Here is a 48184-nt window from a genome sequence, read left to right on the forward strand (position 1 = left end):
AGGCCCTCGTACTGGACGTACTTGGGGCTTCGGCCGGTGCGGCGAGGGCGCGTGCCGGGCGCCGTGGGTGCTGTGCGGGACTTTCAAAACACCCCCTAGCAGCTCGGTACCGAGCCCTGGTCCTTCTCGAGCGCGACCAGCGCGTCCACCGCGCCCTTGAGCGTGGTCACCGGAATCAGGCGCAGCCCCTTCGGCAGCTCCGACTTCGCGTCCGAGCATTCCGCCTTCGGGACCAGGAAGACCGTCGCCCCGTCGCGCCGGGCGGCCTGGGTCTTCAGTGCCACCCCGCCGACCGCGCCGACCGTCCCGTCGGCGTCGATCGTTCCCGTACCCGCGACGGTGCGGCCGCCCGTGAGGTCGCCGCCGCTGCCGTTGCCGTCCAGCTTGTCGACGATGCCGAGCGAGAAGAGCAGCCCGGCGCTGGGACCGCCGACGTCGGCCAGCTTGAGCGTGACCTTGACGTCCTTCTTGTGGAGGTAGGACAGCGCCGCCTCGGTGGCGGTGTCCTGGGACTCCTTCATCTGCGCGGTGTTGTGCGCCTCGATCTCCTTGACGCTGTCGCCGCTCGGGTAGACGGAGTCGCGCGGCAGCACCGCCCGGTCGGTGCGGAACCAGCCGTCGAGGACGTCACCGAGTGAGACGTGCATGTCGGGGCCCGTCGCCTCGATCGTCGTCATCCGCAGCTGTCCGCGGGTCGCCCGGGTGGCCGCGCCGCTGATCGTGATCACCGGATCGCCCTTGTTCTCGCCGAGGACGTTCGCCGTCATGCCGGGCTGCGCAACGGAGAACGGCAGCGGCGCGAACGCCGCCGTGGCAAGCAGAGCCACGACGGGGAGGGCGCAGACGGCGATGGCCTGGGGGCGCGTGAGGCGAGAGAGCACGGGATCAATCTAACTTGAGCACCCCACCGCCTTGGCCGGAGGGGATTACCGGGTCGGCTTGGGCTTCGGGCGGCCGGCGTCCGGCGACGGCGGGTTGCGGGGGCGGCGTCTGGGGCCGGGCGACTCGTATCCGGCCGCGGCGGCGGCTTGCGCCCGGCCCCGGCGGCCTGCATCCAGGTCCACGCGGCACGCATCCGACGGCGACGCGCCTTGCACCCAGGCCCCGACGGCCGGCACCCAGGTCCACGCGGCACGCATCCGACGGCAACGCGCCTTGCACCCAGGCCCCGACGGCCGGCACCCAGGTCCACGCGGCTCGAATCCGGATCCCGCCGGCTCGCGTCCGCCCCCGCCGGCTCGCGCCCGCCCCCCGCCGGCTCGCGTCCCGACCCCGGCAGCTCGCGCCCGAGTCCCTTCGGCGCGCGCGGTCAGCGCAGTGCGTCCGCCACCTCGCGTGCCGCGTCCATGACTCGCGGCCCCACCCGCTCCGGTACGGAGTCGGCCAGCATGACCACGCCGACGCTTCCCTCCACCCCCGTCACGCCGATGAGCGGAGCCGCGGCGCCGCTGGCTCCCGCCTCCAACTCCCCGTGCGTGAGCGTGTATCCGGGCTCGGACACCGGTGTCTGCCGGGCGGCGAGGATGGCGCGCCCGGCGGCCCCCCGGTCCAGCGGGTGGCGGAAACCGGCGCGGTAGGCGACGTGGTAGTCCGTCCACGTCGGCTCGACGACGGCCACGGCCAGCGCCTCCGTCCCGTCGACCAGCGTCAGGTGCGCCGTCGCCCCGATGTCCTCGGCCAGCGCGCGCAGCGCCGGCAGCGCGGCCTCGCGTACGAGCGGGTGGACCTGGCGGCCCAGGCGCAGCACACCGAGCCCGACCCGTGCGCGGCCACCCAGGTCGCGGCGGACGAGAGCGTGCTGCTCCAGAGTGGCGAGCAACCGGTACACGACAGTCCGGTTCACGCCCAGTTTGTTCGAGAGCTCGGTGACGGTCAGCCCGTGATCCGTGTCGGCGAGCAGCTTGAGGACCTTGAGGCCCCGGTCGAGCGTCTGAGAGGTCTCCGCGGTCACGACGCCCACTCCTTAGTGGTGAGGTCGACGGCCCCCTCGCGGCAGATGCGTCACCGAGTCCCGTCGGCGACGCGCTTTCAGAGGCCGCCGGTCGGCATACGACCCGGGTCGTCCCGGGCCCAGTCGCTTCACGGCTGCGCTCCGCGGCGGCGCTGCCACGGGGCGTGTGCGTAGCGGGACAGTAGCGAGCCGGTCCGCTCAGCGGAAGTCTCCGTCCAGAATCCGGGCATCGAACGGTGTGGACTGATTCCGTTTGTCCCGATAAGCAGGGCGCTCGCCACAGGGCGTGCACCACCCCTGCACGGGGCGTACACGTCGGCGAGTGCGCCGGGGCACGCCGGGGCACTGATCCACGTACGAGAAAAAGGCCGCCCCGGACGGGAGGCAAGGGACGGACGGACGCGCCACCGCACCCTCCCCGTCCCGCCCCGTCACCGCATCCGGGTGGCCCACTCCTGCACCTTGGCGATCCGCTGCCGCAGCTGCCCGGCCGTGGCCTCGGCGCTCGGCGGCCCACCGCACACGCGGCGCAGCTCGGTGTGGATCACGCCGTGCGGCTTGCCGCTCTGGTGAACGTACGCGCCGACCATGGTGTTGAGTTGTTTGCGGAGTTCCAGCATCTCCTTGTGGGAGACCACGGGCCGCCGCTCGGCGGGCAGTTCGAGGAGGTCGGCCTCGTCGTCCGGCTTCTTGCGGCTGTGCGCGATCTGCCGGGCCTGCCGCTTCTGCAGCAGCATCTGTACCTGGTCGGGTTCGAGGAGCCCGGGGATGCCGAGGTAGTCCTGCTCCTCCTCGCTGCCCGGGTGGGCCTGCATGCCGAACTCGGCGCCGTCGTAGAGGACGCGGTCGAAGACGGCCTCGGACTCCAGCGCCTCGAAGGAGAACTGCTCCTGCTCGCCGGTGTCCTCGTCCTGCTGCTTCTCGGCCTCCGCGAGGAGCTTGTCCTCCTCGGCGTACGGGTCCTCCTCGCCCTCCTTCTTGGGCTTGTCGAGCACATGGTCGCGCTCGACCTCCATCTCGTTGGCGAAGCCGAGGAGGTCGGGGACGGTGGGGAGGAAGACGGAGGCGGTCTCGCCGCGCCGCCGGGACCGTACGAAGCGGCCGACGGCCTGCGCGAAGAAGAGAGGGGTGGAGATGGTGGTGGCGTAGACGCCGACAGCGAGCCGCGGAACGTCGACGCCTTCCGACACCATCCGCACCGCGACCATCCAGCGGTCGTCGCTGTGGCTGAACTCGTCGATCCGGTTGGAGGCGCCGGTGTCGTCCGAGAGGACGAGGGTGGCCTTCGTACCGGTGAGCTCGCGGATCAGCTTGGCGTAGGCGCGCGCCGAGTCCTGGTCGGAGGCGATGACGAGGGCGCCGGCGTCCGGGATGCCCTTGCGCACCTCGGTCAGCCGGCGGTCGGCGGCGCGCAGCACGCTGGGCATCCACTCGCCGCGCGGGTCGAGGGCGGTGCGCCAGGCCTGGCTGATGGCGTCCTTGGTCATGGGCTCGCCGAGCCGCGCGGCGATCTCGTCGCCCGCCTTCGTACGCCACCGCATGTTGCCGCTGTAGGAGAGGAAGATGACGGGCCGCACGACCCCGTCGCCGAGGGCGGACCCGTATCCATAGGTGTAGTCGGCCGAGGACCGCCGGATCCCGTCGTTCCCCTCCTCGTACGTGACGAAGGGGATGGGATTCGTGTCGGACCGGAAGGGCGTACCGGTCAGCGCGAGACGGCGGGTGGCGGGCTCGAACGCTTCGAGGCAGGCCTCGCCCCAGGACTTGCTGTCACCGGCGTGGTGGATCTCGTCGAGGATGACGAGGGTCTTCCTCTGCTCCACCCGGTTCCGGTGCAGCATGGGCCGCACGCCGACACCCGCGTACGTCACGGCGACGCCCTGGTACTCCTTGCTGAGCGGGCCCGCGCTGTACTCCGGGTCCAGCTTGATCCCTATGCGCGCGGCCGCTTCCGCCCACTGCTTCTTCAGATGCTCGGTCGGCGCGACCACCGTCACCTGCTGCACGACATGGTGGTGCAGCAGCCAGGACGCGAGCGTCAGCGCGAACGTCGTCTTACCGGCGCCGGGCGTGGCGACGGCCAGGAAGTCGCGCGGCTGCTCCTGGAGGTACCTCTCCATCGCCCCTTGCTGCCAGGCACGCAGCTTGCCGGCGGTGCCCCAGGGGGCGCGCCCGGGGAAGGCCGGGGAGAGGTGATGCGAGTGGGTGTTGGTGGCGGTGGTAGTCACGGTCTCCGTGGGGTGGTTGAGCGGCTCGGCTACGTATGACAACCGGGCCACCCTACCGGCGCCCCGGTGTTGTCAACGCGCGGACTACGCCGGGTCAGCCATCCATGGGACCTAGCTCACATCGCCGTACGGGGGCCTCGTGGCGCCCGGCGGCCGGTTCCCCGCCGTCAGGATTCGACCCGCTCCGGTGTCGGCGCTGCCACCGTGGCCTGCCGTTCTATCTCGTGTTCCCGCACCAGCCACAGAGCCAGCGCCGCGGTGACGAAGCAGACCAGGGCGCCGAGCAGCAGGACGAGGTTGAGGCCGCTGAGGAAGCCCTCCCGCGCGGCGGAGGCGACGGCGGCGCGGGAGGCCGGGGGCAGCGGGGCGAGGGCCTGGTCGAGGTCGCCGGAGGAGACGGCCTCGACGAAGCGATGCGGCTGTCCGCCGTTCGCGGCCGGGGTGCCCGCGGTCAGTTCGCCGACCTTGTCGGCGCCGCGGCCGATGAGGATCGCGCCCCAGACGGCGGTGCCGACGGCGATGCCGACCTGGCGGAACGTGTCGTTGATGCCGGCCGCCATCCCGCTGCGCTCGGTGGGCACCACGCTCACGGCCACGTCCGCGATCACCGGGTTGATGAGCCCGATTCCGGCGCCTCCGATGAGGAACCCGGCGAGCAGAGTCGTCCAGCGGGAGTCCGTCTGGATCCCGCCCCACAGCAGCAGCCCGACGCCCACGGCAGCGAGCCCGACGGACAGCATCAGCCGCGCCTGCACCCGGGACAGCAGGGCGCCGGCCACCGGCGCCACGAGGAAGCTGGCCACGGTGATCGGCAGGTAGCGCACGCCCGTCGCGTACGGCGACAGGCCGAGGAAGTTCTGCATGTACAGGGTGACGTAGAGGAACATCGCGAACATCGCCGCGGAGACCCCGAACGCGGCGAGCTGCACCCCGACGAAGGCCCGCCGCCGGAACAGGCCGAGCGGAAGCATCGGTTCGCGTACCCGCGTCTCGATCACGAGGAACGCGGCCAGCAGCAGGGCGGCGCCCGCGAACAGCGAGACGATCAGCGCGCTGCCCCACCCTTCGTCGTTGCCGCGCACCAGCGCCCACACCAGCAGGAACAGGGCGACGCTGAACGTGGCGACGCCGGGCCAGTCCACCCGGGTGGCGTTCGGATCGCGGCTCTCGCGCAGTTTCGCGTACGTGACCACGAGCGCGGCCGCCCCGATCGGCACGTTGAGGTAGAAGATCGACTGCCAGCCGAGCCCGTCGGTGAGGGCGCCGCCGATGAGCGGGCCGATCGCCACCGCGAGCCCGATCGTCGCCCCGTACAGTCCCATCGCCATGCCGCGCTCGCGCCCGGCCGGGAACTCCTGGGCGACCAGCGCCAGCGACACCGCGAACATGGCCGCGCCGCCCACCCCCTGCACCGCACGCGCCAGGTTGAGGAAGAGTGGATCGGGCGCCAGCGCGCACATCAGGGAGGCGAGGGCGAAGACCACGAGTCCGCACGCGAAGACCCGGCGCCGGCCCAGTCGGTCGGCGAGCGAGCCGGTGGTCAGCACGAAGGCGGCGAGGGTGAGCGCATACGCGTCGATCACCCACTGCAGATCGGAGAAGCTCGCCCCCAGGTCCTCGCGGATCGAGGGCAGCGCCACGTTCACCACGGTGATGTCGAGCAGCAACATGAACGCCGCCACGCAGACGGCGCCAAGGGTCCACCACTTGCGTGCCGCCACCTGACTCATGCCTCGTACGCCTCGCAACACGGCGCTCACGCACCCCACCGTCGCAACGGCCTCCTGGCCCTCACCGACGGCGACGCGGCACGCCGCGACATCTCCAGGATGCGCGGGGTGGGGGGTGGGGTGCCACTTGGGGGCCGCGGTGGCCCGGGGCCTCTTCCGTGGGGAGGTGGCCCGTGCGCCCGGCGGCCCTCGGCCCCGGACCGTCGCTGGGCATCCGTACGGCACCCACCTCCCTGCGAGCCCTGCTCGACGTCACGCGGGCGGTTCGTGAACGGCGTATGGCAGTCCCGTTGCAGCACCCCCGGAACCCTTGAGCCCCCTCCCCCACCCGCTCTACCGTCGACACATCGAGAGCGGAACGTGTGAGCCGTGCCGGTCTCGACAACGGCCGTGTGCCCGAGTGGTTCAGGGGCTCGCCTGCAAAGCGAGTTACGTGGGTTCGAATCCCGCCACGGCCTCTTATATGTGGTCTGACCTGCATGTTCGTAGGTCAGACACTGCTCTCACAGCAAGGGACTCCCGTCCGAGACGGGGCTAGGTCAGTTGCTTGGTCCACCACCGACTGACCTAGCTCCACAGAGCGCCACACGGCGCACAGGGAGCCCAAGTGACCAACCGCGCAGCCTCACGTACACCTCTCCGGAGCGCGCTCAGGAAGCCTCAGAGCACCGATGCGCAGCAGCAGCCGACAGCACCTCTCAGGGTCATCGACGGACGCTCAGCCACAGACGCGCGTACGGCCATGCTGGAAGAGCTGGACCTTCACCTGAGCACGATCACCAACAGGTACGGCCGTCCGTTTCAGCGCAAGACCATCAACGCGTACAAGTTCGCTGGTGTCGCCCTGCACAACTGGATGACCGAGAGCGATATGCAAGGCGACTTCACCGCATGTGACGTAGCCACCCTGAACCGCTTCTTTCGCTGGTACTACCAGGTGCATGACGTGCCCAAGTCGCAGGATGGAAAGGGCGGTTACACGGGAGGCACCAACACTCTCCAAAGGAACCTGCGCCCTCTGTTCATCTATCTCGCAGAGGAATACGACCACCCCAACCCCTACGACTCCCCCAAGCTCCACAGGTACACGGCTCCCCCGATCGGTAAGCCCAAGACCCTCTCCACTGACTTCGTGGCCGACGTACTCAAAGTCACGGGGAACGGCTCTCCCAAGGTGCGCGACTTCCAGACAGTGAGGGATCACGCGATCATCCGCGTACTCACTGAGGGACTGAGGGCAGAGGAGTTGCTGAACCTGCGGGTGGAAGACCTAGACCTCACTCGACACACACTGATCGTGGTCCCCCTGAAGATGGACCGGAACTCTCTGGACGGCAGGGTGATTCCTCTCCAGCCAAAGACCGTAAAGGCTCTCGTTCGGTATCTACGAGTGCGCTCCACTCACCCCATGGCCGACTCCACCCCGTTCCTCTGGCTTGGCACCCGTGGCAGGGGTCCACTCCAGTACAGGGGGCTGTACGTCATGGTGAAGAAGCGGGCAGGAGAGGCAGGTTACGACCCTGCACAGGTAGCCCCTCACTCGTTCTGCCACACGTGGGCAGACGACTTGAAAGCGGCTGGAGTCTCGGGAGAGCACATCATGGCTATCCGGGGATGGAAGTCTCCTTCCATGCTCCGCAGGTACGGCGCAGACATGGCCAGCACTCGGGCTGTGAACGCCGTACAGGGCTTGGGAGATAGGTACTGACCCAAGACACAGCTGAGCCCCGGTTTCCCTTGGTTGGGTTGCCGGGGCTTTCTACTGCCTACAGGAACTTGGGCTTACTGCGCTCCCAGTACCTTGACACCGCAGGTCCATCCCTCTCCGGGCATGCGCGCCTCAGCAGTGAATGTGATGGACTTGCCTGGCTGGATGCCGGGAGTGGTCATCCTCAACGCGTCCGCCTGTCTCCCTGTTTTGTCGAACCAATACAGTTGAATGAAGTAGGCCGTAGGGTCCGGGAAGTTGTTGGTTGCTCGGAGTTCCATCGTGGTGTCCTGGCCAGTGCCGCAGTGGGTGACCTTTACTGGCTCATCTGATTGAGCGCTCTTTTCCCCAGTGCCCCCGCACCCGGTTATGGCAACGACAGACAGCAGAGCCATTCCCGCCACGCGGGTATGCGTCCTCTTCACGTCACTCCTCATAGTCAGGGATTCTCTGTCCCCGGCTCTCTGCGATGTTCAGCACTTCCGTCAGACTCTCGATGAGCCGAGAGCAGATCCAGCGCAGTTCATCTGCGGTCAGCTTGGCTTCCTCGCCGACCATCGGCCGTGCCAACTCCACGATGACGGTTGCCGTTTCGATCTGCTGGCTTTCGATCCTGTCAGCCAGTAGGGACAGGGGTGTCGGAGTGCCGTCGGTGACCAGGTGCGCCCTCTTGCCCTCTGGTCCACCCCAGGGCAGCAGACGGACGACGCTTGGCTCTGCCATGTCATCAGCTCCTCATAGCCGGTTGAGCTGAGCTTATGCGCTTACGCGTAAGCGCGGTAGCAGGATTGCGCGCTAGCGCACACGCTGGCCGTATGGCTGATCTTGACCGTTCCCGGAACCTCTGGCCCCAGATTGCCGATGACCTGCGCCGCCGGTTGCGCGCTGGAGAGTGGGCACCTGGTGAGCGCTTCCCTGGGACGGTCGCACTGGCGGCGGAGTACGGGACGGCACAGGCGACTACACAGAAGGCAGTGGTGGCGCTCCGTACGGAGGGGTGGCTACGGCTGGAAGTCGGGCAGGGCAACTATGTGATGGATACACCCCCAGAGAGCCCCTAGAAACGCTGAGAGCCCCTGGATACGGGATGTCCAGGGGTCTTCTCATGTCCAACCACAGATGTTCCCCAAGTCAGGGTCCAACGGGCTTACAGGTGGGCATCCTTGGCGCATGTCGCTTCCCGTGATCGCGATCATTATCAGTGGCGTGAGCGCCGCGTTCGCCGCATCGTCTTGGACAGTCACCTTTGCAACGTTCCGCCGTGGTCGCCCTCGGGTTCGGTTCAAGAGGGTCGTCTATGCACCGGTCCCCGTCGATGATGAGTGGTGGTCATCAGTACGAGACCCACAGACTGTCCAAAACGCTTTCTATGCGCAGTTGACCAACGTCACTGCCGTACCGGTCGCTGTCGAAAGCGTTGAGATCGTGGGCCGAAGGATCCTTAAGAGGGGGCGCTTCCGCCGTTGGAGGGCGAGGCTATTGGTGGAAGTCGCTATGGACCCATCTTGGGTGGAGGGTGAAGACCGTATGACCCTCGAACCATTCACTACCGTAAGTTGGGCAATCAGGCACGACGACAGCGTCCTTGTCCCCGAACATTGGGATGTAACCCAAGTAAGAGTGACACTCGCTAACGGATCTTCGGTTGCCAGTAAGTGGTTGTCTGTTACGGATCTACCTCGCAGTGACCAGAAGCTACGCGAACAATGGGAAGAATACTTGGAGAAGGACCTGTTGAAGCAAACGGAGAGGCAACTCTCCTTCGATGATCTCTCAGAAGAGGCAGAGGGCTGACAGGCCGGAGCTATCGCCCTTGTTCCGTAAGCGGAATCTACCCTTCTCGTTTGTCAGTGCCTCATGGGATAGTCATAGCTCAAAGCAGACGACCATGAGGAGGAAGCATCAACAAGCCAGTACGCAAGAGAGCAGACAAGTTGAAGGCAGGGGATCACCTGAAACTGTGGAATGGCAAGACTGCTGAAGTGCTCTCGATTGAACCTGCGATCAACCAGGTAGGAAGAAAGGCACTGATCCTGACTCTGCCCAAGGCGGCAAAGATGGCAGTGAAGACCGGACGCATCATGACGATGCACTATCCAGCACAGAAGTAACTATCTAAGAAATTTCTCGATTCCCTGAAACTCGGAAGTTTCGGCCACTTCCTCGGACCCCCTCCACAAGAGTAACTCTTACTTGGAGAGATCAGTACCGAAACTAGGAGTCATAGCAGGAATTCTCATTAAAAAACAAATACAGTACCCGATATTGAATTAGGGAATAGAGAATAGGGGGAATTCGGTAATACCCGACAACGTCCAGCCGGCGAAGGACTAATACCAAATTCTCTATCCGGTTATGCGCATTCTCTGTTTCCAGAGTTGATATCGGTGTATGTGCGTGTTCCGCCTACGGCGGACGTACTCTCGCTTCGCTCGGTACGAAAGGACCAGGGGGTAACCAAAAAAACCAAATCTAGTTCCCATATCTATACCCTCAACAGTGAGGGGTAAGTAGTGGTAACTAGGTTTGGTTTTCCTTGTCTCCATGGATGGGGAGTATGCATCCTGGTGTGTTGGCCGCCGCAGGCGTTTCGTTACCGAGCCGCAGGCGAGAGTAACGGCGTAGCGCAGCGAAGCAACATACATCCCCCCTACTTCGCTACAAAGACAGGTTCCTTGTGCTCCCAGGGTTCTCCTACCGTCCGTACCTTCTTGAAGCTCTGCCATGTGGAGGACCAGTCTTCTCGGTCTGCCGGATAGATAGGTTCGGGGAAGAACACCCGCTCCATAAGCTCGTACGACCTAGGAGGTAGTTCCTGGTAGTCCATCCCAAACCTCATGAGGTCATCCCATAGAACCTTCATTGCTCTGGTACCTGGTGTCAGTCTCCCTGTCCTGATCTCCTCACGCATGGCTCTGACTGTCCGGGCGTCTCCCTTGCACTCCTCAGAGCAGAAAACTCCCTTCCAGCCGTCCGGCCTCTCCGCTCCGTCACCGCATCCCGCACACTGGTACACCCGCAGGATCTCGGTCTTCATGACTTGCTTCCAAGCAACCTCGCTCATACTCGCTCCGCTTCCCATTCCGTTCGGTTCCTGCACACAATCCCCCAGAATTCCCGTTCTATCTCGTTCTGCTCCTTCTGCTGCTCCCGCTTACCGAAGGTTCCAGCCTTTATCGCATATACATCCAACTTCAGCTCATAGTCTTCAGTCAGTTTCCAAATCTTCTTTTCGTTCTCGGCTATGTCCGCGTCCTTCAACTTGTTCAGGTTGTTCCTTGTGGTCTGAACACTTGACTTTCCTCCCATGCGTTCGTGTAGCTCCTTGACTGATCCTGGTCCGTAGTGGAGTTCGTGGAATACCGGCAGAGCGGAAGCAAGAGCCCCGTGCCTAAACGCGTCGTGACCTACGTCGATTCCGGTTACCTCCCGTTGCTCGACTCCAGCGAAGTCACCAGTACGGGGAACGGTCAGCAGATAAACCGTGGCGTAGCCGGAACCCTGGGAAGGATCGGTGATCTTCTTCAGGAACTTATCGTCTACAGCCTGGTTTATCCACTTCCTAGCGGCTGGCTTGGACATTCCTGCGCCTAGCGCTACGTCCCTCTGTGACAGCGTCAGTCTGGTTACGTCCCTCCCTTGTTCCTTGCTTTGCGTGAAAGCCATGTAGCCAATAGCTTGCAGTACCTTCCTGTATCCCGCCTTGAGGCTTGCTCCGCTCAGCAGCCGTCTCCAGTACGGGAGTGTCATACGCTGCGCGGGATTCTCGGCAATGTACTCCTGTGCGCTGCGTACCTTGTGGGACAGATACTTCCAGGGGTCCGGCTGCTCTAGCACCTTGTCACGCAATGGGTACTTCAAGAGCACTGCCATTACGTCGGCTACTCCACCACAACCTGACTGAAGCAGCGAGAGCACTACCGAATAGACCCTGCCATCTCTGCCATCCGACGTGTCATTGAGCCGTGCGCGGGTCTGAGGCTTCAGACGTGCGATGACGTCCTCAGCGTTCTTCGATGCGCTCTCGGAGACTTCCACGGAAGCCGTAGACGCCCCTGAGATAGCCTTACCGGCCGTCCCTGACGTCTTCCCCTCAGCATCCGTCTTCAGGCGCTCATACAGCGACGCAGGCAGGCTCTCAATGTCCCTGCTGCTGTCCGTGTGGCGGTACTCCACCTGTTCCGTATCAGGGTGAACCGAGCCGACATATACCGCGTAGTTCTGGCCGGTAAGAACATCAACTCCATCACGGATTACGGACCGGTCCTGTTTGATGGGTCCGGGAACCGAGTAGTAACGGTGGTACCCCTTAAGGGTCTGCACGGTGAAGGTTTCAGGCAGCTCCTCCCTTGCCCACTGTTCCGCCTCCGCCGTATCGGTATCGACTACGCAATACTTATCGGCAGGGAGCAGAACACCAGCACCATTCACCCAAGACTGCGAAAGGGCCTCCCGAATCTGCTCAGGATTCTTCGCTGTCTTATGCTGCCAGCCACTCTGCTTGGGTACCTTGTTCTTGATAGGGACGATTCCCGCCCCTGTTATCTCAGCAATGACAATAGCTTCCTGAATCAGAAGCTCTCGATTGAATTCAAATAGTTCCGACGGTGAGTCAGGTACTACTCCTAGGGTTTCCTCGGTTACGACAGTCATACGTGCTAAACTCCTTATGATTACGGTTTATGTTCACGGTTTCTTCCTTTCCCGTGGCTTAGTTCTATTCTCCCCCAAAGGAGAATCCTGCCAGTAATCGCTGGCACTATTACTGATATCCTTTAGGCAGATGCTTTTCGTACCTGGAACTGGCTTCGTTCTATCTGTTGTTTGTCCTCCGATATAAGCCTCATTCTCTTGATTTACAGGCATCAAGGGAATGGGGCTTATATCATTTCCGGGAACAGCAAAAACCCCAGGACCGGAATCCTGGGGCTACGTGCTGGGGTGGTTCGAAGTAAGGGCATCAGACTACCAGGGATGATCTCTGCGTCAACCGTTGACGAATTGCCACTCATTGATCTACGCTCGCGCGCCCCCGGTTCCTCAATAGATGCGACTCACGAGCAACGCCACGCGGACTTGCGTAGCGCTCAGCCCCTCCTAGGCCGGGATTGCGCCTAGCGTGCCCCTGTGGCTCTGTACGGCCGTCTGAGAGCCGTACGTGGGTTCCTGCGTCTCCTTGCTCCAGCCGTCGCCCGTAAGGGCGTACAGCGCCGCTTACAGTCGTATCCCTGTTCTTGGTCGAAATGAATTAGGAGACACCAGGACAAGCAAAATTCTTTCGAACAATGGCCAATCGGACATTCTCAATTCTTTCGGACAACTACCAAAACCCCTGTATCCTTTTCCTTAGGCATAGCCATATTCCGGAATACTATTCGAATCACCTTTACAGAAGACCCCACGTCCAGATGGATATGGGGTCTTACTGTTTTAGTCAATCACTATCAGTCTTGCACTTCTCTGCGTGAATAGAATTCCCCTTGGTTCGCCATATGAATAGGGCTCGCCGGCTTCGGGGTACATTCCCGCATTCTTCAATTCATCCAATGCGTCTTCGTAATTAGCTTCGGGGAATGACTGGTAAAAAACTTCTCGCGTACGAATTGAGTCTGCTTCGCATCCGTCTTCAAAATACGTGTAGAGGGCGATAGCCGGGAAGCTGAGGTCTTCAAGATTCATCCCAAATCCGCCACTACCCAGAGATTTGTCACACGCTCGCCCATGAATCCTTCCGTGCTGGCCCCGCTGTATCCCGTAGTCGTAGCCTTCTCGATTACCTCTCCTTGCTGCTTCAAGCACTCTAGGGATTCCTGAAACTCATGGTCCGTTGCGCCCTTTAGCTGTTGCTTGAAGAGGTTACGAATCTCCGTAGTCATGGCAGGACGGTTAGAGTTCACGTACTGGCGAATCAGGGAAATGATGGCTGGACCAGAGCGGTACATGACCTGAGTGCGTAGCTGAGCCGCTTGCTCTGCCTCAGCCTGTCTTTGTGCGTCTAGCTCTTCCTGCGCCTTTCTAGCGGCTCTCTCGGCTTGATTCTTCGGGTCTGAATAGCGCGCAAACCAGTTTTCCTGTGCGCCGAAGTTGAATGCGTTCGTGTCTGTCATTTTGCTGTTTGCCTTTCGTCTTGCTTTTCTTCGATCAATGTGTATCGGTGTGGTCTGTGACTGCGATTTACTCGCAGTAGCCCACGTTCTTCGAGATTCCTTACGGCTTCTCTGAGGTGTACGCGGTCTACGCCTAGGGCGAGAACTTCACTTAGCTCAGACTGCGTGAATCTCGTCTTCTCGTCCTTGCATAGATTCAGGTACGTCCAAAGGAGGTTTGCCCGTGCTTCCACTCGCCTAGCTTTCCAGGGAGTCTCTGGCGTTCCCTCTAGTTCAATTACTTCTTCTTCCATCCGCTCTTCTTTCCGGGTACTACGGAACGTATCCCTTTCTCATCCTGGACCATCCATCCTCCCTTAATGAGCTGTGCTATGCAGCGCTCTCTGCTGCTGAAAGCGTGGTCCAGCATGATTCTTTGAGCGGCGTATCTGAGAGGCCACGGTAGATCTTCGTTGTGCCAGATCCATACCGCTTGCTCTCCTGCCTCAAAGTCTCCGCGCCAGATAGGGAGGTCTTGCAGTCTCTTACGTTTCATTGGCTTAGTCTTTCGCTGTTTTCCCTATGCCCCTGGTGATGCTCCTTGTGTATTCCGAGTAGTGTTGCTGTCCTTTCATGTCTATTATGGCAGGTATTCATTCACTAGTGGATTGAGCCCAAACGCAGAAGAGTTCCGATAATTCACTCAAAGTGACAATCGGAACTCTTCGAATACGCGCCGTAATATTCGGTTAGATATTGTGTCTAGAATCACAGTGGAATTTCCATTAATCTCTAGACAGCGGGAATCGCTTCCAATAGCGCTCTCAGGCCACGGCCATTGGCGCGGCCCTCTCCTGTGCCCTGGGCGAAGTGAGAGAAGCGGCCCTCTTCATGAGCTTTCAGAAATCCTTCCTGCATGTCCCCCAACGTCTGCTCTGCCTTGTCTCCTCCTGCTGTAGCTGTCTGGGCTACCTCGTCTACGGCGTCCATATCCAATGGCAATCCTGGTGTGTACTCGCCCACGGCTGTACTCCTGTCTGTCTGTGTCGTCTGCCTGTCTCTCTATTGTCCCAGGGTTTGTATTAGCTATCGGACGTAGCGCGCACAGCAAGAGACCCCCTGCCAGCCTCAGCAAGGGGTCTGTACGGCTCTGTGAGGGACCAGGAGCTAGCTCTTACGTCTTCGGTCCTGTACCCACTCAATCAGCGCTACGACGGGCCAGAGTATTGCGTTGCCTACCGCGATGATGATGAACGCCCATCCCACGATGGCCCCGACAACGGTCTGAATGATCCCCATGCTTCTCTCCACTGGTTCCTGTGTGTCCGGCAGTCGCGCTGTAAGGGCTTACGAATCGTTCTCAGCGTCGTGCGCCTGGAGAGCCTGAGAGATGGCACCGACCGAAGGGTTACGGGTCTCTCCGTCCTGAGTCTTGTAGGTGAGGTGCGGCTGAATCTGCCGGATCGTGAATCCCTTGTCCCTCAGCGCCACAGCCTGAGCGGTAAGAGCGTCAGACATGACCGGACGACGTCCACCTACCCGACCGCGCTTCTTAGCGGCCTCAAGACCGTTCTTGGTCTTCTTCACGATGTCCCGTCGCCTGTCCTCTGCCAGAGCGAAAGCAAGATCCAGGATCAGGGAGCGCTCTGTGTGCTCACCCTTGGCAACTCCGTCCAGCACCTTGACGGCTACGCCACGCTCGAAAAGCTCAGTCAGCATCAGCAGTCCCTCAAGGAGGTTCCGGCCGAGTCGGTCTACCTCCTGAACCGTGAGCATGTCTCCCTCTCGCATGTAGTCGAGAGCAGAGACGAGACCAGGGCGCTCCGCAACGGTGAGCTTCCCTGAGATCTTCTCCTCAAAGACCTTCACGCACCCGGCTTCCGTGAGTGCGTCGTGCTGCCGAGCCGTCTCCTGCTTGTCCGTGCTCACCCGAACTAGTCCGACCAGTGCCATGACTACCCCTCCATGTTCATCAAACGTATCCATCAACAAGATGAACACTACCACATAGATGAACGAGTTTATGAACAGATCTCTAGGTGAACGGGGTCAACCTGGGGACTGTCGGCACTGGTTCGGCAAACGGTCGTTTGATGAACGCTGCCACTAGGGCGCCTACACCAGGGCGCAGCTCTCTGACGAACAGTCAGGTGGCAGTGCAACCATTGGTACAAAGACCCCCCACCTTCACCGTTCGGAATCCCGGATGACCCCGGCCTAGTAATTCAGACGCGAGAGTCCGTATGGCTAAGGGCAGTAGCCGTCTGTGCCCCAAGGGGAGGCACGCGTCCCGGAGTTGAGTCAGTCGCCTGCACTGGTTAGAACCGCTTGACCAAGGGGACGAGCCTGGTCAGACTCGGTACGAGTCCCAGGCTGCGTGAGCAGACTGCAAAGCGAGTTACGTGGGTTCGAATCCCGCCACGGCCTCTGTCTTTCAGACCTGGCAGAACGAAAGGGCGGCACCCCGAAAAGGGTGTCGCCCTTTCGCTTGGGCTCAGCCGGACGCCGCCGCCGCGAACTCATCGCGGAGCACCCGCCGTGTCCTCGTCGCGCGCACGCACAGGAACAACAGCAGGCCAAACGGGGACAGCAGGATCGTGAAGGTCAGTAGGGGGCCCGTCAGGAGGGGGGAGAGCCTGAGGCGTCGGGACTCCCGGTACATCCACTGGCCGATGAGGAGGTCCCAGGCGATGACCTGGGCCCAGATGGCTCCCGCGCCGTCCGCGAGGGCCGTCAGGTCGCGGAAGGTGTCGATGTCCGGGCGGCTGACCGCGGTCCAGAGTTCGGGGAACACCGGGATCGCGAGCGGGAGATAGGCGAGCAGCAGGATGGGGACCACGGTCAGTGGTGATCCGGCTATGCGAGTGGTCGGGCCCCACCCGGGGGCGAAGATCATGAGCAGCCAGACGGGCGCGGCCAGCCAGAAGGAGAACTCGAAGAGGAAACCGGTCATGACGTGAGCTCCTTCGAAGCGTCAGCACGTGCGGCGTGTTCGGCGTGCTCGGCGTGTTCGGCGTGTTCGGCGTGTTCGGCGTGTTCGGCGTGTTCGGCGTCAATTGCCTTGGCCGGCGCGGGAGTCGGTACCCGCAGCGACACGTACGCCCCGAGAACGGCGATCGCCAGGATCGCGGCCCCCGCCCCCACCGTCACCCCGTCCGGGTGGATCAGCGGCTGGCCTCGCAGCGCCTGCCACAGGACCAGCGCGAAGGCTGCGGCGTACACGCCCGAGGCGAGCAGCACCAGGCGCGAACGCACCCGGGCGTCGGCGAGGCGGGCGAAGCGCGGTGCGAGGGCGGTCAGCACCATGAGCAGCAGCGGCAGGAGTTGCAGGGCGTGCATGCCGACGAAGTGCGGGACCCGCAGATCGCCACCGGTCGTCGACCAGCCGGTCAGCGGCATGGAGGGACCGCCGTCCGGTACGCCCACGCTGTGCGCGCCGACCACCTTGGAGACGCCGCGCCGCTGCCCCGGCGCGGGCTGCGTCATCAGGAATCCGACAGCGGCTCCGGCCAGCGCCAGGACGATGCCGGAGCGCATCGCCCAGGCGGACGCGCGGTCGGCGATCCTGGCGCGGAGCAGCAGAACGGCGACTACGAGCGTGCCGAGCCACAGGATGACGACGGTGACGGCCATCGTGTTGAACAGCGCCGTGTCGAAGGGCGTTGCGTAGTTGAAGTGGCTGCGCTTTCCGCGCGCCGCCTGCCCCGTGATGATCACCATCTCGCCGAGGCTCGCCAGCGCGACGACCGTCCCCGCCCACCAGCCCACGCGCCGCCCGCGGGGCAGCAGCGACAGCATCCAGGCCAGGGAGAGGCCGTACGCCACGAAGGAGACGGAGAACTTGAACGGCTTGAACCAGATCGGCGCGCCCACCAGGACCCGGTCGTCGACGGCGAGTCCCACCGCGGACACGACCGCCGTCACCACCATCGCCGCCGAGAACAGCACCAGCGGTCGATGCCATGACCGCCATGGAGACCGCCAGGGAACCGAAGGCCACCACGACGGCGCGGGCGACGAGGACTGAAGCAGCGAAGACATGACTCCCCCTTCAAAGCGGATAGCAGCACTATCCGCTATCCGATAGCCACACTATCTATGATGGGAGGGGAAGGCCGCAAGGGCCGGCACGGCGAACAGGGCCAGAACCAAGGAGTGAACCGGCAGTGCGCATCGGAGAGTTGAGTCGAAGAACCGGAGTACCGGTGCCGACGATCAAGTACTACGTCCGTGAAGGGCTGCTGCCTGCGGGCGAGCTGACCAGCCCGAACCAGGCGACCTACGGCGACGCGCACGAGCGTCGGCTGCAGCTGATCCGCGCCCTGCTCGACGTGGGCGGCATGAAGGTGGCCGAGATCGCGGAGGTGCTGACGGCCATCGATGATCCGACGCGTCCGCTGCACAAAGTGCTCGGCGCCGCCACGGACCGCCTCGGCAACGAGAGCATCGAGCACGACGACACCGAGTCGGCGGCCGCGCAGGCCGCCGTCGCCGACCTGGTCTCCCGGCGCGGCTGGCGGACGCACGAGTCGAACCCGGCCGCGGCCGACCTGTCCAAGGCCCTTGCCGCCATGGCCCGGCTGGGGCACGGGGAGTTCGTCGAGGTGCTCGACGTCTACGCCGACGCCGCGGAGCGGGTCGCCCGCGCCGACCTCGCATACGTGGACCGGCGGGCAGCGGCCGAGGGCGGGGTGGAAGGCGTGGTGGAGAGCGCGGTGATCGGAACCGTACTGGGCGAGGCGGTGTTCAGCGCGCTGCGCAGGCTGGCCCATGTGGACGCCTCGGCGGAGCTGTACGGCACGGACGGGCCGCCGGGACGGGGCACGAGCTGAGCCGACCGCGGTCGCGGCGCGGCGGATGGCACGGCCGATCCGCGATGCCGCACGCCCGTTCCACGAGCCCGTTCCGCGAGCCCTTCCCGGGTGCGGCTACCCCGCGCAGCTACGCGTACAGCACCCCGCCCGCCTGGTCCTCGAATATCTCCGGCCAGTACCGCCAGCCGCCGTCATCGTCCGACAGCGGGGTCGGGGCGCAGGCGACGGGGTCGATCTGGGCGAGGGTCTGGATCACGGTGGCCGCCAACTGCCCGTAGGCACTGCTGAGGTGGTGCTCGGCGTCGAGGGACTTCTCGCGGCGCAGCAGCCAGAGGGTGAAGGCGAGGGTGGAGATGTCGGTGTTCAGGGGGCGGAGGGTGGTGTCGGTCTCGCTCCAGGCGAGGACCGCGCCCGTGGTGCCGTCGACGACGAGGCCGGCGTCCTCGATCAGGTGGCCGAGGCGGATCAACCCGGCGGCCCCGACCGGGAGTTGGTCCTCGGTGAAGTCGCCGGAGCGGACGTCGAGGCAGTACTCGGTGAGGGTCGGCAGCGGGACCTCGGTCTCCAGCTGGAACAGGAAGCCGTCCTCGGGGAGGCCCACTTCGCGCAGGAAGCGGCGCGTCGGCTCGTGTGTGAGCGCCGGTGGGAAGTCCACGTCCTCGAAGCGCATGATCCCGCCCGCGCCGAACTCCTCGTCCAGCAGACGCTTGGGCAGGTCGAGGACGAGTCCGTCGCCGGGGCCCGCGATCCGGGCGAGAGGACGGATCAGCGCGGCCATCCTCCAGTACGGCGGAACGCGGCCGTCGCCCACGTGCTCCTCGAAGACCGCGGCCAGCGCCCTGGACGCCTCGCCGACCGCCTTCGGACCGAACCGGCCCTCGTAGGAGGCGAACTGGCCGCGACTGTCCGCCAGTTCCTCCGTGGCCGCCGTGAACCGCAGCAGCGCCCCCAGGGAAGGAGCCAGCGGCAGGAAGTCGACGGGGCTGAGATTGCGGTGGACGTACATGGAGGTGATCTCGCCCGTCGCGCCGTCCAGCACGATCGGCTCCAGGTCACGGTCGAGGGAACGCAGCGCCCCTATGACCAGCTGGTCGCACAGCTCCTCGGCGATCCTGTCCGCCTCGCCGACGAGGTCCGCCACCCTCCGCAGCCCGTGCTCCCGCAATGTGTCGAACCGCAGCAGCGTGCCGTCGGACAGCAGTCCGGGCTCCGCCATCCACCGCCGTGTCGCCGCGTGCGTGACGTACGGATCCAGCTCAACCTCGGTCAGTGCTACCGCGCCGCCGACATCGGTGTCAGTCGTGCTCATGGCTCCCCCGCGCATGTGAACGCATCCGTGCTTCCCCCGTGCGGAACACCCGTCACCCCGCGGCAGTTCCCCACTGTTCGAGAACCCTACGCCGCGCCACTGACAACGCCGGAAACACCAGGAAACACACGACGGTCAGTCGGTTCGGACCGCCTCGGAGACCTCAGCTGAAGTACACGCCACCCACGACGACCACCACGGCCGCCAGCACGAACACCAGCAGCCCCAGCATCAACTTGCCGACGCTGGGCCCGGGTTCGTAGCGCGGCGGCTCGGAGGGCGTCTCAGGGGTGCTCACGACGTCGTCACCACGGCCGCCTGGGGGCGGATCGGGAGGCGGTTGACCGGGCGGCCCGTCGCCGCGCGGACGGCGGACGCGACGGCTGCCGGGGACGTGACGACCGGTACCGCACTGGCCGCCTTCGCACCGAAGGGCGCGACGACGTCCCGCTCCTCGACCAGTTTGACGATGTGGATGTCGGGGGCGTCGAGAGAGGTCGGGAGGGCGTAGCCGGTGAGGTCGGGGTGGCGGACCAGGCCGCGGGCCGTGCGGAGGTTCTCCGTCAGGGCCGCGCCGACTCCCTGGGTGACGCCCGCCTCGATACGGGCCGTCAGCTGCGCGGGGTTGAGGATCCGGCCGACGTCCTGGGCGAGCGCCAGCTCCACGACCCGTACCGAACCCAGCTCGATGTCGACGTCGACCACCGCGCGGATCGCGCAGAAGGCCAGGCCCACGAAGGCGTCGCCCTGTCCGGCGGCGTCGAGGGGCTCCGTCGGGTGCGGGCGGCACTGCGCGGTGGCCCACAGCTCCTTGCCGTCCATCGCCTCGGTGACAGTCGTGGAGAGCACACCGTCGTACGAGGTGATCTTGCCGTCGGTGATCTGGAGCAGCTCGGTCGACATCCCGAACTTGTGTGCCAGCGGCTGGAGCAGTTGGGTGCGGACCATCTTCGCCGCACGCTCCACCGCTCCGCCCGACACCCAGGTGTGACGGCCCCGGCAGCTCGGGCCCGCCGGCGGCTGGTCGGTGTCGACCGGCGCCACGTGCACCTCGTCGATGCCCAGCGTCTCCTGGACGATCTGCCGGGCCAGCGTCGTGAAACCCTGCCCCGTCTCGACCGCCGCGCACAGGACGGTCGCCACACCGTCGTGGACCTTCACGGTGGCCGTGGAGACCTCGTCCGTGCCCTCGGCGCCGAGCATGTGCACCATGCCGAGGCCGTAGCCCACGCCACGGCGTACGGCGCCGGGTTCGCCCGCGCCCTCGGGGCCACCGGGCAGCAGCCACTCGTCCTCGGGGGTGTCCTTGGGCAGCGCGGGAAGCGGGTAGTCCCGTACGGCCTGCAGCAGTTCGGCGACCGGGGCCGGGCACGTCACCGTCTGACCGGTCGGCAGGACGTCCCCGGTGGCCATCACGTTGCGCAGCCGGAGCTCCGCCGGGTCCATGCCCAGCTTCTTGGCGAGCTTGTCCATCTGCGCCTCGTAGGCGGCGCACACCTGCATGGCGCCCTCGCCGCGCACATGGCCGGAGGGCGGGTTGTTGGTGCGTACGGCCCAGCCCTCGATGAGCGCGTTGGGGACGACGTAGGGGCCGCAGGCGAAGGACACCGCGGCGGCCAGCGACTCCGACGACGTGTCCGCGTAGGCGCCCGCGTCGAGCAGGATCTGCGCCTCCACCTTCACCAGCTTGCCCTCGGCGTCCGCGTGGTGGCGGTAGCGCAGCAGGGTGGGGTGGCGGTGGGCGTGGCCGAGGAAGGACTCCTCGCGGGTCGCGGTGAGTTTCACCGGGCAGCCGGTCCGCAGCGCGAGCAGACCGAGCGGGAGCTGGAAGCCCTGGTCCTCGCGGTCGGCGGTGGCGCCGGGCACCCCGGTGACGACGACCTTCACGCGTTCGGGTTCGAGGCCGTAGCAGGCGGCGGCCGTGTCGCGGTCGGTGTGCGGGTCGGTGGAGGCGACGTACAGCTCGACGCCGCCGTCGGGTCGCGGCACGGCGAGGCCGGCCTCCGCGCCGATCGGGGCGGGGTCCTGGCGGCCGATGCGGTAGAGGCCCTCGACGACGATCTCGCCGGCCGCGTCCGGGTCGCCGTGGCGCAGCGGGATGTGCCGGATCAGGTTGCCGTCGGGGTGCAGCGGCGCCGCCTCGAAGGCCTGCTCGGGGTCGGTCACCGGGTCGAGTACTTCGTACTCGACGATGACGGCGGCGGCGGCCATGCGCGCGGTGTCGGGGTGGTCGGCGGCGACGGCGGCGATGGGCTCACCGTGGTGGCGTACGACCTCGGAGGCGAACACCGGGCGGTCGGGCCTGCCCCGGCCGTGCAGGGCGGCGCCGGGCACGTCCTCGTGGGTGACGACCGCGCGGACGCCGGGCATCTCGCGCGCGTGGCTGGTGTCGATCGACACGATGCGCGCGTGCGGGTGCGGCGAGCGCAGCACGGCCGCCCAGAGCAGGCCCTCGGCCCACAGGTCGGCCGCGTACGGGAAGGTGCCCTCCGTCTTGGCACGCGCGTCCACGGACGTCAGCGAGGTGCCGAGGCCGTGCGGCAGTGCCTCGGGCCCCGTGTCGGGTGCCTCGGGTGTCGCGGTCGCGGCTTCGTTGCTCACGCCTGGCCTCCGTCCTGGCCGTACGGCTGCTCCTGGGGGGCGTATCCGTCGTACGCGTCGTGCGCCGCCGCGGGGTTGACCCCGCCGGCGCCCGGGCCCGCCTGGTGCGGGATGCGCGCCTCGTCGGCGTCCTGTGCGGACTGCTCGTGGTCGGCGGCGGTGTGCGCCTCGCGCTCGGCGACGACCTCGCGCACCGCGTCGAGGACCCCGCGGTAGCCGGAGCAGCGGCACAGGTTGCCGCAGAGCGCCTGGCGGGCCTCCAGCTCGGTGGGCGCGGGGTTGCCCTCCAGGAGGTCGTGCACGGTCATCGCCATGCCGGGTACGCAGAAACCGCACTGCACGGCGCCGCACTTGGCGAGCGCCCGCTGCACGTCCGAGGGCTGCCCGTCGGCGGCCAGGCCCTCGACTGTGCGGACCTCGCTGCTCGCGGCGGTGACGGCGGGGACGAGGCAGGAGGCCACGAGCCGTCCGTCGACCTGCACGTTGCAGGCTCCGCACTCGCCCTGGGAGCAGCCGTCCTTGGCGCCCGCGAGGCCGAGCCGTTCACGCAGTACGTAGAGCAGCGATTCGCCGATCCAGGCGTCGGTGACGGGCCGGTCGGCGCCGTTCACGCGCAGGACGTACGAGGCGAGGGGGTGCTCGTCGTGCGGGGGCGCGGCGAGTGCCGCGTCGTCGTCGGAGTCGGCGCCTTCGGAACCTTCGACGGCCTCCACGGCTTCGGCGCCTCGGCCGGCTTCGGAGCCCTGCGCGGCCGGGTCGGCGTCCGCCTCGGGCGCCTCGGCTGCCACCGGCTCGGCAACGGCCTCAGGAGCCTCGTGCGGGGCGCCTGTGCCCTCCTGGAGCGCCTCGGCGTGCATGGCCGCCTGAGCGCCCGTCGACGGCTCCGTGGGGGCCTCTGCGGGGACTTCCTCCGGGGCGCGGGACCATGCCTCGCCGACGGCCTCCGTCGCCCAGGGCGCGGCCGCGCCGCCGGGGAGCGTGGGAGGCGGGGTGCCGCCCCACTGCTCGACCAGAGCGGACGTGGTGAACTCGCCCGATTCGTCCGGAAGATCGCCGTTGGCGACCGGGATGGACCACTGCCCGGTGACGTCGTGCCCGGACGCCGCGGAGCCTTCCCGCACGGCGTCGCGGAAGTCCCACTGCCCGGTGGCGCCCGGCTGGTACGCGAACCGGTCGCCGCCGGTCTCCTGCGGGGCCTGCGCGTTCGGGTCGGGCCACTGGACGGCGTCCGGGGGTACGGCCCAGGTGCCGGTGGCTCCCGGGTCGGTCGCCGCGACGGGCGGGGACGTCGAGGTGATGTGCGGGGGCACATAGCCGTGGCCGGGCGCCGCGAGCGGGCTGTCCCGGTCCGCAAGGAGGGCGTCGATGCCGCCCTCGGGGAGCTTGACGAAGGCGGTGGCGCCGTCGTCGTAGTCACCCTGCGGCAGCGGCTCCCAGGCTCCGTGGGTGCCGCCCCGGGGGGTGGCCTCTCCGTGCTGGTCGTCGGTCACGACAGTGCCCTCCCCAGTGCTCGTCGGGCCAGTGCGGCGACGGTGCGCCGCAGGTGCAGTACGGCGGGCGGAAGCTGTGGCACGGAGCCGTCCGCCTCGGGTACGGGGTCGGGGATGCAGGCCGCGGCGACGTACTCCCCGAAGGCGGTGAGCGCCTCCGGGACGATCGCCCGGTTGTTGTCCCAGTCGATCAGCCGGGCGACCCACGCCTCCGCGTCCAGGGGCCGCAGCGGCATCGGCGCTATGGCACCGACGGCGCACCGCACACCGCGCCGGGCGGGGTCGAGGACGAGCGCCACGGACGCGATCGCGCGGCCGGGGCCGGTGCGTCCCGTCGCCTTCAGGAAGACCTGGGGCGCGTGCAGCAGCGGCACGCGCACGAAGCCGATGAGTTCGCCGCCGCGGAGCATCTCCACGCCGGCGAGCAGATGCGAGACGGGGATCTCGCGGCGGGCGCCGCCCGGACCCGCGATGATCAGCGTGGCTTCCAGTGCGGCCAGCACGGGCAGCGCGTCCCCCGTGGGGGCGGCCGACGCGATGTTGCCGCCCAGGGTGCCCGCGTTGCGGATCTGCGGCGGACCGGCGGCGCGCGCGGCGGCGGCCAGCGCCGGGATGAGGGCCGCGAAGTCGGGACGGCCCATGCGGGCGTGGGTGAGACCCGCGCCGAGCAGCGCGTGTCCGTCCTGGTACTGCCAGCCGCGGATCTCGCTGATCCGGCCGAGGCCGACGAGGGCCGCGGGCCGGAGTTGACCCGCGTTGACCGCGGCCATGAGGTCGGTCCCGCCCGCGACGGGAACGGCGGCGGGCATGGCGGCCAGGGCCGCGACCGCCTCGTCCAGAGAGCCGGGCAGGGTCACGGCCTGCGCCGCCTGCGGTGCGTGCGTGGTCAAACCGGCTGCCCCTTCCCGCTGCCCCACCTGGTCCCACCTGTGTTGCGCGTACGGTACGTGCTGACAGGGCGGACGTGGCAACTCTGGCACATCTTCCCCGGCCCCTGACGCGGGGGTCCGCTAGGAGGCATTCGCCCCCCTCACCAGGGAGATGGTCCGTTTTCGTACGGCATCACCGGTGAGCGTGAATTGCCACTCTTCGGTGACTCCTGGGCGGCTTGTTCCTTGTGGGGTCCTGTGAGCCCCATGAGCCCCGTGAGGCCTCGTGGGGCGTCGTCTCACACGTTCGGGGGCGGCCCCTCGATCGGGCGTCCGAGCACACCGGGCCGCCGCTGCCACGGCAGAGGTCCGGTCGGCGGTCGGTAGGCGACTCCCAGGGCGTCAAGTCGCCCGTAGTGGGCGGTCATCCGCCGCTCGAAGTCGGCGAAGTCCCGTTCCCGCGGGGCGGGCAGGGCGCTCCAGGCGACCTCGGCGAAGGCCGCGAGCCGCGGGAACGCCTGGTAGTCCACGCGCGCGTGGTCCTCCATCACCTCGGTCCACAGGTTGGCCTGGGTGCCCAGCACATGGCGTTTCTGATCCTCTGTGAGCTGCGGCGGAACGGGCTCGAAGCGGTAGACGTCCTCCAGGGTGCGTACGTAGCCGATGGGCACCGGCTCGTCCTCGCCGCCGTCCTGACGGTGGTCCAGGTACACCTGCTGCTCGGGGCACATGACGACGTCGTGGCCGGCCTGCGCGGCCGTGATGCCGCCCTGGTAGCCGCGCCACGAGGAGACGGCCGCGCCGGACGCGAGACCGCCCTCCAGGATCTCGTCCCAGCCGATGAGCCGGCGTCCGCGCGCGGTGAGCCAGTCGTCGAAGTGCCGGATGAACCACGCCTGCAGCCCGTCCTCGTCGGCGAGTCCGAGTTCCTTGATGCGGGCCTGCGCGGCGGGCGACTGCCGCCACTGGTCCTTGAGGCATTCGTCGCCGCCGACATGGATGAACTCCGAGGGGAACAGGTCGAGGAGTTCCTCGAAGACGCCCTCGTAGAAGCGCAGGGTGTTGTCGGTGGGGGCGAGTACGTTTGCGGAGATTCCCCAGTTGTCCCAGACGGAGAGGGCGGAACCCCCCTCGGTGGAGGCGGTGATGACGTCGGTGTTGCCGAGTTCCGGATACGCGGCGATGGCGGCCTGCGAGTGGCCCGGGATGTCGATCTCGGGGACGACGGTGATATGCCGCTCGGCGGCGTAGGCGACGATCTCGCGAATGTCGTCCTGCGTGTAGAAGCCCCCGTGCGGCTTCTCCTCCCACAGGGGCGAGGCGCGATGGCCGAATTTCGTGCGCGCCCGCCAGGCCCCGACCTCCGTCAGCTTCGGATACCGCTTGACCTCGACCCGCCAGCCCTGGTCGTCCGTGAGGTGGAAGTGGAAGACGTTCAGCTTGTGCGCCGCCATCAGATCCAGATAGCGGAGCACACCGTCCTTGGGCATGAAGTGCCGGGAGACGTCGAGCATGAGGCCACGCCAGCGGAAGCGGGGTGAGTCCTGGACGTGGATCAGCGGCAGCTGCCACTGCCGACCGGGCAGCGGTGCGCGCCGGAAGGCATCGGGCCCCAGCAACTGCCGGAGCGTCTGGGCCCCCCAGAAGAGCCCTGCGGGACCACCTCCCACCACGTGCACACCCTTCGGCGTCACGGCGAGGCGATAGCCCTCTTCACCGAGGTCCTTGGTGACCATGCTGTGGATGTACAGGCGGATGACGTTGCCGTCGCCTCCCTCCCCCGGCGCGAGCGGCAGACCGGTGGCCGCCGTCAGCGTGGCCCGTAGCCAGCGTTCCGTTCGTTCCGTGCCTTCACCCGCGGCCACCTTTGTGTCCGGGCCCAGTTCGAAAAAGCGCTGTCCGTAGTCCGTCACATGGCCGGGCAGGGGAATCAGGTCCACTGGATCAATCCTTTACCGCTCCGCCCAGTCCGGAGACCAGCCGTCGCTGTACGAGTACGAAGAACACGAGCACCGGAACAGTCATGACCGTGGACGCGGCCATCACGCCTCCCCAGTCGGGCTCGTCCGGCTTGTAGAAGACGAGAAGGGCCATCGGCAGTGTGGACTGGGACGTGTCGCTGATGATGAAGGACTTGGCGAACAGGAAGTCGTTCCAGGCCGAGATGAACGAAAAGACGCTCGTGGCCACAAGTCCCGGGAAGACGAGCGGGAAAAGGATCTGCCAGAGGAATCGCGTCCGGCTCGCCCCGTCGAGGTACGCGGCCTCCTCCAGCGCCTCGGGAACCGCCTTCACGAAACCCCGCAGCATCCAGATGGCGAACGGCAGCGAGAAGGCGATGTGCGGCAGGATCAGCGAGCCCAGCGTGTTCAGCTGGCCGAAGTCGCGCATGAGGAAGAACAGCGGGATGGTCAGGGCCTCCACCGGCACCATCTGCGCGACCAGGAACATGATCAGCAGCGTGGTCCGGAATCGGAAGCGGAATCGTGTCACGGCCGTCGCCGCGAGAAAGGCGATCAGTGCCGAGGCGACGACCACGGAGCAGGCCACCACAAGGCTGTTGAGGAAGTACCGGCCGAATTCCTGTTGTTCGAAGACGCGCCGGAAGGAATCCAGGGAGGGCGAGAGCGTCCAGGGCCGGGGCTCGGTGGACTCGATCTCCCCGGCCGGCTTGAAGGCGCTCAGCACCATCCAGTAGAGGGGGAAGGCGACGACGGCCGCGATCAGCAGGGCCGACACCTCGGCGGCGAGCCGCCACGGGCGCCGTAGAACTGCTCCGACGATCCTCACAGTTCCTCCCCCTGCCGCTTCAGCAGCCTCAGGTACACGAGCGTGACGGCCAGCAGGATGGCGAGCGTCACGACGCCGATCGCCGAGCCGAGGCTGTACTGCGAGGAGGCGAACGCCTTCTGGTACGCGTACACGTTCAGCACGAGGTTCTGGCCCGCGATGCCTCCGCCGTTCGTCATCACGTAGATCTGCGTGAAGACCTTGAAGTCCCAGATGACCGACTGGATGGTGACGACGACCAGGATCGGCCGGAGCATCGGCGCCAGGACGGACCGCCAGATCCGCCACTGCGAGGCGCCGTCCAGGGCGGCGGCCTCCAGCACCTCGGCCGGTACGGCGCGGATCCCGGCGTAGACCGTCACCATCACGAACGGGAAGGAGCACCAGACCACTTCGAGCAGCACGAGGGCGAAGGCGCTGTAGCGGCCGTACGTCCATGAGTGGTCGCCGAGTCCGAGGACCCGGTTGACCGGGCCGAAGTCGGGGTCGAAGAGGAGCAGCCAGACCGTGGAGCCGGTAATCGCCGGGGTGGCCCAGGCACCGAGCGCGGCCAGCATCAGAGCGAGCCGCGGCAGGGCCCGTACCCGGGTGAGGAGCACGGCGAGCGCGCAGCCGACCGTGAGGGTCGAGACGACGCAGGCCGCCGCGAACAGCACGGTGGCGATCAGTACCTGCCAGAACTCCGCGTCCGCGAAGAGGGTCGCGTAGTTCCCGAAGCCCTGGAAGGTCGTCGGCTCACCGCCGCTGACCTGCGCCTGGGTGTATTCGAGGAACGAGATCAGGCCGAGCTGGTAGACGGGGTAGACGAGCAGGCCGCCGAGGACGACGAGGGCGGGGGCGAGGTAGAGCCAGGGGGTCCAGCCGCCACCCCGGCGCCGGGGGCCGGTGGGCGCGGCCTTCGCGACGGCGCTGCGCGGGGCCCTCTCGGCGAGGGTGTCGTGCGCGGTCATCCGCTCAGCCCACGGAGGCGAAGGCGTCGTTCATCTTCTTCGCCGCGTCCTTCGAGGCCGCCGCCACGTCCTTCTTGCCGCTGACGACCTCCTGGAACATGGTCGGCAGCACCAGGGAGGCGTCGATCTGCGCCCAGGCCGGCGAGGCCGGCACGAACCTGGTGCCCGAGGAGAGCGTCTTCACGAACGGCGCGACGAACGGCTCCTTCGCGGCGACGTCGTCGCGCACATCGGTGAACGTCGGCAGGAAGCCCATGGCGTCGAAGAGTTCGGCCTGCGTCTTCTTCGACGCCAGCCGCTCCATCAGGTCGACGGCGAGGGTGCGGTGGGTGGTGCTCTTCAGTACGCCGAGGTTGTTGCCGCCCGCGAACGCCGGGGCGATCTCCCCCGGCTTGAGGCCCGGCAGCGGTACGACCGCGTACTTGCCCTTGACCTTGCCCGCCTCGATCGCCGCATGGCTGAAGTCGCCGCCGATGGCCATGCCTGCCTTGCCGGACGCGAAGGCCGTCACGGTGTCGTTGCCGCCCATGCCCGCGCACTTGGCGGCGGGGCAGTTGTCGTCCCCGAAGAGCGAGGTGTAGGCCTTGATGCCCTTCTGCGCGGCCGCGCTGTCGATGGCGGAGGCGTACGAGCCGTCCTTGCCGCCCGCGATCTCGCCGCCGTTGGCCCACACGAAGGGCATCGCGCCGTACGTGTAGGCGCCGCCGACCGCGAGCCCGTACAGGTCGGGCTTCGCCGCGCGGATCTTGTGGGCCGTGTCGATCAACTCGGCCTGTGTCTTCGGGGCTTCGAGGCCGAGTTCCTTGAAGAGGTCGGTGCGGTAGTAGAGGGCGCGGACGCCGACGAAGTACGGGACGCCGTAGATCCTGCCGTCGACCGTCACGGACTGTCTGGCCGTCGGGTCGGTGTCCTTGGCCTCGCTCCAGTCGGTGAAGTCCTTGGTGACGTCGGCGAGTCCGCCGTCCTTGACGTACCCGGCGGTGTCCGTGTTGCCGTACTCGATGACGTCCGGGGCGCTCTTGGGGTCGTTGAAGGCGGCCTTGATGCGCTGGGCGCGGGTCTCCACGGGGATGTACTCCACGGTGACGCCGGCGCCCTTGTGGGCCTTCTTGAAGGCGGCGACCGTCTTGTCGACGACCTGTTGCTTCGGCTTGTTGCCGACCTCCTGGAAGAGCCAGACGCGCAGGGTGCCGGTCCGCTCGTCCTTGCCGGAGGAGGAGTCGTCGGAGGCCTGGGGGGCGCAGGCGGTGGCGGTGAGGCCCGCGAGGGCGAGGGCCGCGGCTGCGGCGGCCGTTCGGACAGAGAGCTTCATCGAGCGTCCTCCGGTGGGGGTGCGTTGCAACATGCGCAATGACGGTTTTGCTCTGCACAACACCCCGGAGGCTATGGACTACATGAACATGCCCACAAGAGGTCTCAACCACTCTGTGACCACCCGACGCACCCCGTGCAACGCGGGTGCAGCACAAAGGCCCCCGGGGCGCACCAAAACGCGCCTCGGGGACCTCGTGCGGATCAGTCGTTCAGCGGGAGGGACCGACGGACAGCGGGCGGAGCGCCCACCCGATCCGGCCGGCGGAGCGGCTACTTGCCCTTGCCGTCCTTGCCGTCCTTGCCCTTGTCGCCACCGGCGTTCATGGACTCGTAGATCTCCTTGCACATGGGACACACCGGGTACTTCTTCGGGTCGCGGCCCGGGACCCACACCTTGCCGCAGAGGGCCACGACGGGCGTGCCGTCGAGGGCGCTCGCCATGATCTTGTCCTTCTGGACATAGTGGGCGAAGCGCTCGTGGTCACCGTCGCCGTGCGACGTCTGCGGCGTCGGCTCTACGAGGGTCCCCGTCCCAGTACCTCGCTGGGGCTGGGTCTCAGGCTCAAGAGTGCTCATAACTGCAAGAGTACTGAAGCTCACAGAGGTCATCACAGTGGTCAGTTGAGCGAAGGGTCGTCCGGGTACGTGGCCACCATCGCCAGCTCGTTGCGCTGGCGGCGCAGGACCTCGCGCCAGAGGCGTTCCGGGGAGGGGGAGGAGACGTCTCCGGGCTCGGACTCGACGACGTACCAGGCGCCGTCGGTCAGCTCGTCCTCCAGCTGGCCCGGGCCCCATCCGGAGTAACCGGCGAAGATCCGCAACGAGCCCAGCGCGGAGGCCAGCAGCTCGGGCGGCGCCTCCAGATCGACGAGGCCGATCGCGCCGTGCACTCGCCGCCAGCCGAGCGGGGTCTTCTCCCCGGACGCTCCGCCGGGGATGACCGCGACGCCGAGCGCCGAGTCGAGGGAGACCGGGCCGCCCTGGAACACCACACCGGGTTCGCCGGCCAAGTCCGCCCAGGCCTCCAGGATGTCGCCCACGTCGACCGGGGTCGGGCGGTTGAGGACGACGCCGAGCGAGCCCTCCTCGTCGTGGTCGAGGAGCAGCACCACCGCGCGGTCGAAGTTCGGGTCCGCCAGGGCGGGCGTGGCCACGAGCAGCCGCCCTGTGAGCGAGGACACCTCGGTCATGCCAGACATGATCCCGCATCTTCCCCGCCGACGGGGAGGCAATACCCGTACCGGAGTGAACGCAGCTCAGGGCGTGCAGATGCAAGAAGAGCGCGCACGCGCACCGGTGACCCCGTGTGCCCGATTAGGAACGGTTCGTGTTGTGGCAAAGCTATGACGTAGCTGGGCCGTCCCTGGGCTTACAGAAGGGGGGTGGGCGGCCATTACCCTTGCTGCTTCGGCTCCTGTACCACTGGACCGCCGACGCCACCTGCCCAACTCATCGGAACGCGAGATACATGACCGTCAACGGCTCAGACGATGTACTGCTTGTCCACGGCGGAACCCCGCTCGAGGGCGAGATCCGGGTCCGCGGTGCGAAGAACCTCGTACCGAAGGCCATGGTCGCCGCCCTGCTGGGCAGCGAGCCGAGCCGGCTGCGCAATGTTCCCGACATCCGCGACGTCCGTGTCGTACGCGGGCTGCTGCAGCTGCATGGTGTGACGGTCCGTCCGGGCGAGGAGCCGGGCGAGCTGGTGATGGACCCGTCGCACGTGGAGAGCGCGAACGTCGCCGACATCGATGCCCACGCGGGGTCGAGCCGTATCCCGATCCTCCTCTGCGGTCCGCTGCTGCACCGCCTCGGGCACGCGTTCATCCCGGGCCTGGGCGGCTGCGACATCGGCGGTCGGCCGATCGACTTCCACTTCGAGGTGCTGCGGCAGTTCGGCGCGACGATCGAGAAGCGGGCGGACGGCCAGTACCTGGAGGCCCCGCAGCGGCTGCGCGGCACGAAGATCAAGCTGCCGTACCCGTCCGTGGGCGCCACCGAGCAGGTGCTGTTGACGGCCGTCCTCGCCGAGGGCGTCACCGAGCTCGCCAACGCGGCGGTCGAGCCGGAGATCGAGGACCTGATCTGCGTCCTGCAGAAAATGGGCGCGATCATCGCGATGGACACCGACCGCACCATCCGCGTCACCGGGGTCGACTCCCTCGGCGGCTACACCCACGCGGCCCTCCCGGACCGCCTGGAGGCCGCCTCCTGGGCTTCCGCGGCGCTGGCGACCGAAGGCGACATCTACGTCCGCGGCGCCCAGCAGCGCTCGATGATGACGTTCCTGAACACCTACCGGAAGGTCGGCGGCGCCTTCGCGATCGACGACGAGGGCATCCGCTTCTGGCACCCGGGCGGCCAGCTCAAGTCGATCGCGCTGGAGACGGACGTCCACCCCGGTTTCCAGACCGACTGGCAGCAGCCCCTGGTGGTCGCGCTCACCCAGGCGACGGGCCTCTCGATCATCCACGAGACGGTCTACGAGTCCCGCCTCGGCTTCACCTCCGCGCTCAACCAGATGGGCGCACACATCCAGCTCTACCGCGAGTGCCTCGGCGGCTCGAACTGCCGCTTCGGTCAGCGCAACTTCCTGCACTCCGCGGTCGTCTCGGGCCCGACCCGCCTGCAGGGCGCCGACCTGGTCATCCCCGACCTCCGCGGCGGCTTCTCGTACCTGATCGCGGCCCTCGCGGCCCAGGGCACCTCCCGGGTGCACGGCATCGACCTGATCAACCGCGGCTACGAGAACTTCATGGAGAAGCTGGTCGAGCTGGGCGCGAAGGTCGAACTGCCGGGCAAGGCGCTCGGCTAGCCGAAGACTCACCACCCTCGGCCCCGAGCTGCGCCGGTCTCGGCTGGGGGTCCGGGGGTCATCCCCCGGATAGACACAGCATGGAAAAGCTGGTCGAGCTGGGCGCGAAGGTCGAACTGCCGGGCAAGGCGCTCGGCTAGTCACCGCAGCAGACACGGTCGTACGTACGACGATGGGGCGGCCCCTGGTGAAGGGGCCGCCCCATTGGCGTTACTGCGTGCCGTGTGCGCCCGTCCCGAGGCGCACGAACGGACTTACTTGCCCTTGGCGGCTTCCTTGAGCTTGCTGCCCGCGGAGACCTTCACGCTGTAGCCGGCCGGGATCTGGATCGGGTCGCCGGTCTGCGGGTTGCGCGCGGTGCGAGCGGCACGGTGGGTGCGCTCGAAGGTCAGGAAGCCGGGGATGGTGACCTTCTCGTCGCCCTTGGCGACGATCTCGCCGACGGTCTCGGCGAAAGCGGCCAGAACGGCGTCGGCGTCCTTGCGAGTCACCTCGGCACGGTCGGCCAGCGCGGCCACCAGCTCACTGCGGTTCATGTCGTTACTCCCGTGTTCTTCTTGCCGTTGAGGCGTGCCACGCGGCGGAGCCGCATGTCGGATGCGGCGAAGCCGATGTTGCCAGGGTCCTCGGTCGGTCCCCGGACCCGGGTCCGTAGCCAGACCCTCGCGCCCGAAGACGCATCCTGCCCCCACCTGCGGCGGGAAAGCCAATCCGGCACCCCTGGGAGTCACACGAACACCCTTGGGAGTCACACGAAAAGCGCCACTGCCTCAGTGTGGTGACGCTCCGTGCGCTCCCGGCACCGGGCCGCAGGGCCTGGAGGCCTGAGCCTGGCCGCCACCTTAGGGGGCGGCCAGGAGCCCAGTGTCACGCGACGCGCCGTGTCCCGGCGGTCGTGGCAACCGTCACAGGCCTTACGCCCGCTCGGATCAGGCGGTTGAGACGGTTCAGGCGGTCGCGTTGCCCGCCTCGGTCACGCCCGCCGCCTTCGCGGCGTTGCGCACCGCTCCGGCGACGGCGCCCGCGACCTTGTCGTTGAAGACGCTGGGGATGATGTAGTTCGGGTTGAGCTCGTCCTCGGTCACCACGTCCGCAAGAGCGGTCGCGGCGGCCAGCATCATCTCCGTGTTGACCGTGCGGGACTGGGCGTCCAGGAGGCCGCGGAAGACGCCCGGGAAGACCAGGACGTTGTTGATCTGGTTGGGGAAGTCCGAGCGGCCGGTGGCCACGACCGCCGCCGTCTGACGGGCGATCGCCGGGTCGACCTCGGGGTCGGGGTTCGCGAGCGCGAACACGATGGCGCCTTCGGCCATGGCGGCCACGTCGTCGCCGTCCAGCACGTTCGGGGCGGAGACGCCGATGAAGACGTCCGCGCCGCGCACGGCCTCCTTCAGCGTGCCCGTGAGGCCCTCGGGGTTGGTGTTGTCGGCGATCCAGCGCAGCGCCGAGTCGGGGGCCGCGTCGACGAGGTCCGAGCGGTCCGCGTGCACGACGCCGTGGATGTCGGCGACGACCGCGTTCTTGACGCCCGCGGCGATCAGCAGCTTCAGGATGGCCGTACCGGCCGCGCCCGCGCCGGACATGACGACGCGGATGTCGCCGATGGCCTTGCCCGCGACGCGCAGGGCGTTCGTGAGGGCGGCGAGGACGACGATCGCGGTGCCGTGCTGGTCGTCGTGGAAAACGGGGATGTCCAGGGCCTCGCGCAGCCGGGCCTCGATCTCGAAGCAGCGCGGCGCGGAGATGTCCTCCAGGTTGATGCCGGCGAAGCCGGGCGCAATCGCCTTGACGATCGCCACGATCTCGTCGGTGTCCTGGGTGTCCAGGCACAGCGGCCAGGCGTCGATCCCGGCGAAGCGCTTGAAGAGGGCCGCCTTGCCCTCCATGACCGGCAGGGCCGCCTTCGGACCGATGTTGCCGAGGCCGAGCACGGCCGAGCCGTCGGTCACGACCGCAACGGAGTTGCGCTTGATGGTGAGGCGTCGGGCGTCCTCGGGGTTCTCGGCGATCGCCATGCACACGCGGGCCACGCCCGGGGTGTAGATCATCGAGAGGTCGTCACGGTTGCGGATGGGGTGCTTCGACGCCATCTCGATCTTGCCGCCGAGGTGCATCAGGAACGTACGGTCGGAGACCTTGCCGAGCGTCACGCCCTCGATGTGACGCAGCTGCTCGACGATCTCGTCGGCGTGCGACGTGGAGGTCGCCGCGATGGTGACGTCGATGCGGAGCTTCTCGTGGCCGGATGCGGTCACGTCGAGGCCGGTCACCGAGCCTCCGTGGGACTCGACGGCTCCGGTGAGCTGGGAGACCGCGGTTCCGCTCGCGGGCACCTCCAGCCGGACCGTCATCGAGTAGGAGACGCTGGGCGCCGTTGCCATGGCCGACTTCCTCTGCTTTCACCGGGTACTGCTCGTGTCGCGGGTATGCCGTCCGATCGTCGCACCTACCGCGCAGTACGCGGTAGCCGCCCCGGATTGCGAACGTTTTGGTCGCGACCCGGTTTCACTTTCGGAAAACAGATTCCACCATACGAGAGCACAACGGGAACATACGAGTAGTCCGGAAGACAACAAAGAGGTCCACGTCACGTGGTGACGTGGACCTCTTGTCGTTCAGTGGCACCGACCCGCCATGCTCGCCTCGCGGCAAGTGGTCGCTCGTAGCGACGAAGGTTGGGCCCGGGGGCTTGGATCGAGCCGGTGCCACACCCAGGCTAACAAACAGATCCCGTAAGGCCATTCCCGTACCGGAAGTTCATTTCAGCGACCACCCGGTCGGTCCCGCGGGGCGCTCACCCGGTCAGTCCCGCAGCAGATCCGGCACCCCGTTCCCGTCCGGCGCGTCCCGGTCCGCCGAGACGACCGTGAGCTGCTGCGTCGCGCGGGTCAGCGCGACGTACAGGACGCGCAGCCCCGCGGGCGACTCGTCGGCGATCTCCGCGGGCGAGACGACGACCGTGGCGTCGTACTCCAGCCCCTTCGCCTCCAGGCTGCCGAGCGCCACCACGCGCTCCCCGAGCCCGGCGAGCCAGCGCGCGGCCTCCTCCCGCCGGTTCATCGCGACGACGACGCCGACGGTGCCGTCGACGCGGTCCAGCAGCCGGGCCGCCTCGGTGCGCACGGACTGGGCCAGCGAGTCGCGTACGACGGCGCCGTTCCCGCTGTTCGTGGCCACGAAACGAGGCTCGACGCCCGTGGACCGCACGGCGGACGGGGACGTGGAGCCCGGCATGGCGAGGGCCAGGACCTTCGCGGCGAGCTCGGCGATCTCGGCGGGGTTGCGGTAGTTGACGGTGAGCGTGAAGCGGCGGCGCGGGCGGGTGCCCAGTGCCTCGTCGCGGGCCTCCGCCGCCTCGTCCGGGTCGGACCAGGACGACTGGGCGGGGTCGCCGACGACCGTCCAGGTGGCGTGCCGGCCCCGGCGCCCGACCATCCGCCACTGCATGGGCGTGAGGTCCTGCGCCTCGTCGACGATGACGTGCGCGTACTCGGTGCGCTCCTGCGCCAGGCGCTCGGCGCGCTCGCGCTGCGTCTCCTCGCGCGTCGGCATCAGCTCCTCCAGGCCGGTGAGCTGGTCGAGCGGGTCGAACTCGCGCCGCTTCTTCGGCCGGACCGGGCTGCCGAGGACGGCCTGCAGCTCGTCGAGCATCGCCACGTCGTGCACGGAGAGTCCGTCGCGCTTGAGGGAGCGCGCCACCCGCCGCACCTCGCCGGGGTTGAGGATCCGCCGCGCCCACCGCCCCAGGCGCCGTTCGTCGGCCATCGCGGCCAGCACACCGCGCGGGGTCAGCTCCGGCCACCAGGCGTCCAGGAAGGCGATGAAGCTGTCCTCGGAGGCGACGTCCTCGTCGAACGACGAGCGCAGCTCGGCGGCCAGCTCCGGGTCGCTGTGCCGGCTGCCCGCCCCGGACTGCGACCAGAGCGCGTCGAGCAGCAGCTTGCGGGCGCGCGGGCGCAGCAGGTTGACCGGTGCGGTCCCGCTGAGCGCGTTGTGCCGGACGCGGTCCAGCTCGGCGGCCTCCAGCTCCAGACGGCGGCCGAAGGCGACGACACGGAGACGGGAGGGGGTGCCGGCGGGAGCCCCCGGCTCACGGCCGTCCTCCTCGTCCTCACCGAACGCGAGCTGCTGTTGCTGCCGTACGGGAACGGGCGCCTCCAGCGCGCCCCGCGCCGCCTTCCGCAGCACCTTCAGCATCCGGTACGAGCCCTTGGCGCGGGCCACGGCCGGGGAGTCGTACAGCGTGGCCTCCGCGCCGTCGACGAGCGAGCCGATGGCGCGGATGGCGACCTGGCCCTCCTCACCGAGGGACGGCAGGACGCCCTCCGTGTACGCCACCAGCAGGGGCGTGGGCGAGACGATGAGGATGCCGCCCGCGTACCGGCGGCGGTCCTGGTAGAGGAGGTAGGCGGCGCGGTGCAGGGCGACCGCCGTCTTGCCGGTGCCCGGGCCGCCCTCCACGTACGTCACGGACGCGGCGGGCGCGCGGATCACCAGGTCCTGCTCGGCCTGGATCGACGCCACGATGTCCCGCATGGTGTGGCTGCGGGCCTGGCCGAGGGCGGCCATCAGGGCGCCGTCGCCGACGACAGCGAGCTCGTGTCCGTCGAGGGAAGCTTTCAGCTCCGGACGCATCAGGTCGTCCTCGACACCGAGGACCTTGCGCCCCTTGGAGCGGATGACCCGGCGGCGCACCACACGGCCCGGGTCGACCGGCGTCGACCGGTAGAACGGCGCCGCAGCGGGCGCCCGCCAGTCGATGACGAGCGGGGAGTAGTCCGTGTCGAGGACGCCGATACGGCCGATGTGGAGCGTCTCCGCGACGTCCGCCGTGCTGTCCGGGCGCACCGCACCCTCGGCCGGCTCCACCGCCGTGTACGCCCCGTCCGGGCCCTTCTTGCCGTCCTTGCCCAGGAGCAGGTCGATCCGGCCGAAGAGGAAGTCCTCGAACTCGTTGTTGAGGCGGTTGAGGTGGACGCCCGCCCGGAACACCTGGGCGTCCCGTTCGGCGAGCGCACCGGGCGTACCGACCTGACCGCGCTGGGCGGCGTCGTTCATGAGGAACTCCGCCTCGTGGATCTTCTCCTCAAGACGCCGGTACACCCGGTCCAGGTGTTCCTGTTCGACACTGATCTCCCGGTCGCGTACCGAGTCCTGGGCGGACTTTCGTACGGAGTCCTGAGCTGAGGACTCACCGACCGGACCGACCGCGGTTTCCTGCTGAACCTGAGCGGCCACCGGGCCCCCTTCTGACGTGCATGGCAGCCGTCAACCGTACGCGAAAGGGGGCCGTGCAGGCTACGCGTCCGCCCCGGGTCGCTCGCGCGCCGACCCGGGGCGGTTGCCCTGTTCCCTCTCGCTACGCCTTCGCCTGGACCTCGACGAGGCGCTTGCCGCCGAACGTCATGACCTCGAAATGGTCGATCTGGTTGGGCGAGAAGGCCGCGCCGCCGTGCACGTAGAGCGGCAGCTTCGCCTCCTCGGACTTGGCGTTGGCAATGCCGTAGCCCCAGTTCGGGACGGCCCAGGAGGTCACCGTCTCGCGCTCGCCGTTCTTGCCCACGGCGATCAGGGAGCACCTCTCGGGGCCCTTGACGTTCTTCAGCTGCAGAACGGCGTGGGTGCCCCAGTCCTTCTTCTCCACGGCGACCACGGCGGAGACGCCGGTGCTCTTGTCCGTGGCGGCCACCTTGTCGGTCATGACCTCGAACGCGGCCTTGGCCGGGCTGGTGGCGTGCGCCTGCGGCGGCATCGTGGAGCTGCTGTCGCCGCCGTTCACCGCCATCACGGTGAGCGGGCCGCCGATGATCAGCGCGGCCGCGGCCGCCACCAGGTACATTCCGCGCCGGCGCTTGTGGGCGCGCCGCATGGAGACCTCGTCCACCAGCCGTTCGGCAAGCTGTGGACTCGGCCGGGCGGCCAGGGACTCGCCGATGGCCGGGGTGCCCTGGGCGGCGGGGAGGTCCGCGAGGGCGGCCAGCATGGGTTCCATCCCGGCGAGCTCGTCGAGCTGCTGGGCGCACCACTCGCACGTGGCGAGGTGTGCCTCGAAAGCGGTTGCCTCGGCGTCGTCGAGAATGCCGAGCGCGTAGGCGCCGACCGTCTCATGGATGTCGCCCGGACCCTGCTGTGCCTGTGATCCCTGCATGGATCCTGGACCACCCGTTCCGTATCCCCCGTACGTGTTCATGCCGTCACCCCCCGCTCCTCCAGCGCCAGCTTCATGGACCGCAGGGCGTAGAAAACCCGTGAGCGCACCGTGCCACTGGGTATACCCAGGGTCTCGGCCGCCTCATTCACGGTACGTCCTTTGAAGTACGTTTCGACCAGTACTTCCCTGTGAGCAGGGGTCAGGTCGTCCAGCGCGTCCGACAGAGTCATCAGCCACAACGCCTTGTCGATCTCGTCCTCCGCAGGGATGACCTCGAGCGGTGACGGGTCCACCTCCTGCGGCCGGGCCTGCCGGCTGCGGTGGCCGTCAATGACGATGCGCCGGGCAACCGTCACCAGCCAGGGGCGTACCGAACCGGTCGCTCGATTGAGCTGACCGGCGTTCTTCCAGGCACGGATGAGCGTCTCCTGCACGACGTCCTCCGCACGCTGCCGGTCGCCGGCGACCAGCCTGAGGACATAGGCGAGGAGGGGACCCGCATGCTCCCGATACAACGCACGCATCAGCTCCTCGTCCGGTTCAGGGGACGAGGGTTGCTGGGACATGCGATGTCGGGCCCTTGGCCTGCTTTCATCAGCCACGGCGGAATCCTTGCGCACGCCTACCTCCGGTGTCCGGGGGTTCCCCCAGTCGGTCGCTCATACCCGGGTACGCGTGCGGTCGATGGTGTGTTCAAAGTGTGCGCACATATTTCTTGGGAAATCTGGGAACAGGGTGGTCCGGTCGCGGCACGTGATCGGAAGATCACATAGAGCTGATCATGAGCGGGTGGACCGACCTGCGGGCACACGGACCGGGCTCGGCTGATCATGCCCGACGGCTCACGCGCGCGCGAGAGCCGCCCTGCGTCGGTGCCGGGCGACCCGTTCCCGGTTCCCGCAGACCTCGCTGGAGCACCAGCGGCGCCGCCGCCCGCGCGAGGTGTCGAGATAGACGATCGGGCAGTGGTCCCCCTCGCACTGGCGCAGGCTGGCACACGCCACCGGGTCGGTGAGGAGGTCGACCGCGTCCCGGGCCACCACGGCGAGCAACTCCGGGCAGCCGGGCGGCGCGTGCAGCCGGCGCCGCAGCGAACCGTCGTCTGCGCGTACGGCCCAGGGGGCGGGCGGCGTGCCCAGCGCCACGGCGTTGACCCGGGCCAGCGCCGCGTCGGCGGGCTGACCGTCCAGCTCCCCGCGCACCAACTGCGACACGTGGCCGCGCAGTTCACGGAAGGAGGCGAGCCAGGCCGCGTCGACCGCCGTGAGCGGTGTCCCCGCGGGCACGAGCCCGGAGCCGGTGATCCAGTTCCGCAGCCGCGCGGCGGAGTCGAGCCGTTCCTCGGGATGGGTGGTCGCCACGAGATCCAGGCAGATCCGCCCGGAGTCGAACCGCAGTTCGTACGAGGCCGTGGCCGTGGCTGTGCCCAATGCCATGTGCCTGTCACCGCCTTGGGGTTGCCGCCATGAGGGGTCGGTGAAGTGAGGGGATCGGTGAGGTGATCCGTGAGGTGATCGCTGAAGGGAGAGGAAAGGTTCCTGGAGACGTTCTGCGAGGCGTGCTGGGTGACGTTCTGCGAGTCCCGTACCCGCTACAGTGCCCCGCTGCACGCGCGGCCGGAAGACCCGCGGCCGGGGAGGTGCCGCGCCCGCCCTGGACGTCCGCTTATGCGGCCGCGCGTCCGGGCCATGTCACCGCCGGCGCGGCGCCGGTTGACTGATCCTCATGACAGCCAACAGCAGCACAGCGACGAACCGCAGTACCGAGAACGGCGAAGGCCGCCGTACGGCCACCACGGCCGTCCTGGGCGCGGCCGCGATCGCCATGGGCCTGATCGCCGGGGTCTTCTACATCTTCGCCTGCGACATCATGCCGTCGCTGGCCCGCAGCGACGACCGCGTCTACATCGAGGTCATGCAGAACATCAACGACGTGATCCAGAACCCGGTGTTCTTCCTCAGCTTCATGGGCGCGCTGCTGCTCACGGCCGTCTCCGCCTGGCAGTTGCGCGGCTCGCCGTACCGCCGCTGGGTGTGGGCCGCGCTGGCGGCGTACACGCTGGCGTTCCTCTTCACGATCGTCGTGAACATCCCGCTCAACAACGACCTCGCGAACGCAGGCGACCCGGCGAAGATCGCCGACCCGGCCGCCGTGCGCGAGCGGTTCGAGGACCCGTGGGTCGCGTGGAACGTCGTACGGGCGCTGCTGTCGACGCTCGCGCTGGCCTGCCTGGCCCGGGCGCTCGTGCTGCACGGGCGGTACGGCCGGTCCGGCAGGCGTCAGGCGTCGGAGTACTTGGAGTCGGCCGCCGGGTCGAGCGCGAGCCGGTAGCCGCGCTTGACCACCGTCTGGATGAGCTTGGGCGCCCCGAGGGCCGTACGCAGCCGGGCCATCGCCGTCTCGACGGCGTGCTCGTCCCGCCCGGCTCCGGGCAGCGCGCGCAGCAGCTCGGCGCGGGCCACCACCCAGCCGGGCTGCCGGGCCAGGGCACGCAGCAGCGACATTCCGGCGGGCGGTACGGGCCGCAGCGCCCCGTCGACCAGCACGGCGTGGCCGCGGATCTCGACCCGGTGGCCGGCGATCGGCAGCGTACGGGCGCGGCCCGGGAGTTCCTGGCACAGCAGTTGGACGAGGGGGCCGAGGCGGAAGCGGTCGGGTGAGACGGTGTCCACGCCGTGGGCCTGCAGCGGCAGCGCGGTGACCGGGCCGACACAGGCGGGCAGCACGTCGTGGCGCAGGGCGGCGAGCAGTTCGGGCAGCAGGCCGCGGTCCTCGGCACGGGAGAGCAGGGACGCGGCGGCGGGTGCGCTGGTGAAGGTGAGCGCGTCCACGCCGCGGGTGACAGCCGCCTCGAGCAGCCGGTCCACGGGGCCGAGGTCCTCCGGCGGCAGCCACCGGTACACCGGCACCCCGACGACCTCCGCTCCGGCGACCCGCAGCGACTCGACGAAGCCTGGCAGCGGTTCACCGTGCAGCTGTACGGCGATACGGCGTCCGTCGACGCCCTCCTCCAGCAGCCGGTCGAGCACCTCGGCCATGGACTCGGAGGACGGCGACCACTCCTCGGTAAGCCCGGCGGCCCGTATGGCGCCCTTGACCTTGGGGCCGCGGGCGAGCAGCTCGACACCACGCATCCGGGCCAGCAGGGACTCGCCGAGCCCCCAGCCGTCGGCGGCCTCGACCCAGCCCCGGAAGCCGATGGCGGTGGTGGCGACCACGACGTCCGGCGCCTGGTCGATGACTTCCTTGGTGGCGGCGAGAAGTTCGCTGTCGTCGGCGAGGGGCACGATCCGCAGGGCGGGGGCGTGCAGGACGGAGGCCCCGCGCCGCTGGAGCAGCGCCCCGAGCTCGTCGGCGCGCCGGGCGGCCGTGACTCCGATGGTGAATCCCGCGAGGGGGCCGTGGGCCGGACCGGGGTCCGGGCCGCGGTCCGAGGCGGCGGTGTCGGGCGTGCGGTCCGGGCCGCGGTCCGAGGCGGCGGTGTCCGGCGTGCGGTCCGAGCCGGAATCCGGCGTCCGGTCCGGGCGCTGCTGTTCGTCGTACATGGCTCTCGTCTCGCGCTAGTCGAGTCGTACGGTGGCGGCCGCTCCCGCACGGCCGGCCAGTTATGGCGGAACCGAGCCTGTCAATGCTCCATGACAGGCTCGGTTCCGCTTTATGTCGTCGGTGTTACGTCACACCTCGGCGTAGCTGAGCTGCGGCTTCGCCTCGGATGCGGCAGCTGTGGCCGGTGTCACTGCGGCCGGGCGGCGAAGGTATACGGCCCAGGTGACCGCGAAGCAGGCGGCGTAGAAGGCGAGGAAGGTGACGAAGGCGCCGGTGCCGGAGTGGTAGGAGAGGAAGGACTGCCGGAAGGCGAGGTTGATCCCTACGCCGCCGAGCGCGCCCACCGCGCCGATGAGCCCCATCGAGGCACCGGAGAGCCTGCGCCCGTAGGACGCGGCCTCTTCGCCCGCCAGCCCCTTGGCGACGGCCTTGGCCTGGAAGATGCCGGGGATCATCTTGTACGTCGAGCCGTTGCCGAGCCCGCTGAGTACGAAGAGCACCACGAACACGCTGACGAACAGCGGCAGCGACTTCTGCATGGAGGCGACGACGAGGACGGCGGTCGCCGCGGCCATGCCGACGAAGTTCCACAGCGTGATCTTCGCGCCGCCGTAGCGGTCGGCGAGCCAGCCGCCGACGGGCCGGATCAGCGAGCCGAGCAGCGGGCCGATGAAGGTGAGGTACGCGGCCTGCAGCGGCGTACGCCCGAACTGGTTGGTCAGCACCTGCCCGAAGGCGAAGCTGTAGCCGATGAACGACCCGAACGTGCCGACGTAGAGGAAGGCCATGATCCAGGTGTGCGCGTCCTTCGCGGCGTCCACGGCGGCACCGGTGTCGTTCTTCACGTTCGCGATGTTGTCCATGAACACGGCGGCGAGAACGGCGGCGACGAGGATGAGCGGGATGTAGATCCCCAGCAGCACGCGCGGCCCGCCGCTCGCGCCGATGATCGCGAGCGCCACGAGCTGGATGACCGGCACGCCGATGTTGCCGCCGCCGGCGTTGAGCCCGAGGGCCCATCCCTTCTTCCGCAGCGGGAAGAAGGCGTTGATGTTCGTCATGGAGGAGGCGAAGTTGCCACCGCCGATTCCGGCCAGCAGCCCGATGAGCAGGAACGTGTTGAACGATGTCCCCGGCTTCATCACGGTGAACGCGGCGATCGTCGGGATGAGCAGCAGGCTCGCCGAGACGATCGTCCAGTTCCGCCCGCCGAAGATCGCTACGGCGAAGGTGTACGGCACCCGTACGACGGCCCCGACCAGCGTCACCATGGACGTCAGCATGAACTTGTCGGCCGGGGTGAGCCCGTACTCGGGCCCCATGAAGAGCACGAGCACGGACCACAGGGTCCAGACCGAGAACCCGATGTGCTCGGACAGCACGGAGAAGAGCAGATTGCGCCGGGCGACCTTCTCGCCGGTCTCCTGCCAGAAGGCCTCGTCCTCCGGATCCCAGTGCTCGATCCAGCGGCCTCCCTTGCTCGATGCGGGGGCTGTACTCGGGGCTGTCATGACGCCTCCACGGTTCTCCGGTGCTCGCTGTCGTACGACGAGTGACTGAATCCGAAGGTAGGGAGGACGCGTTTCCGGCCTGTGGCTACGAGTGACTGGAAGGGAACGTTGCTCTCACTCGGAGCGGGGGGCTTCGGTGAGGACGTCGACGAGTGCCGGGAGGGGCTACTGCTGAGGGGGCTGCCCGTAGGGGCCGGTGGGGGGCTGCTGGCCGTAGGGGGCGTAGGGCTGGGCGGGGTGGGCGGGCTGGGCGGGCTGCGCGTAGGGGCCGGTGGGGGGCTGCTGGCCGTAGGGGGCGCCGGGGGCTGACTGCTGCCCGTAAGGGGTGGGTGTCGGCTGCTGGCCGTAGGGGGCGGAGGCGGAGGGCTGAGCAGGCTGCCCGTAGGGAGCGGGGGCGGGGGTCTGCTGTCCGTGCGGGGCCTGTCCGTGCGGGGCCTGTCCGGCGGCGTACGGCGGCGGCTGCTGGCCGTAGGGGCCGGGGGCGTGCTGCTGGTGGGGCTGCTGCGGGTGCGGCTGGTAGGGCTGGTGGGCGTACGCCCCCGTGCCCGCCCCAGGCGGCAGATACCGCACCCGGCCGTCCTGCTCCGTCACAGGCGTGAACCCGGCGGCGTGCAAGCGCGCCGCGAACTTGGCGTTCCGCTTGCGCGTGACGACGAACCCGATCCCGAGTACGACCATCATGATCGCCCAGAAGATGCCGGCACCGACGAAGTCGGCGGACTCCCCGCCGAGGCGATAGGCGAGCACCACGGACCCGATGCTGACACCGACGACGCCGTACCCCATCCTCTTCTCGGCGTTCTTGCCGGTGAGATCGAAGTTGATCCGGGCCTTGAGCAGCTCCAGCGCGTCGGGAACGACAGGCGGCAGCGAGACCCCGTCCCTCGCCTGCGGATACTGCGCCCAGTTCTGCGCGGCACGCGCCTGGGCCTGCGGGCTGTGATCGGGCAGAACGAGCATCTTCACCGACCCGTTGCGCCCTCCCTGCCGTGCGTCCGCGTACTCGTACCCGAACTGCTGGGCGACGAAGGCGAGCCGGGCCAGCTTCTTCACGGAAGACATGGGAGTGGCGAGCTCAACAGGCTCCCCGGCCGCCATCAACTGCAGCATCTTCTGCACCTGCCGCTTGCTCACTGCTCCAACTCCCCACGCGCCGAACTGGCTTCAACCTTCACGTACGCAACTTGCCCACCGTGTCACGCGGGCGCGCCCCGGCAAAACCGAGCGCCGACCGACTTGACCGGGCCTTGACGAACCCTTGCCACCAGGACGGGCGGACACACAGCCGCCGCACAGTCACTCCGAGCCGCGCGCGGCGAGGTAGACGCGCGTCCGCCCCAGCGACACCGAGGAGGCCCGGAACCGGATCCCGTCCTCTGCCCCGCCCAAGGTGACATCGACCCGCCCGCCGTCCCGACGGACGAGCCCGACCTCCTTTGCCTGAGCGGGCCCCCACCCGTGAACGCGCAAAGCCTCCACTCCGACAAGGACGAGGTGGAACTCAAACATGTTGAAGGGCTTCTGCCGCCACTCCGAAGGAGGCTTGGACGGCAGCCGCTCGGTCTCGAACCCCAGGGTGACCGAGTCGCCGCGTTCGTCGAGGTGCACGTAGAAGAGGGAGCAGGAGTCCAGCGACGGAGGGTCCCCGTCGTACAGCTCACGCAGTCCGGCCAAATCCCCGGCGGCCACGAGGAGTTGCAGCCCGTCGAACACGCTCATGCGAAGTAGGTCTTCTCGTCGGTCCCGGGAAGGGAGGTATGCCGTCGGGCATCAACCCTGCTCACGAAGAGATGCCTTCCACCGTCCGCCCCGTCCTCCCGCCCCTTGAAGGCACTCACATGACGGACGACCACCGAGTCACTACTGCTGAACTCCAGATCCAGCCCCTCACCACCGACCCGCACCCTCATACGCCGCCGATCGCCCCAGGGAACCACCTCGACCACGGCGACAACCGGAGGCGACCACCGGGCCAGGGCGAGATCCTCCACCGCCAGGAACTCCAGCTGACACTGCACGGTGTCCATCCCCGCGTCGACCCACTCCTGCGGCGCCACCTCGGCGTCAGGAAAGGAGGCCAGATCGACGCGCAGGGTCAGGGTGGGCCCCCGCCAGTTCAAGTTGACCGACCGAACCCGCGCTTCACGGATGACGGGAACGCACCCGTAGAGCCCCTGGAGCAGCTCCGGATTCACGAGAACCCCGTCAACGGTCATAGCTATGCCACTCCAAACACGTAGGGCGAATTCCCATACGGCTACCTGCACGATCACGTCAGGCAGCCCCACTCCGCCGCCCACCCACCTCGAACCACAGCAGCTTCCCCGCACCACGTCCGAGCAGGCCGTCCCCAAACGCCCAACTACCCCAAGAGTCCGCGCATTCCTGTACGAGAAGCAGCCCGCGCCCTCCCTCGGACCCAGCCGCCACAGGACGAACGCGTCCGCCGGGCGGCTTTTCGAAGGGAGCGGGGATATAAGGATGCGTATCCCACACGCCCACCCGCAACCGCCCGTCACCGAGCGCGGTCAGCCGCAGCGAGGCCGGCCCTTTCGTGTGCAGGTACGCATTGCTGACCAACTCGGACGCCAACAGCTCGACGACGTCCAGGACTTCGCACATGCCGTGCCCGTGGAGCGCCGCCCGCACGGTCATACGTGCGACACGTGCGGCGCGGGGGTCATGAGGCAGACGGAGGGCGTACACCCAGGGTGGGGACGCGGATACGGTAACCATGGATGGCTCCTGCGAGTGGGGGCTTGGGTTCGCTCAACGGCTCCGCCGGGTGGTGGCATGCCTGACTGCGGTGCGCTCCCGGCTTGTGGGCGTGGGCAGTTGGGCGGTACGTGACACAACGTAGCGTCAGGAATGTAAGTTCTTCCATTGAAGTAGCGAAAACCTACCAAGACCCACTCGTGTGGGTGATGCCTCAGCCCGCACAACAGAAGGAAGCAACGCACCATGCCGCCCAGCCCGACCGTGCCCCTGCGCCAGCAGCGCCTGGGCTTCGAGCTGCGGAAGCTCCGCGAGCGCGCGGGACTCAGCTCAACCGCCGCCGCGAACCTGCTCGGCGGCCCGCAGGCGCGGATCAGCAACATCGAAGCCGGGCGGTACGCCGTGAGCGCCGACCGCGTACGCACGCTGGCCCGCAACTACAGCTGCCCCGACGAGGCGTACGTCGACGCTCTCGCCGCGATGACGGGTGGCCGCAAACGCGGCTGGTGGGAGGAGTACCGTGACACGCTCCCGTCCGACTTGCAGGACCTGGCCGAGCTGGAGCACCACGCCACGGCCCTGCGCGTGGCTGTCACCATCCATATGCCCGGCCTGTTGCAGACCACGGAGCACGCCCGCGCGGTGATGCGCGAAGCGGTCCCGCCCCTGCGGTCGTACGAGATCGAACACCGCGTCTCACACCGCGTGAAGCGCCAGGCGGTCCTCTTCAGGGAGCCCCCGACCCCGTACAGAGCCCTCGTGCACGAAGCGGCACTGCGGATGGGCTTCGGCGGCCCGGACATTGCCCGCGCCCAGCTCGGCTACCTGCTGGAGATGAGCGAGCAGCGCACCATTACCGTCCTAGTGATCCCCTTCGGGGAAGCCGGCTTCCCCGCCTCGGGCCAACCCATCACCTGCGCCACCGGGCCGGTACCTCAACTCGACACCGTCGTCCTTGACACCGACCACGGATGCGAATTCCTCGATGCGGAGGCCCAGTTGCACCGCTACCGCTCCGTACTGAACCGCATGGAGTCCCGCGCCCTCTCCCAAGAGAAGTCCCGAGACCTCATCCAGCACATCGCCCGAGAACTCTGAGGAGCCCCCCCCATGCCCCCACTCGCCTGGCAGAAATCGACCTACAGCGCCGAAGCAGCCAACTGCCTCCACGTCGCCGCCGCCCCCACCGGAGCCATCCACCTCCACGAGAGCGACGCCCCGAACGTCATCCTCACCACCTCCCCCACAGGCCTGCACAAACTCATACGCACCCTCAAGGCCACACCCGCGCCTCACTGATACAACCTTTCCCCTTGCCCCACACACCTAGTAACTTCGCACCTGCGTACGCCTGTTCGTGTTGCTGTTGATGTTGGTGCTGGTGTGGCCGTTACGGGGGATGGACATGGCGGGGAATCGGCCGGGGGACTGGCACGTTCTGGACCTGGACAAGGATCCGACGCCGGGTGATCCGGACCGGGTGCGTCATCTGGCCAAGACGTTGCACGACTTCGCGGATGACGTGTCGGATGCGCTGCGGTCGGTGAAGTCGATGGCGGGTGAGGACGCGGTCCTGAAGTGGGCGGGGAAGTCGGCCGAGGCGTTC

Annotated in this window: 44 protein-coding genes and 1 tRNA gene; 10 read left to right on the plus strand and 35 right to left on the minus strand. The window is 67.7% G+C overall.

Annotated elements, in window-relative coordinates:
* Positions 1-95 precede the first annotated feature (95 nt).
* The 4 genes from ACN6LB_RS36490 to ACN6LB_RS36505 form a co-directional block, all read right to left on the minus strand.
* The gene (locus ACN6LB_RS36490) at positions 96-881 is read right to left on the minus strand and encodes a S16 family serine protease (RefSeq protein ID WP_445029607.1); all 786 of its coding nucleotides are present in this window, start codon (positions 879-881) and stop codon (positions 96-98) included.
* Positions 882-1309: 428 nt separating this feature from the next.
* Entirely contained in the window at positions 1310-1951 is a 642-nt protein-coding gene (locus ACN6LB_RS36495; protein WP_356141221.1) for an IclR family transcriptional regulator, read from the minus strand.
* 431 nt (positions 1952-2382) lie between these two features.
* Entirely contained in the window at positions 2383-4179 is a 1797-nt protein-coding gene (locus ACN6LB_RS36500) for a DEAD/DEAH box helicase (protein WP_445029608.1), read from the minus strand.
* Between the two features lie 167 nt (positions 4180-4346).
* Entirely contained in the window at positions 4347-5909 is a 1563-nt protein-coding gene (locus ACN6LB_RS36505; protein WP_356141227.1) for an MFS transporter, read from the minus strand.
* A gap of 386 nt (positions 5910-6295) precedes the next feature.
* On the opposite strand from ACN6LB_RS36505, the gene ACN6LB_RS36510 reads away from it, so the two are divergent.
* Together ACN6LB_RS36510 and ACN6LB_RS36515 are read left to right on the plus strand one after the other, a co-directional pair.
* Positions 6296-6367, plus strand: a tRNA-Cys gene (locus ACN6LB_RS36510).
* Between the two features lie 284 nt (positions 6368-6651).
* Positions 6652-7617, plus strand: a complete 966-nt coding sequence (locus ACN6LB_RS36515; protein ID WP_445029609.1) for a tyrosine-type recombinase/integrase — start codon at positions 6652-6654, stop codon at positions 7615-7617.
* A gap of 426 nt (positions 7618-8043) precedes the next feature.
* On the opposite strand, the gene ACN6LB_RS36520 is transcribed toward ACN6LB_RS36515, so the two are convergent.
* Positions 8044-8340 carry a hypothetical protein gene (locus ACN6LB_RS36520; RefSeq protein ID WP_445029610.1) on the minus strand — a complete coding sequence of 99 codons (297 nt, stop codon included), beginning with the start codon at positions 8338-8340 and terminating at the stop codon, positions 8044-8046.
* A gap of 92 nt (positions 8341-8432) precedes the next feature.
* Here ACN6LB_RS36520 and ACN6LB_RS36525 point away from each other — a divergent pair, with 92 nt between their 5' ends.
* On the plus strand, positions 8433-8678 hold the full coding sequence (locus tag ACN6LB_RS36525) for a GntR family transcriptional regulator (protein ID WP_445029611.1): 246 nt from the start codon (positions 8433-8435) through the stop codon (positions 8676-8678).
* A gap of 109 nt (positions 8679-8787) precedes the next feature.
* A complete protein-coding gene (locus ACN6LB_RS36530) occupies positions 8788-9411 on the plus strand; it encodes a hypothetical protein (RefSeq protein ID WP_445029612.1) in 624 nt (207 codons plus the stop codon).
* Between the two features lie 856 nt (positions 9412-10267).
* Here ACN6LB_RS36530 and ACN6LB_RS36535 read toward each other — a convergent pair.
* From ACN6LB_RS36535 to ACN6LB_RS36565, 7 genes are all read right to left on the minus strand, one after another.
* Positions 10268-10654 carry a hypothetical protein gene (locus ACN6LB_RS36535; protein ID WP_445029613.1) on the minus strand — a complete coding sequence of 129 codons (387 nt, stop codon included), beginning with the start codon at positions 10652-10654 and terminating at the stop codon, positions 10268-10270.
* Positions 10655-10677: 23 nt separating this feature from the next.
* Positions 10678-12270, minus strand: a complete 1593-nt coding sequence (locus ACN6LB_RS36540) for a bifunctional DNA primase/polymerase (protein ID WP_445029614.1) — start codon at positions 12268-12270, stop codon at positions 10678-10680.
* 1022 nt (positions 12271-13292) lie between these two features.
* Positions 13293-13724 carry a hypothetical protein gene (locus ACN6LB_RS36545; protein WP_445029615.1) on the minus strand — a complete coding sequence of 144 codons (432 nt, stop codon included), beginning with the start codon at positions 13722-13724 and terminating at the stop codon, positions 13293-13295.
* Between the two features lie 771 nt (positions 13725-14495).
* Positions 14496-14726 carry a hypothetical protein gene (locus tag ACN6LB_RS36550; protein ID WP_445029616.1) on the minus strand — a complete coding sequence of 77 codons (231 nt, stop codon included), beginning with the start codon at positions 14724-14726 and terminating at the stop codon, positions 14496-14498.
* Between the two features lie 324 nt (positions 14727-15050).
* Positions 15051-15656 carry a recombinase family protein gene (locus tag ACN6LB_RS36555; protein ID WP_445029617.1) on the minus strand — a complete coding sequence of 202 codons (606 nt, stop codon included), beginning with the start codon at positions 15654-15656 and terminating at the stop codon, positions 15051-15053.
* A gap of 541 nt (positions 15657-16197) precedes the next feature.
* Positions 16198-16656 (minus strand): ABA4-like family protein, encoded by a 459-nt coding sequence (locus ACN6LB_RS36560; RefSeq protein WP_445029618.1) that lies wholly within the window; start codon positions 16654-16656, stop codon positions 16198-16200.
* The gene (locus ACN6LB_RS36565) at positions 16653-17633 is read right to left on the minus strand and encodes a hypothetical protein (protein ID WP_445029639.1); all 981 of its coding nucleotides are present in this window, start codon (positions 17631-17633) and stop codon (positions 16653-16655) included. Before ACN6LB_RS36565 ends, ACN6LB_RS36560 begins: the two co-directional genes overlap by 4 nt.
* Before the next feature lie 236 nt (positions 17634-17869).
* On the opposite strand from ACN6LB_RS36565, the gene ACN6LB_RS36570 reads away from it, so the two are divergent.
* Positions 17870-18535 (plus strand): MerR family transcriptional regulator, encoded by a 666-nt coding sequence (locus tag ACN6LB_RS36570; protein WP_356141231.1) that lies wholly within the window; start codon positions 17870-17872, stop codon positions 18533-18535.
* Between the two features lie 109 nt (positions 18536-18644).
* Here ACN6LB_RS36570 and ACN6LB_RS36575 read toward each other — a convergent pair whose 3' ends face one another.
* The 11 genes from ACN6LB_RS36575 to ACN6LB_RS36625 all read right to left on the minus strand — a co-directional run bounded on the left by ACN6LB_RS36575 (position 18645) and on the right by ACN6LB_RS36625 (position 31030).
* The gene (locus ACN6LB_RS36575) at positions 18645-19826 is read right to left on the minus strand and encodes an SUKH-4 family immunity protein (protein ID WP_445029619.1); all 1182 of its coding nucleotides are present in this window, start codon (positions 19824-19826) and stop codon (positions 18645-18647) included.
* Positions 19827-19989: 163 nt separating this feature from the next.
* Positions 19990-20124 (minus strand): hypothetical protein, encoded by a 135-nt coding sequence (locus tag ACN6LB_RS36580; RefSeq protein WP_356141235.1) that lies wholly within the window; start codon positions 20122-20124, stop codon positions 19990-19992.
* A complete protein-coding gene (locus ACN6LB_RS36585) occupies positions 20121-22427 on the minus strand; it encodes a xanthine dehydrogenase family protein molybdopterin-binding subunit (RefSeq protein WP_445029620.1) in 2307 nt (768 codons plus the stop codon). Before ACN6LB_RS36585 ends, ACN6LB_RS36580 begins: the two co-directional genes overlap by 4 nt.
* The gene (locus ACN6LB_RS36590) at positions 22424-23917 is read right to left on the minus strand and encodes a 2Fe-2S iron-sulfur cluster-binding protein (protein ID WP_445029621.1); all 1494 of its coding nucleotides are present in this window, start codon (positions 23915-23917) and stop codon (positions 22424-22426) included. Before ACN6LB_RS36590 ends, ACN6LB_RS36585 begins: the two co-directional genes overlap by 4 nt.
* Positions 23914-24807 carry an FAD binding domain-containing protein gene (locus ACN6LB_RS36595; protein WP_356141241.1) on the minus strand — a complete coding sequence of 298 codons (894 nt, stop codon included), beginning with the start codon at positions 24805-24807 and terminating at the stop codon, positions 23914-23916. The genes ACN6LB_RS36590 and ACN6LB_RS36595 overlap by 4 nt, the downstream gene beginning before the upstream one ends.
* 278 nt (positions 24808-25085) lie before the next feature.
* Positions 25086-26726 (minus strand): beta-N-acetylhexosaminidase, encoded by a 1641-nt coding sequence (locus ACN6LB_RS36600; RefSeq protein WP_445029622.1) that lies wholly within the window; start codon positions 26724-26726, stop codon positions 25086-25088.
* A gap of 4 nt (positions 26727-26730) precedes the next feature.
* Complete coding sequence (locus ACN6LB_RS36605; protein ID WP_445029623.1) at positions 26731-27576, minus strand: carbohydrate ABC transporter permease; 846 nt, start codon at positions 27574-27576, stop codon at positions 26731-26733.
* Complete coding sequence (locus tag ACN6LB_RS36610) at positions 27573-28526, minus strand: carbohydrate ABC transporter permease (RefSeq protein ID WP_445029624.1); 954 nt, start codon at positions 28524-28526, stop codon at positions 27573-27575. Before ACN6LB_RS36610 ends, ACN6LB_RS36605 begins: the two co-directional genes overlap by 4 nt.
* Before the next feature lie 4 nt (positions 28527-28530).
* Positions 28531-29838 (minus strand): extracellular solute-binding protein, encoded by a 1308-nt coding sequence (locus ACN6LB_RS36615; RefSeq protein WP_445029625.1) that lies wholly within the window; start codon positions 29836-29838, stop codon positions 28531-28533.
* A 272-nt stretch (positions 29839-30110) separates the two neighbouring features.
* Positions 30111-30416: a DUF3039 domain-containing protein gene (locus ACN6LB_RS36620; protein ID WP_356141251.1), complete on the minus strand. Its 306-nt coding sequence runs from the start codon at positions 30414-30416 to the stop codon at positions 30111-30113.
* Between the two features lie 41 nt (positions 30417-30457).
* A complete protein-coding gene (locus ACN6LB_RS36625; protein WP_356141253.1) occupies positions 30458-31030 on the minus strand; it encodes a YqgE/AlgH family protein in 573 nt (190 codons plus the stop codon).
* Positions 31031-31308: 278 nt separating this feature from the next.
* On the opposite strand from ACN6LB_RS36625, the gene murA reads away from it, so the two are divergent.
* The gene (gene murA, locus ACN6LB_RS36630; protein ID WP_445029626.1) at positions 31309-32655 is read left to right on the plus strand and encodes a UDP-N-acetylglucosamine 1-carboxyvinyltransferase; all 1347 of its coding nucleotides are present in this window, start codon (positions 31309-31311) and stop codon (positions 32653-32655) included.
* 254 nt (positions 32656-32909) lie between these two features.
* Here murA and ACN6LB_RS36635 read toward each other — a convergent pair whose 3' ends face one another.
* The 6 genes from ACN6LB_RS36635 to ACN6LB_RS36660 form a co-directional block, all read right to left on the minus strand.
* Positions 32910-33191: an HU family DNA-binding protein gene (locus tag ACN6LB_RS36635; protein ID WP_007382399.1), complete on the minus strand. Its 282-nt coding sequence runs from the start codon at positions 33189-33191 to the stop codon at positions 32910-32912.
* Between the two features lie 411 nt (positions 33192-33602).
* A complete protein-coding gene (locus tag ACN6LB_RS36640; RefSeq protein WP_445029627.1) occupies positions 33603-35036 on the minus strand; it encodes an NAD-dependent malic enzyme in 1434 nt (477 codons plus the stop codon).
* A gap of 421 nt (positions 35037-35457) precedes the next feature.
* Positions 35458-37893 carry a HelD family protein gene (locus ACN6LB_RS36645; protein ID WP_445029628.1) on the minus strand — a complete coding sequence of 812 codons (2436 nt, stop codon included), beginning with the start codon at positions 37891-37893 and terminating at the stop codon, positions 35458-35460.
* Between the two features lie 121 nt (positions 37894-38014).
* A complete protein-coding gene (locus tag ACN6LB_RS36650; protein ID WP_356141262.1) occupies positions 38015-38803 on the minus strand; it encodes a zf-HC2 domain-containing protein in 789 nt (262 codons plus the stop codon).
* A gap of 38 nt (positions 38804-38841) precedes the next feature.
* A complete protein-coding gene (locus ACN6LB_RS36655; protein ID WP_356141264.1) occupies positions 38842-39372 on the minus strand; it encodes a sigma-70 family RNA polymerase sigma factor in 531 nt (176 codons plus the stop codon).
* 276 nt (positions 39373-39648) lie between these two features.
* A complete protein-coding gene (locus ACN6LB_RS36660) occupies positions 39649-40242 on the minus strand; it encodes a CGNR zinc finger domain-containing protein (protein ID WP_356141266.1) in 594 nt (197 codons plus the stop codon).
* 289 nt (positions 40243-40531) lie between these two features.
* Here ACN6LB_RS36660 and ACN6LB_RS36665 point away from each other — a divergent pair, with 289 nt between their 5' ends.
* Positions 40532-41137, plus strand: coding sequence for an anthrone oxygenase family protein (locus ACN6LB_RS36665; RefSeq protein WP_445029629.1), 606 nt, complete (start codon positions 40532-40534; stop codon positions 41135-41137).
* Here the strand turns inward: ACN6LB_RS36665 and ACN6LB_RS36670 are convergent.
* The 6 genes from ACN6LB_RS36670 to ACN6LB_RS36695 all read right to left on the minus strand — a co-directional run bounded on the left by ACN6LB_RS36670 (position 41086) and on the right by ACN6LB_RS36695 (position 46599).
* Positions 41086-42351 (minus strand): uroporphyrinogen-III synthase, encoded by a 1266-nt coding sequence (locus ACN6LB_RS36670; RefSeq protein ID WP_445029630.1) that lies wholly within the window; start codon positions 42349-42351, stop codon positions 41086-41088. The two genes, ACN6LB_RS36665 and ACN6LB_RS36670, sit on opposite strands and share 52 nt — an antisense overlap.
* A gap of 129 nt (positions 42352-42480) precedes the next feature.
* Entirely contained in the window at positions 42481-43863 is a 1383-nt protein-coding gene (locus ACN6LB_RS36675) for a nitrate/nitrite transporter (protein WP_445029631.1), read from the minus strand.
* 165 nt (positions 43864-44028) lie between these two features.
* Positions 44029-44997 (minus strand): hypothetical protein, encoded by a 969-nt coding sequence (locus ACN6LB_RS36680; protein WP_445029633.1) that lies wholly within the window; start codon positions 44995-44997, stop codon positions 44029-44031.
* 162 nt (positions 44998-45159) lie between these two features.
* Complete coding sequence (locus tag ACN6LB_RS36685) at positions 45160-45582, minus strand: Imm50 family immunity protein (RefSeq protein WP_445029634.1); 423 nt, start codon at positions 45580-45582, stop codon at positions 45160-45162.
* Positions 45579-46136 carry an Imm50 family immunity protein gene (locus tag ACN6LB_RS36690; RefSeq protein WP_445029635.1) on the minus strand — a complete coding sequence of 186 codons (558 nt, stop codon included), beginning with the start codon at positions 46134-46136 and terminating at the stop codon, positions 45579-45581. The genes ACN6LB_RS36685 and ACN6LB_RS36690 overlap by 4 nt, the downstream gene beginning before the upstream one ends.
* 1 nt (position 46137) lies before the next feature.
* A complete protein-coding gene (locus ACN6LB_RS36695) occupies positions 46138-46599 on the minus strand; it encodes an ATP-binding protein (RefSeq protein WP_445029636.1) in 462 nt (153 codons plus the stop codon).
* A gap of 225 nt (positions 46600-46824) precedes the next feature.
* Here ACN6LB_RS36695 and ACN6LB_RS36700 point away from each other — a divergent pair, with 225 nt between their 5' ends.
* From ACN6LB_RS36700 to ACN6LB_RS36710, 3 genes are all read left to right on the plus strand, one after another.
* Entirely contained in the window at positions 46825-47676 is an 852-nt protein-coding gene (locus ACN6LB_RS36700; protein WP_445029637.1) for a helix-turn-helix domain-containing protein, read from the plus strand.
* 12 nt (positions 47677-47688) lie between these two features.
* Entirely contained in the window at positions 47689-47877 is a 189-nt protein-coding gene (locus ACN6LB_RS36705; protein WP_445029638.1) for a DUF397 domain-containing protein, read from the plus strand.
* Between the two features lie 106 nt (positions 47878-47983).
* A partial coding sequence (locus tag ACN6LB_RS36710; RefSeq protein WP_458576041.1) for a WXG100 family type VII secretion target occupies positions 47984-48184 on the plus strand: 201 nt, incomplete at its 3' end.

It is taken from the genome of Streptomyces sp. SAS_270, from assembly GCF_052543295.1.

Excerpts from the sequence above, each read along its gene's own strand:
- ACN6LB_RS36520 (WP_445029610.1), bottom strand. The coding sequence starts at position 8,340 with ATGGCAGAGCCAAGCGTCGTCCGTCTGCTGCCCTGGGGTGGACCAGAG.
- ACN6LB_RS36535 (WP_445029613.1), bottom strand. The coding sequence starts at position 10,654 with ATGAAGACCGAGATCCTGCGGGTGTACCAGTGTGCGGGATGCGGTGAC.
- ACN6LB_RS36640 (WP_445029627.1), bottom strand. The coding sequence starts at position 35,036 with ATGGCAACGGCGCCCAGCGTCTCCTACTCGATGACGGTCCGGCTGGAG.
- ACN6LB_RS36620 (WP_356141251.1), bottom strand. The coding sequence starts at position 30,416 with ATGAGCACTCTTGAGCCTGAGACCCAGCCCCAGCGAGGTACTGGGACG.
- ACN6LB_RS36695 (WP_445029636.1), bottom strand. The coding sequence starts at position 46,599 with ATGGTTACCGTATCCGCGTCCCCACCCTGGGTGTACGCCCTCCGTCTG.
- ACN6LB_RS36675 (WP_445029631.1), bottom strand. The coding sequence starts at position 43,863 with ATGACAGCCCCGAGTACAGCCCCCGCATCGAGCAAGGGAGGCCGCTGG.
- ACN6LB_RS36540 (WP_445029614.1), bottom strand. The coding sequence starts at position 12,270 with ATGACTGTCGTAACCGAGGAAACCCTAGGAGTAGTACCTGACTCACCG.
- ACN6LB_RS36555 (WP_445029617.1), bottom strand. The coding sequence starts at position 15,656 with ATGGCACTGGTCGGACTAGTTCGGGTGAGCACGGACAAGCAGGAGACG.
- ACN6LB_RS36545 (WP_445029615.1), bottom strand. The coding sequence starts at position 13,724 with ATGACAGACACGAACGCATTCAACTTCGGCGCACAGGAAAACTGGTTT.
- ACN6LB_RS36660 (WP_356141266.1), bottom strand. The coding sequence starts at position 40,242 with ATGGCATTGGGCACAGCCACGGCCACGGCCTCGTACGAACTGCGGTTC.
- ACN6LB_RS36650 (WP_356141262.1), bottom strand. The coding sequence starts at position 38,803 with ATGCAGGGATCACAGGCACAGCAGGGTCCGGGCGACATCCATGAGACG.
- ACN6LB_RS36665 (WP_445029629.1), top strand. The coding sequence starts at position 40,532 with ATGACAGCCAACAGCAGCACAGCGACGAACCGCAGTACCGAGAACGGC.
- ACN6LB_RS36565 (WP_445029639.1), bottom strand. The coding sequence starts at position 17,633 with ATGGTGGTGACGGCGGTCGTGTCCGCGGTGGGACTCGCCGTCGACGAC.
- ACN6LB_RS36700 (WP_445029637.1), top strand. The coding sequence starts at position 46,825 with ATGCCGCCCAGCCCGACCGTGCCCCTGCGCCAGCAGCGCCTGGGCTTC.
- ACN6LB_RS36610 (WP_445029624.1), bottom strand. The coding sequence starts at position 28,526 with ATGACCGCGCACGACACCCTCGCCGAGAGGGCCCCGCGCAGCGCCGTC.
- ACN6LB_RS36525 (WP_445029611.1), top strand. The coding sequence starts at position 8,433 with ATGGCTGATCTTGACCGTTCCCGGAACCTCTGGCCCCAGATTGCCGAT.
- ACN6LB_RS36530 (WP_445029612.1), top strand. The coding sequence starts at position 8,788 with ATGTCGCTTCCCGTGATCGCGATCATTATCAGTGGCGTGAGCGCCGCG.
- ACN6LB_RS36515 (WP_445029609.1), top strand. The coding sequence starts at position 6,652 with ATGCTGGAAGAGCTGGACCTTCACCTGAGCACGATCACCAACAGGTAC.
- ACN6LB_RS36655 (WP_356141264.1), bottom strand. The coding sequence starts at position 39,372 with ATGTCCCAGCAACCCTCGTCCCCTGAACCGGACGAGGAGCTGATGCGT.
- ACN6LB_RS36560 (WP_445029618.1), bottom strand. The coding sequence starts at position 16,656 with ATGACCGGTTTCCTCTTCGAGTTCTCCTTCTGGCTGGCCGCGCCCGTC.
- ACN6LB_RS36505 (WP_356141227.1), bottom strand. The coding sequence starts at position 5,909 with ATGAGTCAGGTGGCGGCACGCAAGTGGTGGACCCTTGGCGCCGTCTGC.
- ACN6LB_RS36615 (WP_445029625.1), bottom strand. The coding sequence starts at position 29,838 with ATGAAGCTCTCTGTCCGAACGGCCGCCGCAGCCGCGGCCCTCGCCCTC.
- ACN6LB_RS36670 (WP_445029630.1), bottom strand. The coding sequence starts at position 42,351 with ATGTACGACGAACAGCAGCGCCCGGACCGGACGCCGGATTCCGGCTCG.
- ACN6LB_RS36635 (WP_007382399.1), bottom strand. The coding sequence starts at position 33,191 with ATGAACCGCAGTGAGCTGGTGGCCGCGCTGGCCGACCGTGCCGAGGTG.
- ACN6LB_RS36705 (WP_445029638.1), top strand. The coding sequence starts at position 47,689 with ATGCCCCCACTCGCCTGGCAGAAATCGACCTACAGCGCCGAAGCAGCC.
- murA (WP_445029626.1), top strand. The coding sequence starts at position 31,309 with ATGACCGTCAACGGCTCAGACGATGTACTGCTTGTCCACGGCGGAACC.
- ACN6LB_RS36685 (WP_445029634.1), bottom strand. The coding sequence starts at position 45,582 with ATGAGCGTGTTCGACGGGCTGCAACTCCTCGTGGCCGCCGGGGATTTG.
- ACN6LB_RS36625 (WP_356141253.1), bottom strand. The coding sequence starts at position 31,030 with ATGACCGAGGTGTCCTCGCTCACAGGGCGGCTGCTCGTGGCCACGCCC.
- ACN6LB_RS36575 (WP_445029619.1), bottom strand. The coding sequence starts at position 19,826 with ATGAGCACGACTGACACCGATGTCGGCGGCGCGGTAGCACTGACCGAG.